This is a genomic window from Allorhodopirellula heiligendammensis (assembly GCF_007860105.1).
Classification (GTDB): domain Bacteria; phylum Planctomycetota; class Planctomycetia; order Pirellulales; family Pirellulaceae; genus Rhodopirellula; species Rhodopirellula heiligendammensis.
Window position 1 is genome coordinate 1,226,118 of the sequence record NZ_SJPU01000001.1, and the last position, 57,671, is coordinate 1,283,788.

The 57,671-nt window shown below is 55.8% G+C and carries 47 protein-coding genes and 1 tRNA gene (1 of these 48 only partly in view); 23 read left to right on the plus strand and 25 right to left on the minus strand.

What is annotated here, in order from left to right; genetic code table 11:
• The 5 genes from Poly21_RS04660 to Poly21_RS27025 form a co-directional block, all read right to left on the minus strand.
• A protein-coding gene (locus Poly21_RS04660) for an ABC transporter ATP-binding protein (protein ID WP_146405790.1) crosses the window boundary here: on the minus strand, nt 1–29 show its 5' portion. 688 nt of this gene lie to the left of the window's left edge; the window shows 29 of its 717 coding nt (coding positions 1–29); its start codon is at nt 27–29; the stop codon falls past the left edge of the window.
• Nucleotides 30–1,589, minus strand: a complete 1,560-nt coding sequence (locus Poly21_RS04665; RefSeq protein WP_146405791.1) for an efflux RND transporter periplasmic adaptor subunit — start codon at nt 1,587–1,589, stop codon at nt 30–32.
• Nucleotides 1,590–1,592: 3 nt separating this feature from the next.
• Nucleotides 1,593–2,129 (minus strand): hypothetical protein, encoded by a 537-nt coding sequence (locus Poly21_RS04670; RefSeq protein WP_146405792.1) that lies wholly within the window; start codon nt 2,127–2,129, stop codon nt 1,593–1,595.
• 20 nt (nt 2,130–2,149) lie between these two features.
• Nucleotides 2,150–3,304, minus strand: coding sequence for an ABC transporter permease (locus Poly21_RS04675; protein ID WP_146405793.1), 1,155 nt, complete (start codon nt 3,302–3,304; stop codon nt 2,150–2,152).
• Between the two features lie 427 nt (nt 3,305–3,731).
• Nucleotides 3,732–4,130 (minus strand): hypothetical protein, encoded by a 399-nt coding sequence (locus Poly21_RS27025; RefSeq protein ID WP_302117581.1) that lies wholly within the window; start codon nt 4,128–4,130, stop codon nt 3,732–3,734.
• 321 nt (nt 4,131–4,451) lie between these two features.
• On the opposite strand from Poly21_RS27025, the gene Poly21_RS04680 reads away from it, so the two are divergent.
• The 5 genes from Poly21_RS04680 to Poly21_RS04700 all read left to right on the plus strand — a co-directional run bounded on the left by Poly21_RS04680 (nt 4,452) and on the right by Poly21_RS04700 (nt 10,845).
• Entirely contained in the window at nt 4,452–4,964 is a 513-nt protein-coding gene (locus Poly21_RS04680; protein ID WP_146405794.1) for a hypothetical protein, read from the plus strand.
• On the plus strand, nt 4,961–6,466 hold the full coding sequence (locus Poly21_RS04685; protein ID WP_302117583.1) for a sodium:solute symporter family protein: 1,506 nt from the start codon (nt 4,961–4,963) through the stop codon (nt 6,464–6,466). Before Poly21_RS04680 ends, Poly21_RS04685 begins: the two co-directional genes overlap by 4 nt.
• 134 nt (nt 6,467–6,600) lie before the next feature.
• On the plus strand, nt 6,601–7,647 hold the full coding sequence (locus Poly21_RS04690) for an aspartate/ornithine carbamoyltransferase family protein (protein ID WP_302117584.1): 1,047 nt from the start codon (nt 6,601–6,603) through the stop codon (nt 7,645–7,647).
• A 38-nt stretch (nt 7,648–7,685) separates the two neighbouring features.
• Nucleotides 7,686–9,608 (plus strand): asparagine synthase (glutamine-hydrolyzing), encoded by a 1,923-nt coding sequence (gene asnB, locus Poly21_RS04695; protein WP_146405796.1) that lies wholly within the window; start codon nt 7,686–7,688, stop codon nt 9,606–9,608.
• Between the two features lies 1 nt (nt 9,609).
• The gene (locus Poly21_RS04700; RefSeq protein ID WP_146405797.1) at nt 9,610–10,845 is read left to right on the plus strand and encodes a Zn-dependent hydrolase; all 1,236 of its coding nucleotides are present in this window, start codon (nt 9,610–9,612) and stop codon (nt 10,843–10,845) included.
• A 152-nt stretch (nt 10,846–10,997) separates the two neighbouring features.
• On the opposite strand, the gene Poly21_RS04705 is transcribed toward Poly21_RS04700, so the two are convergent.
• Nucleotides 10,998–12,704, minus strand: coding sequence for a GntP family permease (locus Poly21_RS04705; protein ID WP_302117585.1), 1,707 nt, complete (start codon nt 12,702–12,704; stop codon nt 10,998–11,000).
• A 45-nt stretch (nt 12,705–12,749) separates the two neighbouring features.
• Here Poly21_RS04705 and araD point away from each other — a divergent pair, with 45 nt between their 5' ends.
• The 3 genes from araD to Poly21_RS04720 all read left to right on the plus strand — a co-directional run bounded on the left by araD (nt 12,750) and on the right by Poly21_RS04720 (nt 16,936).
• Nucleotides 12,750–14,492: an L-arabinonate dehydratase gene (araD, locus tag Poly21_RS04710; RefSeq protein ID WP_146405799.1), complete on the plus strand. Its 1,743-nt coding sequence runs from the start codon at nt 12,750–12,752 to the stop codon at nt 14,490–14,492.
• 1 nt (nt 14,493) lies between these two features.
• Nucleotides 14,494–15,408, plus strand: a complete 915-nt coding sequence (locus Poly21_RS04715; RefSeq protein WP_146405800.1) for a dihydrodipicolinate synthase family protein — start codon at nt 14,494–14,496, stop codon at nt 15,406–15,408.
• 250 nt (nt 15,409–15,658) lie between these two features.
• Entirely contained in the window at nt 15,659–16,936 is a 1,278-nt protein-coding gene (locus Poly21_RS04720; protein WP_146405801.1) for a sodium:calcium antiporter, read from the plus strand.
• A gap of 139 nt (nt 16,937–17,075) precedes the next feature.
• Here Poly21_RS04720 and Poly21_RS04725 read toward each other — a convergent pair whose 3' ends face one another.
• From Poly21_RS04725 to rny, 3 genes are all read right to left on the minus strand, one after another.
• Entirely contained in the window at nt 17,076–18,365 is a 1,290-nt protein-coding gene (locus Poly21_RS04725; protein WP_146405802.1) for a 6-phosphofructokinase, read from the minus strand.
• Between the two features lie 116 nt (nt 18,366–18,481).
• Nucleotides 18,482–19,477, minus strand: coding sequence for a sugar phosphate isomerase/epimerase family protein (locus Poly21_RS04730; RefSeq protein WP_146405803.1), 996 nt, complete (start codon nt 19,475–19,477; stop codon nt 18,482–18,484).
• A gap of 75 nt (nt 19,478–19,552) precedes the next feature.
• Nucleotides 19,553–21,121 carry a ribonuclease Y gene (rny, locus tag Poly21_RS04735; protein WP_146406865.1) on the minus strand — a complete coding sequence of 523 codons (1,569 nt, stop codon included), beginning with the start codon at nt 21,119–21,121 and terminating at the stop codon, nt 19,553–19,555.
• A 930-nt stretch (nt 21,122–22,051) separates the two neighbouring features.
• On the opposite strand from rny, the gene Poly21_RS04740 reads away from it, so the two are divergent.
• Nucleotides 22,052–23,371, plus strand: a complete 1,320-nt coding sequence (locus Poly21_RS04740) for a DEAD/DEAH box helicase (RefSeq protein WP_302117587.1) — start codon at nt 22,052–22,054, stop codon at nt 23,369–23,371.
• A 5-nt stretch (nt 23,372–23,376) separates the two neighbouring features.
• Entirely contained in the window at nt 23,377–24,567 is a 1,191-nt protein-coding gene (locus Poly21_RS04745) for a M20 family metallopeptidase (protein ID WP_146405805.1), read from the plus strand.
• Nucleotides 24,568–24,670: 103 nt separating this feature from the next.
• Here Poly21_RS04745 and Poly21_RS04750 read toward each other — a convergent pair whose 3' ends face one another.
• Nucleotides 24,671–25,525, minus strand: coding sequence for a hypothetical protein (locus Poly21_RS04750; protein ID WP_146405806.1), 855 nt, complete (start codon nt 25,523–25,525; stop codon nt 24,671–24,673).
• Nucleotides 25,526–25,726: 201 nt separating this feature from the next.
• Here Poly21_RS04750 and Poly21_RS04755 point away from each other — a divergent pair, with 201 nt between their 5' ends.
• On the plus strand, nt 25,727–28,057 hold the full coding sequence (locus Poly21_RS04755; RefSeq protein WP_146405807.1) for a hypothetical protein: 2,331 nt from the start codon (nt 25,727–25,729) through the stop codon (nt 28,055–28,057).
• 567 nt (nt 28,058–28,624) lie between these two features.
• Here Poly21_RS04755 and Poly21_RS04760 read toward each other — a convergent pair.
• Nucleotides 28,625–28,873 carry a carbon storage regulator gene (locus Poly21_RS04760; protein ID WP_146405808.1) on the minus strand — a complete coding sequence of 83 codons (249 nt, stop codon included), beginning with the start codon at nt 28,871–28,873 and terminating at the stop codon, nt 28,625–28,627.
• 587 nt (nt 28,874–29,460) lie between these two features.
• Between Poly21_RS04760 and Poly21_RS04765 the strand changes: the two genes are divergently transcribed.
• A tRNA-Asn gene (locus Poly21_RS04765) sits at nt 29,461–29,533 on the plus strand.
• 477 nt (nt 29,534–30,010) lie between these two features.
• On the opposite strand, the gene Poly21_RS04770 is transcribed toward Poly21_RS04765, so the two are convergent.
• Nucleotides 30,011–30,838: a recombinase family protein gene (locus tag Poly21_RS04770; RefSeq protein ID WP_146405809.1), complete on the minus strand. Its 828-nt coding sequence runs from the start codon at nt 30,836–30,838 to the stop codon at nt 30,011–30,013.
• A gap of 192 nt (nt 30,839–31,030) precedes the next feature.
• On the opposite strand from Poly21_RS04770, the gene Poly21_RS04775 reads away from it, so the two are divergent.
• A complete protein-coding gene (locus Poly21_RS04775; RefSeq protein WP_146405810.1) occupies nt 31,031–31,306 on the plus strand; it encodes a type II toxin-antitoxin system TacA family antitoxin in 276 nt (91 codons plus the stop codon).
• Nucleotides 31,303–31,809, plus strand: coding sequence for a GNAT family N-acetyltransferase (locus Poly21_RS04780; RefSeq protein WP_146405811.1), 507 nt, complete (start codon nt 31,303–31,305; stop codon nt 31,807–31,809). The genes Poly21_RS04775 and Poly21_RS04780 overlap by 4 nt, the downstream gene beginning before the upstream one ends.
• Nucleotides 31,810–32,496: 687 nt before the next feature.
• Here Poly21_RS04780 and Poly21_RS04785 read toward each other — a convergent pair.
• The 6 genes from Poly21_RS04785 to Poly21_RS04805 form a co-directional block, all read right to left on the minus strand.
• Nucleotides 32,497–33,150 carry a GTP-binding protein gene (locus Poly21_RS04785; protein WP_496109471.1) on the minus strand — a complete coding sequence of 218 codons (654 nt, stop codon included), beginning with the start codon at nt 33,148–33,150 and terminating at the stop codon, nt 32,497–32,499.
• 128 nt (nt 33,151–33,278) lie between these two features.
• Nucleotides 33,279–33,437: a hypothetical protein gene (locus Poly21_RS27030; RefSeq protein WP_302117589.1), complete on the minus strand. Its 159-nt coding sequence runs from the start codon at nt 33,435–33,437 to the stop codon at nt 33,279–33,281.
• Nucleotides 33,438–33,561: 124 nt separating this feature from the next.
• Entirely contained in the window at nt 33,562–34,314 is a 753-nt protein-coding gene (locus Poly21_RS04790; RefSeq protein WP_146405812.1) for a nucleotidyltransferase domain-containing protein, read from the minus strand.
• Between the two features lie 50 nt (nt 34,315–34,364).
• Nucleotides 34,365–34,763 carry a hypothetical protein gene (locus Poly21_RS04795; RefSeq protein WP_302117590.1) on the minus strand — a complete coding sequence of 133 codons (399 nt, stop codon included), beginning with the start codon at nt 34,761–34,763 and terminating at the stop codon, nt 34,365–34,367.
• A 328-nt stretch (nt 34,764–35,091) separates the two neighbouring features.
• Nucleotides 35,092–35,967, minus strand: a complete 876-nt coding sequence (locus Poly21_RS04800; RefSeq protein ID WP_146406866.1) for a nucleotidyltransferase domain-containing protein — start codon at nt 35,965–35,967, stop codon at nt 35,092–35,094.
• Nucleotides 35,968–36,462: 495 nt separating this feature from the next.
• A complete protein-coding gene (locus tag Poly21_RS04805; RefSeq protein ID WP_146405814.1) occupies nt 36,463–37,095 on the minus strand; it encodes an ECF-type sigma factor in 633 nt (210 codons plus the stop codon).
• A gap of 317 nt (nt 37,096–37,412) precedes the next feature.
• Between Poly21_RS04805 and Poly21_RS04810 the strand changes: the two genes are divergently transcribed.
• Entirely contained in the window at nt 37,413–43,592 is a 6,180-nt protein-coding gene (locus Poly21_RS04810; RefSeq protein ID WP_302117591.1) for a calcium-binding protein, read from the plus strand.
• A gap of 185 nt (nt 43,593–43,777) precedes the next feature.
• Nucleotides 43,778–44,731 carry a transporter family protein gene (locus tag Poly21_RS04815; RefSeq protein ID WP_146405816.1) on the plus strand — a complete coding sequence of 318 codons (954 nt, stop codon included), beginning with the start codon at nt 43,778–43,780 and terminating at the stop codon, nt 44,729–44,731.
• A gap of 238 nt (nt 44,732–44,969) precedes the next feature.
• Here Poly21_RS04815 and Poly21_RS04820 read toward each other — a convergent pair whose 3' ends face one another.
• Nucleotides 44,970–47,930 (minus strand): serine/threonine-protein kinase, encoded by a 2,961-nt coding sequence (locus Poly21_RS04820; RefSeq protein WP_146405817.1) that lies wholly within the window; start codon nt 47,928–47,930, stop codon nt 44,970–44,972.
• Nucleotides 47,931–48,638: 708 nt separating this feature from the next.
• Between Poly21_RS04820 and Poly21_RS04825 the strand changes: the two genes are divergently transcribed.
• Nucleotides 48,639–49,034, plus strand: a complete 396-nt coding sequence (locus Poly21_RS04825) for a VF530 family protein (protein ID WP_146405818.1) — start codon at nt 48,639–48,641, stop codon at nt 49,032–49,034.
• Nucleotides 49,035–49,115: 81 nt separating this feature from the next.
• A complete protein-coding gene (locus tag Poly21_RS04830) occupies nt 49,116–49,877 on the plus strand; it encodes a YqjF family protein (protein WP_146405819.1) in 762 nt (253 codons plus the stop codon).
• 4 nt (nt 49,878–49,881) lie between these two features.
• On the opposite strand, the gene Poly21_RS04835 is transcribed toward Poly21_RS04830, so the two are convergent.
• Nucleotides 49,882–50,874, minus strand: coding sequence for a hypothetical protein (locus Poly21_RS04835; RefSeq protein ID WP_146405820.1), 993 nt, complete (start codon nt 50,872–50,874; stop codon nt 49,882–49,884).
• 373 nt (nt 50,875–51,247) lie between these two features.
• Here Poly21_RS04835 and Poly21_RS04840 point away from each other — a divergent pair, with 373 nt between their 5' ends.
• Genes Poly21_RS04840 through Poly21_RS04850 form a run of 3 tightly spaced genes read left to right on the plus strand, consistent with a single transcriptional unit; the run spans nt 51,248 to nt 52,757 of the window.
• Entirely contained in the window at nt 51,248–51,850 is a 603-nt protein-coding gene (locus tag Poly21_RS04840) for a hypothetical protein (protein WP_146405821.1), read from the plus strand.
• Entirely contained in the window at nt 51,847–52,416 is a 570-nt protein-coding gene (locus Poly21_RS04845; RefSeq protein ID WP_146405822.1) for a hypothetical protein, read from the plus strand. The genes Poly21_RS04840 and Poly21_RS04845 overlap by 4 nt, the downstream gene beginning before the upstream one ends.
• Nucleotides 52,413–52,757 carry a hypothetical protein gene (locus tag Poly21_RS04850; protein ID WP_146405823.1) on the plus strand — a complete coding sequence of 115 codons (345 nt, stop codon included), beginning with the start codon at nt 52,413–52,415 and terminating at the stop codon, nt 52,755–52,757. The genes Poly21_RS04845 and Poly21_RS04850 overlap by 4 nt, the downstream gene beginning before the upstream one ends.
• Before the next feature lie 36 nt (nt 52,758–52,793).
• Here Poly21_RS04850 and Poly21_RS04855 read toward each other — a convergent pair whose 3' ends face one another.
• The 4 genes from Poly21_RS04855 to Poly21_RS04870 all read right to left on the minus strand — a co-directional run bounded on the left by Poly21_RS04855 (nt 52,794) and on the right by Poly21_RS04870 (nt 55,352).
• On the minus strand, nt 52,794–53,363 hold the full coding sequence (locus Poly21_RS04855) for a PIN domain-containing protein (protein WP_146405824.1): 570 nt from the start codon (nt 53,361–53,363) through the stop codon (nt 52,794–52,796).
• Nucleotides 53,364–53,366: 3 nt separating this feature from the next.
• On the minus strand, nt 53,367–53,837 hold the full coding sequence (locus Poly21_RS04860) for a helix-turn-helix domain-containing protein (protein ID WP_146405825.1): 471 nt from the start codon (nt 53,835–53,837) through the stop codon (nt 53,367–53,369).
• 524 nt (nt 53,838–54,361) lie between these two features.
• Nucleotides 54,362–54,628 (minus strand): poly(ADP-ribose) glycohydrolase catalytic domain-containing protein, encoded by a 267-nt coding sequence (locus Poly21_RS04865; protein ID WP_302117594.1) that lies wholly within the window; start codon nt 54,626–54,628, stop codon nt 54,362–54,364.
• A 469-nt stretch (nt 54,629–55,097) separates the two neighbouring features.
• Nucleotides 55,098–55,352, minus strand: a complete 255-nt coding sequence (locus tag Poly21_RS04870; protein ID WP_146406867.1) for a ferredoxin family protein — start codon at nt 55,350–55,352, stop codon at nt 55,098–55,100.
• A 104-nt stretch (nt 55,353–55,456) separates the two neighbouring features.
• On the opposite strand from Poly21_RS04870, the gene Poly21_RS04875 reads away from it, so the two are divergent.
• Together Poly21_RS04875 and Poly21_RS04880 are read left to right on the plus strand one after the other, a co-directional pair.
• Nucleotides 55,457–56,896, plus strand: a complete 1,440-nt coding sequence (locus tag Poly21_RS04875; protein ID WP_146405827.1) for a protein kinase domain-containing protein — start codon at nt 55,457–55,459, stop codon at nt 56,894–56,896.
• 178 nt (nt 56,897–57,074) lie between these two features.
• Complete coding sequence (locus Poly21_RS04880) at nt 57,075–57,419, plus strand: protein tyrosine phosphatase (RefSeq protein ID WP_146405828.1); 345 nt, start codon at nt 57,075–57,077, stop codon at nt 57,417–57,419.
• A 47-nt stretch (nt 57,420–57,466) separates the two neighbouring features.
• On the opposite strand, the gene Poly21_RS04885 is transcribed toward Poly21_RS04880, so the two are convergent.
• Nucleotides 57,467–57,664 (minus strand): hypothetical protein, encoded by a 198-nt coding sequence (locus Poly21_RS04885; RefSeq protein ID WP_146405829.1) that lies wholly within the window; start codon nt 57,662–57,664, stop codon nt 57,467–57,469.
• Nucleotides 57,665–57,671: the final 7 nt, after the last annotated feature.

Below are 57,671 nucleotides of genomic sequence, written 5' to 3' on the forward strand. Positions count from 1 at the left end.
CTGACGCCGCGAAGTTCTACCAATGCCATTTAATTCACTCCTAACCTTGGATCGTCCCCGGACACGTTCACCGGGCTTTCTGGTGTGAGACTTCCCACCCCTGAGGTAATCAATTTGTCGGTAACCTGCAGACCGGCTTTGATTTCAATGAGCCCGTCGGCGGTTTCACTTCCCACTTCGACGATACGCTGTTGCGCGCTTTCGTTGGCGTCAACGATCCAAACAAAAGCCTCTGCATCACTCTCCTGAAGGAGCGAGACGGGTACGAATAGCCGCTCGCTCATCGTATCCTCATCGGCACCTGATTCAGTCAGCGGTGCCATGAAGGTTGCCGTGACCAGCATTTCGGGACTGACAGTGATTGGAGGATCGATCAACTCCACTTTCACCTCAAGTGTATTTTTCTGGATGTTTGCCGAGCTCGTTGATTGCAACACACGGCCGGCAATGATGTTTTTGCTCGATGCGGTTTCTATCTCTACCTCTTGGCCCCGCATGACCAATGGCACATCCTCCAGTCGAACGTCGACTCGCACCTGAAGCCGACTGGGCTCGTACATTTCGACCACCGTGCTGGAGCTCTGCCCGGCCACAGAATCGAGTCCCATCACGCGCGTCCCAGGTGCAGCCACCAGACTCAATACTCGTCCACTGACCGGAGCTAAGACCACGTTTCGCCGTAAAGCGAGTTCTGCCTGTCGAACTTTCAGAGCAGCTTCTTTGACGAGCGCCTCGGCAGATTCGACCTTCGCTTTCGCTGCAGCGACCTGTCGATTTTCCTCGATCAGTAATTCCAATTGTCGCTCGAGTGCGTCGACCTTGTCCGTCAAGGCGTCAACCTCACGCTGCAAGTTGGGTTGGCGGTCTCGCAGCTCCAGGAGATCAGCCTTCGCAGACGCGTAATCACTCTCAGACAAGGCGATGACACGATCGGAGACGGCGCCCTTTGCGGAGCGTTTGCCCTCCATGCTGCTTAAGGCGTACTCTAATTTGGCCTCGGCGGAACTGATCAAAAATGGCAGCTTGGCAAGCTCTGTCTTGGCCTTCGCCAGCATACTGTGGGCGTCTGCCAACGGAGCCTGCAGATGCACCGGATTGGCGACGCGAATCATCGCGGCGTCGAGTTCGGCCTGAGTACCGTTCAGCTCACCTTGCCGAATTGCAAGCGATGCTTTCGCTTGCTCGACGTTTAACTCGGCGTCGATGGAGATCAACCGCGCCACCGGTTCGCCCTTCTCCACGACTTGCCCCTCCACCACCAGCAATTCTTCGATCACGCCAGGTGCGAGCGCCGCAACGCTAATCGCCGTGGGACGCGGTTCAATCCAGCCCGGTGCTTGGAACAATGGAGTTCCCGCTTGCTGAATCGTCGCGCGTTTAACAATCACAGGAATCACTGTCACGTCCTGACGAGACAATAGGCCTCGCCCAGCGGCTGCTACGAGAAGTGCTAGGAAACCCAGCAGAATGACTGCCGGCAGCACATACCGTGTCAACCATTGACGGCGTCGAGGACGTGTCTCTTCTCGCTCACCCTGAGGTGCGCGATCGAGCGCTAATTGACTGAGATCGAGTGGGGCACTGGTCATGACTTACGCACCTGGACGGACGAATACTTCGCTGGTGGCGACCGAGAGATTGCCTTGGTCGTCGCGTTTCGCCTTGCCTTTGATCACGACGGTGGACAACTCTTTGACTCCCAACAGCTCTCGGGCATCCTGCGCGACCGGCGATCCGGATTCATCAACGATCTTGATAGTCGCGATGTTGTCTGCGACCTGGTCGGTATGACAGCAGTAGTCCCATGGTGTGGGACAGCCCTCGTCGGCGGCGCAGTACGGTACTTTGGGATCGACAATCGTGAACGCCGCTAGCCCGTCGACAAAAGGTTCCGAAGAGCCGCCGATCAACCCAACCAAGGTAACTTCTTGGCCATCCTCGGACTTCTCACGTGCTTCGCCGACCGGCATTGCTCCGGTCGGCTCCAGATCAACGATATAGGCCGATTGGGGCGCACCTGCATCAGTGTCGCCGACTGAGGCTACGTCCGAACTCTTCTGACAACCCGACGCAACGACCAGAGCCGCAGCGACGCACATACCAACACTTCGACTTAAAAACATCTTCATCTCAACTCTCCAAAGGGAAACTAAACAGCTTTCAAACTTGTTGCGACTTCAGCTCGCAACGCCTTCAGCGCCGGGGGTAACGCACCCAAGACGCCTAACAACAAACCAACGCCGCATCCGATGAGGATGGCAACGCTGTCGATGCGTAAGGTGAACGCACCCATCGTGAATCGTACCGCCACGCCGTTGAGCATGGTCAGCGCTACCACACCCGATAGCAATGACCCGGCCGCCGCCAGTAATACGCCTTCCTGGATTAAACTGATCAAGATCGCGCGGCGGCGAAATCCAATCGCTTGCAAAGTGGCAATCTCGCGTATCCGCCCGGCCACAGCGCCGTACATCATGTTCAACCCTGCAAAGACTCCCGCCCCGGAAACCATTACCACCACGAACCAGGCCAGGATCCGGACCGGCTTGTAGTGCTGTTGTAGCGTGGCGTAATACTCAGTCTCACCGATCGCGTGAAGCTCCAGGTCGATGCGTTCCTTGCAGAATAGCTTGACCTCCGCCAGTGAGCCGCCGGGAGACATCAACATCGCCACCAGACTCAAATCCTGGCGTTTCGTTGCGGTTTGAAAATCGCTGAGCTGGCACCATAACTCGGACTCGTACGCGGCACCGCCAGCGGCGAAGCGGCCAACGATCGTCCATTGGTGTCCTTCAAACTCAAGGATGCTTCCAATGCTCATGGCATCATCACTACTGCCCAACTTCGCTGCGGCCAGTCGTCCGACCATGACCTCCCCTTCACCAGGCCAGTTGCCATCGATGAGCTGAACGGAACGCCGCACCAAGGGCGCAGCGAGGGTCACACCACGAACCAATCCCAGTCCTTCGTCGCCAGCAGATGTCTTCACGCGAGTGCCCAGGTACAACTCAGGTGAAACATGGGTGACACCGAAGCGATCGACTACTGAGTCGAAACTCGCTGCCACGAGTGATGGCGTTCTGGCGGCTATCGACGAGTTCTCAATGTTCTCCTCCGAGTTCACTGAGTACACCAACACCACGTTCTCGTCGCCACTGACGGACAACGATTGCTCCAGACCGCGGATAAAACCAACGACGACAAAAACTAACATCACCACCGTCGCCAGCGCGACGAGTGTCAACGTCGTTCGCACCGGGCGCCGGGCCAGATTCCGAACTCCGTACTCCCAAGGCAGCAGCATATTAAGTGAATTTGCGTGTGTGAAATATATGGAAAATTCTGGGCGCGATGGCGACCAGATCAGGATCGCTACCAGAACACGTTGGTTGTGCGAGCGATGGAACGTGCGGCCAAACGCGTCGAATGCCAGCAGTCACCGCCTACTTGACTCCGGCTCGCATGGCCGTTGGAACAGTCATGCTGACCTTCGCAAGTAGAACGAGGAGACGTCGATCCGATTCGTATCGGCCCGCGCAGGAGACCAATCGCGCACGCCCTTCCGATGACTGGACAGTCCCAAGTTTTCTTCACGCTCGACGGATCGCTCAGCCCAAAGTGTGCCTAGTGGCAAACGACGAACCTGCGAGACGCGCTTGAGGTGAGGTCAGGCAAATCAGATCTACGTTCTCGCCGCGGAACTGGCCGCGATAAGAGAACTTAAAATCGACTCACAGCAACCAAGATTGGTGCGATACGCGCAGCTCGCGACCGCTGAGAAATGGTCTCGCCGAAGACGCTGGATGGTCCAGCAGATTGGCTTGTCGACGACAGAAGGTCGCGGCTACGCAATGCAGCGGCGGTTCGCCAACGGAATACTCCATCGGACTGGATAGTTCCACGTCCGCTTCGAGCACAGCACCTTCACAAATGCAATTTTCACAGCCACAGTCATCGCTACATGGCACAGGTGCTTCTGGATCCGCCGCACATTCCGCATCGGAGCAACAACGACAAATCGCTGGCGCCGACTGCTCACTGACGCTCACATTCGCTGCACATGAGGTGCAACGCAGTGGGCACGTCAGCAAATTGACGATCAACAGCAGGGCGATTAGGGCGGATCTCATACTTGCCAACATAACTCAGAAGAGCAGTGACTGCAAGTTGAATCACGACACGTTGAATCACAATGACGGTACAACTTTGCTAAATGGCGTTCGGTGGCGATCCATCACGTGCTGCATGCCCGCTCGGAGCGGGGAGAGGTTCGTGACGTGTCTCGCTGCGGTTTCGCTCCTGGAAGCATCGTGTTAGTTTGTTGCTGCAACGAAATTTCCTATTTTTCATTTGTGGATCTCGCCGGCGGACCTAATCCACTTTCACCCATAACAAAGGCACGTGGTTTTTGCGGCCCAGACGCTGGGCGGCGAATCTTGCACAACGTTTTGATGCGAGCGAAAACACTCGGTCTAACGGTTTTCCTATTGTTTCAGGCGCTGCCTGTTGACGCCAAAGATCCGTCGGATCTGCCCGCAATCGCATTTAATCAAACGAGGTTTGTCGACGTCCGAGAGGGGTACGTTTCGCTCGAGTGGAATGATGTCCTCGGTAGTGAAAGCCTTCACAAGGATGGCGGCAACACCCTCGCGACCGATGCCAGCTACATGGTCTGGGATGAGCGGGGGACGGTCTACTATCGCGGCCATCTTCCCATGGCGTTTGTTTCTGGCCTGCCCGATGGTGACTATCAGTTCGATGTTGCGGTGGCAGCGCGGGACGGACAGATTCTGCGACACGCAGACGAGCCCGCCATCGTGATGGTCCGTCACTGGTCGATGCCGCAGGCAATGTCCCTTTTCACGGTTGGGCTGGTCGTTTTTCTTGCTCTGATCGCCGTCATTGTGCACGGCTCCTGTAGCTGCCGTCGATCAGTTCGCAATTCAGGAGCACCGACTGAATGACCGTGTATGAGGACGTTTGGATGCTCGCCGCGACTCCGATCCTCTCGCCTACGGCGGGGTACACGATGCTCGCAATCTTCAGTGTCTTGTGGATTGCATTGGGCATCTGGTGGGGACGTCGAGCCAGTACGTATGAAGGTTTCGCGGTGGCGGGACGCAACGTCGGACTCGCCCTTGGCACCGCAACCGCAGTCGCGACTTGGATCACATCCAACACGACAATGCTGGCTCCCCAATTCGCATTGCAACTTGGCATTTGGGGCGCCCTAGCGTATTGCACGGCGAGTTTCGGACTTTTCGCCTTCGCACCGATGAGCGGTCGTATCCGCCAATTGATGCCTGAGGGCTATACGGCGGTCGAGTTTGTGCGCCGGCGATACGGCCTCGTCGCGACGGTGCCGTTTCTCATCATTTCTTTATTTTACGCGATCACTTGGTTGATCTCGATGTCAATGGCGGGCGGCAAGTTGCTCGAGGTGTTGGCGGGGATTCCCTACGAGGTTGGGATGACCGTGGTGATCACGGTATGTGTCGCTTACACACTCTTCGGTGGCATGTATGCGGTCATCGGTACTGACTTTATCCAGAGCCTGATCATTTTGATCGGGTTGGTCGTCGTCACGATTGCCGTTCTGTCGCAGGTCGAGATTGCCGATGTTCACGAGAAATTGCAAGCCGATCGACCGATGCTGCTATCGATCTTCTTTCCAGCAGCATTAATGGCTATTTTCAATAACATGCTTTTTGGGTTTGGTGAGATCTTCCACAGCAATGTTTGGTGGAGCCGAGCATTCGCAATGCGCGCAGGCGTCGGCCCCAAAGCTTACGTGTTGGGCGGTCTGCTTTGGTTGCCAATTCCCATCGTCGCAGGTTTCTTGGGCTTGGCGGCGCCGGCTCTGGGAATTGGCATCAGCCAGCCCGATACAGTGGGGCCATTGGTCGCCGCAACATTACTCGGTGATGTCGGTGCGGTGCTCGTGTTTATCGTCGTGTTCTGCTCGTTGGCGTCGAGCATTGACTCACTACTGGCGGCGACGTCCGACCTCGTCGTCAATGATATTGCTGAGCCGCTCGTGCCGGGCAGCGTCACGCAGCGGCAGAAGCGCCTGTGGTCCGGGGTGAGCATCGTTGCCCTCGGTGGTCTGGCCTGGGCGGTGGCACTGCCCAATGTGTCTGACTTGGCGACTGTGCTGTTCTTTGCCGGGCCACTTGTGGGTAGCTGCATTTGGCCGATCGTCGGAGGACTGTACTATCGACGTCCTGGTCCCATCGCTGCAGCCTCCGCAATGGTTGCTGGCAGCCTGATCGGACTTGCGGCTTATTTCTTGATAGGTTGGATGGTGGCGTCGCTTGTCGGTGCAGCGGTTTCCGGAATCGTATTTGCAGTCCTGGTTTGGCTGCGGCCCAATGGCTACGATTTTAAGTTGTTATCTGCCCCCGCTACGCGACCCCAAGACGTCGCTGACGATGGCAGCTCATCTGTTTCTCCAGCGGGAGCGTGAGACATGTTCCCACTTTGGTTGCTTCAATTTCTTGTGATTGGTGGTTTGGTGCTGACTTGTGTCGGCATCGTCACACTAATCGTTTTCCTGGTGATCGATACGCGGGACAAACAGATATGGTGAGTACGACAGAGATGGCCGCCAATTCTAAAGGGCCGCGATTGTGGCCCGAGCCGCTCTTGGCGGTCACCAACGGCGTTGTGGATCGAGAAGCTCTCGCAGATCTCGCGGGCAAGTCCATTCTGAATCCCCGGCAGCTCGACCGCCGGACAGTGACCGCCATCGCCCAGCTCGCGGCGCTATTGGAATCACGAAACGTCGAGATGGATAAACCACTTGACGGCAAAATTGCGATCACCGCCTTCTTCGAAGCCAGCACGCGGACGCGGCTGTCATTCGAGAGTGCTGTGTTGAGGCTCGATGGCAAAGTCCTCTCAGTACCCGACGGACAGGTCACTGGGATCGCCAAAGGGGAATCGATCGCAGACATCGGTGAAATGTTCAATACCTACGGCGACGTCGTGATTATGCGGCATCCTGACACGAACTCGATGGAGGAAATCAGTAAGAATCTGCATCGTCCGCTCATCAATGCCGGCAACGGGTCGGGGCATCATCCTACCCAGGCCTTGATCGATTGGTACGCATTGTTGAAGTGGCGTCCGGATCTGTCACGCATCATCTGCCCCGCCGACAAACAAATCCATATCGGGATCATCGGCACTCCCGGCTCGATGCGGGCGGTCAAAAGCTTTTTGCGGCTCGCGCTGATGTTCGCAGGTTCGGTTAAAAAGATCACCATCATCTCTGAACTGGCGGATCCAGTAGGATTGGATTTGACTGAACCGATTGAAGAATCACCCATTCCGATCGACATCACCAACGACGTACATCAAGTCCTACCAAACCTCGACGTTGTCTATGTCAACTCGATTGCGTTTTTAGGCGATAGCTATCGAAACCTAGACGCTCGCTACCAACTGGATTGCAATAGCAACCTCAAACCAGGGGCGGTGATCTTACATCCGCTCGCTCGTAACAAAGAGCTGTCGGTCGAACTGGATGACACCGACCACAACCTGTACTTCGCTCAGGCAGCCGGCGCCGTGTTCGTTCGCCAGGCCGTGCTCGCCTCGGTCCTCGATCGCCTCGACCGCATCACCGGCATCGACAACGCCTAATCTCCCCTCGCCCCATTTCCTCTCTCCCCCTCTCCCTCATGTGTGGCATCACCGGTTTCTGGAACCCGCGACGAAATAGCGAACGCGAACTCCGCTCGACGCTCGACGGCATGCTCGACGTGCTCGACCACCGCGGTCCCGACGAACGCGGGAGTCGACTGTTTGTCGATCAAGGGCTCGCCCTTGGGCACACGCGGCTGTCGATCATTGGTTTGGATTGCGGGCATCAACCCATCTCGACAACCGACGGCGATTACGCCGTGACCGTCAATGGAGAACTCTACAACTACAAGACCATCCGTACGCAGCTGGCCTGTGAGAAATTCGAGTGCAATGGCAAGAGTGACAGCGCGATCACGCTACCGCTGTACCTTAAGTACGGTCTGGGAATGGTTGAGCACCTCCGTGGCGAGTTTGCCATCGTGCTCTACGACCATCGCGAACAGCGGCTGATCTTGATTCGGGACCGGTTTGGGATCAAGCCGCTCTACTATGCCGCGGGAGACAATGGGCTTGTATGGGGATCGGAGGTGAAATCGATCCTGCAGCATCCCGATGTCCCGGCCAAATTGTGCCCGCATGCAGCGATCCATCAGATGATGCAGGTGATGGTGCCGGGTTCGACAGCATTTGAGGGTGTGCATGCGTTGCAACCAGGCCATATGCTGGTGGCCCAATTGCGCGATGGACGACTCGAGATTGACACCCAGCGATGGTGGGATTTCACATTCCCTGATTCGCATGATCCGAATCCGAATCCCGCTGAATACGTACAGGGAGTACAGGATCGATTGATTGACGCTGTTGCCACGCGATTGGAAGCCGACGTGCCCGTCGGTTGCTATCTCTCGGGCGGCATCGACAGTTGCTCAATTCTAGGGCTGGCGACGACGTTGATGCAGTCGCCGGTCAAAGCCTTTACGATCGCCTTCGACAGCGACGAGTACGATGAATCGAATATCGCCAAATTGATGGCCGATCGCACTGGGGCCGAACAAGAACTCCTGCGTCTGACCGAAAAGGAACTCTATGGCCCCGCCTTCGAACGGGCGACGTGGCATGCCGAGCGGACTTTTTACAATACGTTGGCGGTCGCGAAATGGCACATGAGTCGGCGCGTGCGTGCGTGTAACTACAAAGCCGTCATCACAGGTGAGGGCAGTGACGAACTCTTCGGTGGTTATCCCTTTTTCAAACGCGATTGGCTCGGGCGTGATGGTGAAGAAGCAGGTGTGTTTGCTGGCGCTATTCTCGCCGAGGAAGACCAGCAGCATGAGGCGTGGCAGGACTTATGCGGATTTACACCATCGTGGCTGCAGCCCTGGATGCTGGTACTGCAGCGGTTCTCACCGCTTCTATCGAACGATCTCAAGGATCTGCTAAGCCAGTACGACCCGATTGCTGAGATTGCCGGCGCGATTGACCCTGCTGCGGTGAGCGGCCGGCACCGGCTCGATATTTCTCAGTACACCTGGAGCAAGACCATGCTCGAAGGCCAGATTCTGACCTGGGGTGGCGACCGTATGGACATGGCCAATTCGATGGAGGCGCGGCCAGCATTCTTGGACCATCATCTTGCCGAGTATGCGACCACCATCCCACCGGAGGTTCGCATCCGGGGCGGAGTTGAAAAGTGGGTACTCCGAGAAGCCATGGTCAATGTGCTCCCACGCGAACTGTATGAACGAAAGAAATTCGCTTTCATGGCTCCGCCCGCTCATACGGATCCTGTCAAACGGGCTGCCGTGCAGGAGATGATCGATCATTGGCTGACTCCGGAACGGATCAATGAGCTCGGTTTTTTCGATGGCGAATCTGTTACTCGCTTCATTAATGACGCGTGGCGGGAAACCGACGGTACGATTGCGCGTCGCAACGACATCATCATCAACCACGTACTGCAGTTGCATATGCTGCACGGCCAATACGTCGAAGGCCAACCCCTACCCGCAGTGGACTGAGATGAAAGTTGAACTCGAACGCATCAAGTCGGACATTCTCACGCTTGCGGAAATCGGTCGCAACGCCGCGGACCGCGGCATCTACCGAATGGCGTTCACCGATGCCGATATCGAAGGCAAACGCTGGTTGACAAACCGAATTGAGACGGCAGGCTTGGCGGCGTCGATGGATGGTGCCGCCAACGTTACCGCGACCCACGCCGGCACTACCAACGCGCCCCGCGTCTTGGTCGGCTCTCACATCGACACCGTTCCCTGCGCCGGCGCGCTCGACGGCACGCTCGGCGTTGTTGTTGGTTTGGAGTGTTTGAGGCGATTGCACGAGGAAGCGATCTCATTGAAGCGAACGATTGAATTGATCGCGTTCAGTGACGAAGAGGGTCGCTTCGGCGGTATGTTCGGTTCGCACTCCGTTTGCGGACTGATCAATCCCGAATTGCTCGCGACGATGAGTGATCTCGACGGAGTGAAGCTTGCTGATGAGATGAGCCGGCACGGTTACAACCCGCTCGCGGCCCTCGACGCGGCCCGTGATCCTGAATCGATCGCGAGTTATCTGGAGCTGCACATCGAGCAGGGGCCCGTCCTCGACCATCTTAAAAAGCCGATTGGGATCGTTGATGAGATCACCGGTCTATTCACGTGGTCAGTTTGGTTCCGCGGAGAAGCCAATCATGCGGGGACGACGCCGATGGAGATGCGTAAAGACGCCTTCATGGGCCTGGCTGATTTCGCTCACGAGGTGCCGCGCATCTTGGACGAGAATGGCTCACCACGCAGCCGCGCGACCATCGGCAAGGCTCAGATATTGCCGGGCGCCGCAAACACGGTACCTGGTCTGGTCGAGTTCTCACTCGATGTGCGTGATACGTCTGAAGAGGTTCTCGCGGAACTCTCGGCATCGTTTCAAAAGGCACTCTCTGCGATCGCGCGCCGACGCGGGCTGATGTTCGAATTCCAACAGAAGAGCTATTTGAAGCCTGTTCAGTGTGGCGGCAACATCGTCGAAGAACTCACGTGCCAAAGCGAACGACTCGGGCTCGACGCCCACCACATGCACAGCGGCGCCGCTCACGATGCGCAGATCATGGGACGCATGGTGCCCGTCGGCATGATTTTTGTCCCCAGCAAAGGCGGCCAAAGCCATTCACCCGCTGAGTGGACCGCATGGGCGGACATCGAAGCAGGGGCAAATCTAATGCTGAACACACTTTTGAGTCTCGCAGACAGCGAGTGAACGTCAGCCTTACCGTCTTCGACTGCGAAGTGACAGAAGCTGCGTCGAACGTGGCCGGCGTGTGGTGCAGAATTGTGCGTGGCGATCACTCAGCACTATGAATCATCACGAGGATGAGTCATCGCGAGGCCCGACCAAACGGTCGCGCCCACTCATTGCACCATCGGCCACAATGTGGCGCCGATCAGCGTCACCACGAAACCTGCCACTCCCATGACAGTCAGTGTGGTTGAGAATGTCTTCAACGTTTCCTTCGGAGTCATGCCGCTCAATCGGCCAATCACCCAAAACCCGCTGTCATTCATCCATGGCAGCGGTTTGGATCCGCAACCGATTGCTAAAAACAAATAGACGGGGTGAAACGGCAGCGTCATCGTCGTCGCCATGGGGCCAACGATCGCAACCGATGTGATCATCGCAACCGTTGCAGAGCCCTGGACAAACCGAATCAAGACGGTCACAAAAAAACCAACGCACAGGATCATTAACCCCGAGCCTTGGTGTGGCATCTCGTCTACCAAAACATCGGCGATTCCCGTTTCACGAATGACTTGGCCAAGCGCCCCACCGGCGGCGGTGATCAGAATAATCGAGCCCGCTTCCGATAATGCCGTTTGGACATGACTGGCCAACGGCGCCCCATCGCGTCTGGGAGACCACGCTAGCAAGACCAGTGCGACGGCAGCAGACAGCGTCAACGCGATATTCTTATCGGATGCAAAGGCAATCGCAGTCGCGGTCCACGACGCCTCCCCCGGCGAATCAGATCCCTGAGACGCGAGCCCGAGCGCCTGCCAGTCCGCGCCGCTTGCCAGTAAAACGAGTGGCAATAGAACGGGTAATAACGATAACCACAACGGAGGTAGCGGCTGGGACAAAATCGCCTCACCCGCTGCATTCTCCGCTGATGAAGCTTGAGGTGACGTCAGCTCGAATTCCGGTATCACCGTCCAGCGACGATTAATCGCTAAGGCATACAGATAGCCCACGACTGCGCAAATCACGCCAACAGCGAGTCCAGCCTTGAGCGCGATGCCAAGGTCAATGTTCAACTCACTCGCAACAAGCAGGGGGCCTGGTGTCGGGGGCACCATTGAGTGCGCCATCGTGGCTCCGACAACGACGGACATCACGTACAGTAGGTAGTTCTTACCTGTCCGCCGGTAGAGTGCTTTGGCCAACGGAATCATTAAGTAGAATACCGTATCGAAGTACACCGGAATGGCGAGCACAAATCCGCTGATAACGAACCCGATCGATGTTCGTGAATCGCCCAGCAGCGAGCAGGCGGCGTCGATGATTCGTTGGGCACCGCCACTGACGAGCAAGCAATGCCCAATGATCGCAGCCATCGCGATCAAAATTCCGATCTTGCGACAGGTGTCACCAAATCCGTCGGCGACACGCGCCCCCACGCTGCGACTTGCGAATGCGGAAATTTTCTGCCAGTCTTGATTGGGCACTAATTGGTCGCCCGGCTCCAAGTCGAACGAATCCGAGTCTAGGCTGACAATGGTCGCGCCCGAGTTAGCCAGCCCTAGCTGCATGACGCCGACCGGTGTGAGGTCGGCAGACGCTGCCGAGTTCATGCCCGCGTTAGCCCGGAGCACCTGATACGACCCCGGTGACAGCTGCATGGCGTCGATCGCTTCACTGCTCAACGAGCCGGCATCCAAGTCGTCAGCATCAACGACTGCCGCGACCTGGCGGATCTCGTGTCGCATCATCGTTGCCGGCGAAGTAAGTAGCGCGATTGCAAGAGCTGCTGCAATCAGCGATAAAAACGCGTGCCAACGGAAAAACACGATTCCCGTCAAAACGACGATCATGCCAATGAAGAGAATCAGGAGCGGGGGCATCAAGTAAGTCGCGTAATCAACGTTCTGAAGAATTAATTTATATCCATGCCAACCCCGCCCCCCTCGTCGCCTGATCCCACCAATCTGCGCAGCCATCGTTGGTTCGGGCCAGATGATCTACGTTCATTTGGGCATCGCTCGCGACTCAAGGGAATGGGCCTCGCCGATGACGACTATATGGGAAAACCGGTCATCGGGATTCTCAACACGTGGAGTGATCTTAACACATGCCACTCACACCTGCGGCATCGCGCCGAAGAAATAAAGCGCGGTGTCTGGCAGGCAGGCGGGTTTCCTGTCGAAGTTCCAATGATGTCCTTGGGCGAGATGTTGATGAAGCCATCGACAATGCTCTATCGCAACCTGCTTGCGATGGAAACCGAGGAGGTTCTTCGTTGCCATCCGATCGACGCGGCGATCCTGATGGGGGGATGTGATAAGACGACGCCCGCGTTGTTGATGGGGGCCATCAGCGCTGACTTGCCTGCGATGTTCTTTCCCGCTGGACCGATGCTCAATGCCCGTTGGAAAAAAGAAACGCTTGGCAGCGGCAGTGATGCGTGGAAATACTGGGCGGAGCGGCGGGCGGGAAATCTCTGTGATCAATCGTGGTGCCAGATCGAAAACGCTATCGCCAGGTCACCCGGCCACTGCATGACGATGGGCACTGCATCGACAATGACCGCAATCGCCGAAGCGATGGGAATGTCACTCCCCGGGGCCTCATCAATTCCCGCAGTATTGTCAGAGCATTCACGACTGGCGACGTTATACGGCCGCCGGATTGTTGAAATGGCCTGGGAAAATTTGAAGCCATCAAGCCTGCTAACGGCAGCCTCGTTTGACAACGCAATCATCACCGATATGGCGATCGGTGGCTCGACGAACGCAATCATTCATGTCATCGCGATGGCTCGACGCGCCGGTATTCCGCTGACTCTGGATCGCTTTGATGAACTTTCACGATCCACACCTGTGGTGGCCAACGTGCGACCCTCAGGCGACAAATACCTGATGGAAGACTTTTACAACGCGGGTGGATTGACCGCACTGATGAAACAGATTGAATCCTTGCTCGACACAACCTGCCTCACCGTCAGTGGGCGAACACTCGGTGAGAATCTCGTCGATGCCGAGGTGCACGACGACGACGTCATCCGCTCGCTTGATCGCCCCGTCTCCACCGCCGGGGGAACCTTTGTTCTGCGCGGTAACTTGGCACCGCAAGGCTGCGTCGTCAAACCGTCCGCCGCCGATCCTCGGCTTTTCGACCATACTGGCACGGCAGTTGTTTTCGAAAACTACCCTGACATGAAAGCCCGCTTGAACGACGAGAGTCTTGATATCACTGCCGACTCGGTACTCGTGCTCCGCAGCGCCGGCCCCCTCGGTGCCCCCGGGTTCCCGGAATGGGGCATGTTGCCGATTCCCGATCGCTTGCTCAAAGCTGGCGTTCGTGATCTTGTCCGAATTTCCGATTCACGGATGAGCGGTACGAGCTATGGCATGTGCATTCTCCACGTTTCGCCGGAGTCCCACCTAGGTGGCCCGTTGGCGCTAGTGCAAACGGGCGACAAGATTCATCTCAATGTCAACGAGCGCCGCCTCGATCTCTTGGTCGATGACGACGAACTCGCTCGCCGGCGCGCCGCCTGGACGCCGCCGGAACTGCACTACGAGCGAGGCTACGGTCAACTTTTTTGCAAACATGTCACGCAGGCAAACGACGGTTGCGACTTCGATTTTCTTCAACACGGTAAACCAACACCTGAACCGGATATTTTCTGATATGAACACCCAACCTATTACCCCAGAACTCTTGGCGAGTTCCGTCATTGCCGTGCCCCCTTTAGCACGTGACAGCAATCTTGCAATTGATCGAGCTGAGAACCAAAGAATGGTCCAGTATCTCGAGCAGGGAGGAGTCACCACTCTGCTGTATGGAGGCAATGCAGTTCTCTACCACATCGCGTTGAGCGAGTACGCGGACCTGCTAGGGATGCTGGCAGATGTTTCGAGTGACACGACGACCGTGATTCCCTCGGTCGGCCCGTCCTATGGCATGATGATGGATCAAGCGACGATTCTGCGAGATTTTGACTATCCCACCGTCATGGTTCTGCCCCAAGAAGCCATTGCCACCACAAGCGGCATCACGACGGGAACTCGTAAGTTTGCCGAAGCCTTCGGGAAACCGGTCGTCTTGTATCTCAAACACGACCGTTACATGGAACCTGAGCAAGTTCGCGGCCTGGTCGACGATGGTCTGGTCTCAGCGATCAAGTATGCCGTCGTCCGCGATAATACCGAGGATGATCCTTATCTGCGAGAGATCATCGACGCTGTTGGTCCCGAGTTGATTGTCAGCGGAATTGGCGAACAACCCGCGATCATTCACATGCGAGATTTCGGTCTCACCGGATTTACCTCTGGATGTATCTGCATCACCCCCGCACTGAGCATGCGGATGCTGCATGCAATTCAAGCGGAACGGTACGACGAAGCGGAAGAGATCCGCCAGCAATTTTGTGAGCTGGAGGATCTGCGAAACAGTATCAATCCCATTCGCGTTCTCCATGAAGCGGTCGGTTTCGCCGGTATCGCAAAGACTGGCCCAATCCTACCGCTGCTCAGTGGAATCAGCGATTCCGAATCGAAACTCGTTGAGCAGGCCGCCAAGTCACTCTATCCAGCCAGCAAATAGCTGCATCGGAGGCGTCGCTCGGGAGCAACCTCCCGAGCGATCACGTAGCGGGGGTGCCAATCGCTCAATCAGCATGCTGGACTGCGGAACGATGCGCAGTCGCTACGACGGAGCGTTCCAACAATCGCGAGTGCACCGAGCCCCAAGGCTAACAGAGTTATGGGGGCTGAATTGACAGCTACCAGCAGGCTGGTAACTTGTCGGCTCACGACAAGTTCGTGCAGTTGCATCCGTCACGTTTTGGGCTTCCATGGGCATTCTAATTCCGCTGATCTTGATTTCATTCACATGCCTGTTGATCTGGCGAGCCTGTGATGGATTCGAGGTGGCGTCGAAGTATATCGGCCGCAATATGTCCGAGGGGGTGCGGGGCGGCACCATCAACGCGATTTCGAGTTCTGTGCCCGAACTATGCACGACGTTGATTGCCCTGTTCGTACTGTCCGACCGAGACGGATTTGCGATCGGCATCGGCACTACCGCGGGCAGTGCCATGTTCAACGGTATGATCATTCCAGCAGCGTGCATTCTGACTGTGATTGGATCGGTTATCTTGGGAATCCGAGTCACCTCAGTTCACGTCTCCACAAAAGTGTTACTGCGCGACGGGTTGTCTCTGATTTTCTGTGAGTTCGTGCTGATCCTGCTGATCAATGGGGAACAACTTCACTGGTGGCAGGGGCTGGTATTGATCGGTCTCTACCTGACGTACTTTGCTTTCATGCTGTTGTCCATGAAGCAAGCAGAGGAGACCGACATCGAACCAGAGCGTGTGGAAGAAGAGGGGGATGAGGAGCGACGCGGATATTCAGCGAACTTGTTCTACTGGCTATCGCTCGGTCCCTTGTTGGATCTCGAGAACATGTTTGTGCGCGGCAAACAGCAAGAGCAGATTGCAAAGGGAACCTGGAACGGCTGGCCATTGCTACTAACATCCACGGCAATCATCGGCGCTGCCTGCTGGTTGCTTGTCGAGGCTTGCCAATGGTTGGGCACGGGAAACGCCGAGTCCCCTCACTACACGCTGTTTGGCACCGAGCTGACGGGCCTGGGCATGCCGCCGATGTTTGTCGCTGTTATTTTCGCGTCGATGGCTACCAGCGTGCCAGACTTGGTGATGTCGATACGCGACGCGCGCGGGGGCGACTACGACGATGCGGTCGCCAACGCACTGGGCAGCAATATCTTCGACATCTGTTTTGCCCTCGGCTTCCCGTTGTTTCTCTTCACCTTAGTCCACGGACCGATTGAAATGTCGGCGGACATTGCCGCCGAAAGTGGCGAGTTGCGTTTATTGCTGCTGGCGCTGACGATCATCAGTTTCTTTATCTACTACCTCGGTCGACGCGGTCGTACCCCAGAGGGTGTGTCGTACGTCGAAATGGGTCGCGGCAAAGCGATCCTATTGCTGGCGATTTACATCACATTCGTGCTCTATATCGTCGGCCGCAGCGAAGGCTATGCTGCTGCTGAATCGCTTTCCGCATACCTGCAAGGACTGCTGCACGCCTTGCCAGCCCTTGGATGATGCCACCCAATCACCGCTGCCGCAAGATAGAATCAGTTCGGCTGGCCGCTTTGACAACTCACCCGCAGAGGGTTCGATACCGGCGTTCGCAGATGCAACGAGTGCGGGCCTGCGCACTTGGCCAGCCAGGTGCCTCAGTCTAGTTGTCCACGCACGTTTCCAAGAACCGTGCCAAGCGGTGGAAGTCGGAGTTTTGCTCGATAAAACGCACTTTCGTCACCAGAGTTTGCGGATCGACGAGGTCATCGAAGGGCACGAAGTGCAAGTCGAACTGTCCGGCCACCGACACCATCACCCCATTGAGTTTTTCCTCGACGAGAGCCCGGTACGCTCCCACACCCAGCTGGGAACCGAGCAACACGTCGTAGGCTTGCGGCGGTGCACATCGTGCTTCGTATCCCATCTGCAACCCGTTGACCTTGCGGTACTTGCCAGTGCGTTCGGTGTATCGCTCACCAATTAAGCGTGAGATTAACGCCGAGAGATTGATCGATGAAATGTTGATGTGGCCGTGGTCATCTCGACTAACCCCTTCGAGATATTTTGCCGGCAGGAACTCGGCCATTCCTTCGGCAATCACAATCGTTCCGTAGGGACGCCCATCGCGTTCGCGGGCCAGCATCATGTCAACCATACGGTCAATGACTCGCTCTAGCGCCATGACCTTGCGAGTGGCCCCGGTTTCGGCATTCACGACTTCCTCATCAGCGAGGGCGCCCGTGATGTCCTCGACGCTGAGCACCATGCTCGCTTCACCAGCAATCGCCGCTCCATACGCCAACCATCCCGCGCTGCGTCCCATGGCTTCGCACAAGAAATAGGCTCGTCCCGCCGCCGCATCAAAGTTAAGATTGCGAATCTCTTCGGCGAGTGTTTCGACGGCGGTGAAGAACCCAAACGTAAAGTCGATCCCGGAGTAGTCGTTGTCGATCGTCTTGGGCAGGTGGACCACAGGGAATCGCCTCGCATCACCTGGCAAATTGTCCTGAAACATTTTCAGTTTGTTTGCAGTCTTGAGCGTGTCGTCTCCGCCAATGGAAATCAACGCATCGATCTCGAGCGAGCAAAGTCCTTCATAGACCCGCCGTAGCGGCGCGACCAGCTCGGGGTCTTTCAAGTGTTCAGGGCTGCTGACATGTTTGCCCGGATTGGTGCGTGCAGTCCCGATCATGATACCGCGGCTGCTGCGAGCATTGATCAGCGTGTCGTGCGAGAATCGAATGTAATCTTCGCCTTCACACAGTGGACCTGCCGCGGTGTATTCCGCCAAGCGACTATAGCCGTGTTTGATCCCAAACACTTGAGCGCCTTCCTCGAGAAACGAAAAGGCAGCGGTACTGATAACCGCATTAGCTGCCGGCGCCGGACCTCCCGCGAACAGGATGGCGACGCGTTTGATGTCGAGATTGTGATGGGCCAGCTCAGGCACGGCGTCACGCTTGTGGTTAGGGGAGAAAGATTGGGGACTGCGATGTCTCATGTTCTGGGGAACGGACCAGATTCTAAGGATTTACGGTCGCTCGCCAAGATATCTGATTTTGCGAACTACATGTTGCGGAAGTACTCGACGCTCGCCGCGATTTCCTGCTTTGCGGTTGCCACAGGCATCTCAGACCTCCCCACAATGAACGGGCCTCGATAGGGAATATCCTCCAGTTGGCCGAGCAGCGAAGGAAAATCGGTTGTCCCCTGACCGACCGGAACTGCAATTCCCCGCCCAGCGGAGAGATCGAGCACGCCGTCGACCGCGTTCACAATACGAATCCGATCGCCGAGGGCCGCAACGGCGTCACTGACGCTATGCCGGTTGATAATCAATTGCCCGGGATTGAGCGCTACGGCAATATACGATTCGGCACTCATATCAATCAAACTGGCTAAATGCGCCCCAGGCTCAGTCCCCGTTTCTGCGGCGAAAAATGCACCCACTCGCGCACCGAACCGTCCCAGGTCGTCGAGCACTTCACGCATGGTGTTCCAGCGTGGGTCAACCTGCTCACCACCGCCATCGGCGGATCCGGCATGACTGCCTGCGGATATGTTGCCGTGCGACGATGCACCGGCGACCCAGGCCTGGGCTTCGGCGACGCTCAATCCCTCGGGCGGCATCGCAGAACTGATGACGGTTGATCCGAACGCCCCTGTCGTTTTCGCTGGCGTCCCTGCGCCACGCCGCGATGCTGGTGGAGTGGGGACAGGGCCAATCTGGTTGACAACCAAAGGGGCACCAAGTCGATAGGCGGCACGCATCGCATCTTTCGTGGCGTCGACCCGGCGGTCCAAGTTCGGCAAGTAATCGAATCCAAACCGGGTCGGCAGTCGGATCGAGGCAACTTTCAGATTCAGGTCATCGAGTATCTTTCGCACCGTGCGTACGGCAGTGTCGGATATCTCGGAAACGTCGAGTAATTGTCTTCCGCACAACTCGACACTCGTCGCGCCCGTTGCGGCCACCCAACCCAACGTACGTCGCAGGGATGCCGCCGAGGGGGTCTGCTCGCCCAACGCATCCACCCGCACACCAATTTTCATTTCTGCCATTTTTGCTACCTGTTTGCGTACTTAAATTCTGCGTTTTGAATTCGAATCTCGCGACAGTCTCCGTCGCGAGCGTAGCTACTTCGCCGTACTTGTGAATCTCGCCTCGCGAACGACCGTGACTTTAATCTCACCAGGATAGGTGAGCTCTTTTTCGAAGCAGAGGGCAATGTCACGACAGATCGTCGCAGCGGACTCATCGCTGATTTTGCCACTGCTGACGATCACACGGACCTCACGTCCCGCGGAGATCGCGTAGGCCTGTTGAACGCCATCGAAGCGGTGGGCAATCGACTCGAGTTCCTCCATTCGCTTGACGTAACGCTCGAGCGATTCTCGCCGGGCCCCCGGGCGACTGGCGCTGCAGGCGTCGGCGGTTGCCACGAGCATCGTGTAAGGGTGCTCAGTGACAACTTCGTCGTGGTGACCTCGAGCAGCATGGACGACCTCTTGGCACTCTTTGTGTCGTTGCAAGAGATCGCCGCCAATCTTTGGATGCCCACCTTCGAGTTCGTGGTCAGCTGCCTTGCCGATATCATGCAGCAGTCCCGCGCGGCGGGCAAGGTCTCCGTCCATGTCAATCATCTCCGCCATCATTCCCGACAGAAACGCAACTTCGACGCTGTGCCGCAGCACGTTCTGGCTGTACGAAGTCCGAAAATGCAACCGTCCGAGCATCTCGATTACTCGGTCGTGCAGACCGGAAACATTGACTTCGCTCGCAGCCTCCTGGCCCTTCTTGATAATGAACGTTTTGATCTCCTGCGTCGTCTGTTCAACCATCTCCTCGATCTTCGAAGGATGAATGCGACCATCGGCAATCAGCTTCTCCAATGACAGACGAGCAATCTCACGGCGCACCGGATCAAAGCCACTGACCACGACGACTCCGGGCGTATCGTCGATGATCAGGTCCATGCCCGTCGCTGCTTCGAAGGCGCGAATGTTTCGACCATCTCGGCCGATGATGCGGCCCTTCATGTCATCACTCGGCACCCCAACGGTGCTCGTCGTCGTATCGGCGGTATGCGGAGACGCGTAACGCTGCATCGCCGTCAACAACATCTCGCGGGCCTGGTCGTCTACTCGGCGGGAAAGCTCACGCTGTTGCTTCAGCACGGCGGCCCCAATCTCGTGCTCAAGATCGACGTGCACCGATTCAATCAACTTCGCCGCTGCTTGTTCCTCCGTCATGCCGCTGATCTGCTCCAGCGTGCGTTGACCTTCTTGAACGAGTCGGTCCAACTCAGCGCGTTGTTCGGTCAGCTCGCGCATCTGCGCAGCCAATCGCGTTTGACTATTCTCGAGCCCACGCTGCGCTTTCTGAAGGGTCTCCTGGTTGGCCGCAAGTTGGTCCTCACGGATGTCCAGTTTGCGGTCTCTTGCCGCCTCCTTTTCCTTCAGCAGCGCGACCTCACGCTCGGTTGCGAGCTTGATAGAAATTGCGTTTTCACGCGCTTCGAGGACGACTTTCGCTGCGCTGGTTTCGGCGTCACGTTGGGCTGCGGAAAGCAGCGCTGCGGCTTCGCTGCGTAAACGTTCGTCGCGTTTGATGGCCTGCCGCCGTACCCAGCCCAGCACAACGGCGATGCCAAGGAAGAAACAGACGAGACAGTAGAGAATCGTGGTAGCGATTTCGGGATTCATATTGATTTGCGATCCGCCTGCTTTCATCGACGCTTCGCTTGATTCGTTGCATGCCGACGCTGTGAAGGACTCCACAGGCATATCTCGCTGCAACCCACGGGCTGCTGCGAAATAGAGATGTCAGGAAGTAGGACCAGATTGTGGGCCACATGATCGGGAACTTATTCGAGCAAAAAGCGAACGTGATTCGTCGAACGCACCGGGGGATCGATGCGGTAGACGAGCGGGAGTTATTGAGTGGGGAATTTTGATGGATAAGAGACGCGAATGGTCGCGCGTCTGGTCCGATAGCATACCAGTGCCGCAGGCGTCCTGCGCGGGGGGTGATGATCCTGTCCAGCATCGTTTTCAAACGAATCGCTTCGCGTCCGCCCCTTCGATCCACATGGTCCGAACATTCCGCGCAAGGCCTCTGGACGCTCTCCGGCAGAGCGTACTGGGACATTTTCACAGTTTGGGCTTGGCGGTTCCGCTGCGGCGATGTATGGTTTGTTCTCAGAGAACTGCCAAACGGATTGGCGGTCCATTGCCAAGGGTCGATCGGCAACAAGAAATGCAACCGCATTTGATCGACCGACGAGAACACGGTGTAGAGCCAAGGTCTCTGCTGCTCGTCTATCGGTAAACGAACCGTTTACCAACCGCTGCCAACCGACTCGGTCCTGTCGACCGACCCAGGAAAGCTGCTCCGCGTTTATGGAAATGAACGCAAATGACTTCGTGACTCTTCTTGTTAGTCCGAGGTTTCCGGAATTTCGCGTTGGCGACTTTCCTACAGCTCCCCCTTGAGCGTTTGTTCGTCAACTAAGCGTCCATCCGCTCTCGCTCGCAGTTCGTGTTGGAACGTTTTATCTCCGCAGCCATTCTTAGGCTGCCCGTCTAGACATGCATCCCGCGAGTGATTCACTCAAATTTGAAAAAGAAACACTCTTGAAGACTTTCGAATCAATCGACCTATTCGCTCCCCTCAAACGCGCCCTCGCAGAACAAGAATACGTTACACCGACCCCGATCCAGGCGCAGGCCATCCCCGCAGGCGTGGCGGGCCAAGATATTCTCGGATGTGCACAAACGGGTACCGGTAAAACTGCCGCCTTCGCACTGCCGATCCTCGATTTTCTCGGTCACGAGAAACCTCGTGCTGCACCCAACCGCCCGACCACACTCGTCCTCGCACCGACTCGCGAACTGGCGATTCAGATCGGCGACAGTTTCCGCGTGTACGGCAAACATATGAAATTCCACTCCGCGCTTGTCTACGGTGGCGTGGGGCAAACCGGTCAGGTGAATTCGATGCGAAAGGGCGTTGACGTGCTGATCGCGACACCCGGACGACTGATCGACCTCATGGATCAAGGGCATATCAACCTTCGTGACGTGCAAATTTTTGTGCTCGACGAGGCTGATCGGATGCTCGACATGGGGTTCCTGCCCGCCCTGAAGAAGATCATCGCGGCACTTCCCCAGCAACGCCAGTCAATGTTTTTCTCCGCGACGCTCGCTCCGAAGATTCGTGAACTTGCCAATAGCTTGTTGTTCAATCCGGTATCGATCAACGTGACTCCCAAGAAGACGAGCGTCGAACTGATCGAACAGCGATTGCGAATCGTCCGCCGTGACAACAAGGTCTCGTCGTTGACGGAACTATTGCTCGGGAAGGACGTGACTCGTTCGATCGTGTTCACACGCACCAAACATGGTGCGAACTCATTGGTGAAGAAACTCGACAAAAGCGGTATCCAAGCGGTTGCGATTCACGGCAATAAAACACAGAACGCTCGTCAAAAAGCGCTCGATGCGTTTCGTAATGATCGCATCAACGTACTTGTTGCGACCGACGTCGCCGCTCGGGGCATCGATATCGATGGCGTTAGCCATGTGATCAACTACGACATGCCCGTTGAACCGGAGAGCTATGTTCACCGCATCGGCCGTACCGGCCGCGCGGGTGCGGATGGAATTGCCATTTCGTTCTGCACCGGCGACGAGCGAGGCGAGCTCAGTGCAATCGAAAGCTTGATTGGCCAAAAACTCAAAGTTGAAAATCCTGAGGAGCGTTTCGAACCGGCTTCGAATGCTCCCAAAGGACGCGGCCAAGGTGGTGGTGGTGGCGGTCGGTCGCGAGGCAGCCGACCGGCTGGTGGTGGTCGCGCCAGTGGCGGCCAATCACGGCGTGGTTCGAACAGCGGTGGTGGCGGGAAAAGCTCCTTCCCACGAAACAAAAAGCCAGGCCGACACGCCTCGGTGTGAGGACCATGACACGCGTTTCTGATTACCTTTCGCAACTCATTGCGTTCGATACCGTCAGCAGCCGTAGCAATGAAGGCATCTCTGACCTCGTTGCCGCATGGCTGCAAGAACTCGATTTCGATGTTGAGCGGACAAGCTATCGGGATTCTCGTGGTGTGCTCAAATGTAACCTCGTCGCTCGGCGAGGTCCGGAGATGAATGCGTCGGGCGTTGGCGATAGCGGGCGGCATAGGGCCGATAAGCGGAGCGGTTTAGCTTACTTCTGCCATACCGACACCGTCCCCGCGGATCGATGGACCGGACCGGGCCACAATCCGTTTATTGCGACGGTTGAGGGAACACGTATCTACGGTCGTGGAGCCTGCGACATGAAAGGCTCACTGGCGGCGATGCTTACTTCGGTCAGCCAAGTCGATCCGGCGTTACAAACCAGTCCCCTCTGGTTCGTCTGCACTGCTGACGAAGAAGTCGGATTCGAAGGCGCACGGCATCTCACCGAGCATTCTGCCTGCTATGGGCAAATTGCCGCTGCCGATCCGCCCTGCATCATCGGAGAACCCACGGGGCTGCGTGTCATCCATGCCCACAAAGGTATCGTTGGGTTTCGCGTAGTCTCAGCAGGCCGAGCAGCGCATAGCAGTACCAATACCGGCGTCAATGCCAATGTGGCTATGGTTCCGATGCTGCAAACTCTCTTGGAGATCAACGAGCGTTGCCAGACGGACCTTGTCTTACGAAATGGCATGTTCGACCCACCGACCCTCACTTGGAATTTCGGTGTCAGCGATGGAATGGATGCACTCAATATCGTTCCCGATCACTGCGCGGCATGGGTGAGTTTCCGCACGATGCCGGGTGTGGATGGCAGCGAGCTGCTGGCGCAGGTCCAGCAGCGGGCTGTCGAACTGGGGCTAACGTTCCAGCTCTTTCCTGGTGGTGAGCCGATGCAGACTCCCGCCGATGCCGCGTGCGTTCGTGACCTCTGCGAGTTGGCAAAACCCTTCATCGGTGAAAATCGCTCGGAAGCGGTCTGCTATGCCACGGATGCCTGCGTCCTCAACGGGCTCACTCAACGCATGGTGTGCGGCCCCGGCGAGATTGCCCAAGCACACACGGTTAACGAATTCATCGAAGTCGATCAACTCGAAAAAGGTGTGCAGCTCTACGAGTCCGCCATCCGCCATTGGTGCGTCTGACGTAGAAGGGGCCATCGTCTTGTCCGGTACCGATCGGCCCACCCGAGAAAATGCTCCCGAGTGACGATTAAAGCTGATACCCGGGCCTCGCTCGGCTGAACACTCACTGCGGACGAAATCGCGGCAGCTCTGCCCCAGGTTTCGACGTTGACTTCCGAGGTTCCACTTTCGGTTGAAATTTCAGTGGTGGCGTTGTCGACAGCTGCGGCAAGGTCGACTGCTGTACTGGCGATTCTCCCCCGGCCCGCTGCAGTTGGTCGAGGAACGCCTGCAACCGCCAATGTGTCTGGGTCCGGGTCGCAACGCACAGAAGTTGCTTGTCCTTCATCGGGAACAGTTGGATTACCGAAACTCCTCCCAATACTTCCCAATCGTCGGGTTCGATGACGGTTTGAATCGTGTGACTCAAAAACTTTGTCGCGATTAATTTCTCGCGCACGTCGCCGTCTCCTGTCAGCGATGACACGTCGTAGATCCGCACAGGGAGCCTGTTGTCGGCGGTATCCTTCGTCGTGATCCGCACCACGCCATGGCGAACTTCGACGACGCAATCGAGATCCTCAAGTGCCGACGAAAGGTGTACCAACAAAGTCTGCGGCGGCGTGTCGACACGAAAACTGATTGGATGGTCGGTCGTAAGACCAATTCCTTCTAATGCGATCGTGTCGATCTCCATCGGACAGATCGATCTAACGGAAGCGACCCAGTCATCCAGCGGAATCTTAATCGCGGTGGGTGCGTAGGGCTGACAAAGGGCTTCCCAAATCGCTCGCTCCTGTGCCCGTGTCATCATGGCGTCGACCGGCCACGATTCGACAACCGTATCCAAGATGGGAATCTCAAGCGTCGGTGACGGCACGTCCTGAGGTTGCCCGTGGCACTGCAGAGTGACCAGCAGACTAAAAAATAGCGATGCGACAAGCGGCGATGGGCCCCTGAGGGGAAAGTTCAATTTCATCGATCGATAACCAATTTCAGCTGATTGGACGAAGGTCGATATGAGGACGATTCCACGCCAGTCTAACTCGCCCGCTATCGGCACGCACTGACGGTCTTCCTCCGGCGACGCATTGCCGACGACGTATTGCCGACGAGCAAAAAATGATTCGATTACAATGAGAGGCTCTCATCCGCTCACCTGAGTTGCTGGAAAATTTCAATGAATCGCATCTGCTTCTCCTTGTTTGCGCTGTTGCTGCTCCCTGTGCTGAGGGCTGACGAACCCAATGTCCCTGCCGCAGTATTAGACAACGCACACGCTGAAGCGGGCAGCGTCCAGCTGAATCTAACTTCGGTGACGTTGCACGCAGCTGGCAAGGGCTGGTTTGAATACTCGGGCACCATCGAGGGATCCGGGAAATTTGCCGTCGATGTGGGGACCTTCGAAGTCGATGAAGCGATTCGCGTCTCAAGACTAATCGACCCAGCCGGGGCGGGCGAAATTCGTCTGGCGGCCGCCAACGACCCAATCCAGCCGACCCCGCTCGCGCCCGATACGCGGACGCTCGGAAATTTGCTGTTGTCGATGAAAGGCCAACCCATCGTTGCCGAGATGCGAGATGGTAAGAGCATCCCAGGACGCCTCGTCGCAATCGAACAGAGAACAGACCGCGTGGACGATGTGAGCGAGGATCGCGAGTACATGACAGTGCTCACCAGCGAGGGGCTCCAAAAGTTACTCGTCGAAGATACAACCGCGATTCGCTCTACAGATGCGGCCTTCCAAGCACGCTTAGAAGCGGCTCTCTCTAGCGTCGCCCGCACCCACGAACTACCCACCAGTCAAATCGAGTTCGTATTCCCGAAGGGTGAAAAACGCCAGGTCACTGTGGGTGTGATGCGACGCGTGCCCAGATGGAAGATCGGCTATCGAATTGAGGACGACAAGTTGATCCATCGGAGTATCGTTGATAATACCTCGGGAACCGATTGGTCAGACGTTGACCTGCGCCTGGTCGATGGCAATCCCGTGCTGTTCGCTATGGATATGCACTCGGTCGCCCGCGCAAGATTTTCCCGCCTCGATCGGCCCGAAGGTCACGTCGCCATGGCACCCTCGTTCAACGAATCGCTCAGCCGCGATGATAGTGCCGAGAATCGCGATCTGCTGGTATCCCCCGATATGGACGGTGAGGGCAATGACGCCGCAGATGCCGCCTTCATGGAAAGCGAGATGATGATGGGTATGGGAGGCTTCGGAGGTGGTTTTGGAGGCGGGATGGGAGGAGGTGGCGCTTTCGGCGGCGGCCCGCCACGCCGCACCCAGACCAAACGTGACGAAACGGGGCTCGATCCCACCGCCGCCATGAATCATGCTCTCGCCCAAACTCAAGATGCGCCAGCAGGCAGTACGCTCGCACTGAATTTCGAAGGCGTTGATTTGCCCAGCGGCGAAACGGCTCTGCTTGACACGGTGGTCTCGCCAATTTCGATCGCGGACGTCTCGGTGTATCGCGAGACCTATCATCCGACTGCGACCCTACTGTGCGTGGAGATCGAAAACAACACGCCTTCCTTGTTGCCATCAGGCCCCCTCACTGTCCTGGCCGGTGACCACCAGCGCTCCATTTTGGGCGAACTGGTACTGCCGGCCCTCGGTCCCCAATCCAAAAGGCTGGCGGGCTATGCCATCGATGGTGGCGTCCGCGTCACCGTGAAACCTACCAGTACAAAAGCTGTGGTCCAAGCGATCACCTTGGATCGGGACCAACACGATATCGAGATCGAGACGCTGCATGAGAGATCGACGGACTATGAATTTCTCAACCGCTCGGGAGAATCCCGCACTGTTGTCCTCGAGTCTGCCGCACCCACCTCACCCTTTCAGTGGGCCCACGGAAGTGAAGAGGGTACTACCTACGAACAGGCTGACCAATTCAACCGTGAACGATTCTCGCTCGGAGATGGAGAATCCGAGACTCGGACCGTGCTGCATCAACATAGCGCAACTGAGTCGAAAGAGTGGGGCGCCATCGCTGTGACCCAGCTCGAGGCCTGGATCAACGACTCAAGATGGGGCGCAGAACTGAAGTCGTCGCTCCAGGGCATTCTGGAATCACGGCGGGGACTTGATCAGACGAACGAACAGCTTGCGTCACTCCTTGCGCTGCGGGGCCAACTGATTCAAGAAATCGAGCGCGTCACTACCCAGCTCACCAGACGGTACAACGGCGCGTCGCTCCCGAAAGAAGTCGTCGCTCAGTATCAAGATCGCCTGATCGCCTTAGAACACCGACGCGAAAAATCCGAGCTGCGGATGCGAGAACTCGAGGCAATCCGACGAACATGGACAGCATCGCTGGGGATGCCTCCGCAGCTGCCCGACGAGCTGCTGCCACTCCGCGCGTTCATCGTTGATACCGACCTACTCCCTGCCGGAACAGCCGACGGCATTTCGCCTGGCGACGACAGCGAAGAGCGGGCGCCGGCGATAACTCCCGACCCGTTCGGTGGCGGAAGTTCGGAAGACGATCCGTTCAGCCCACGTTGAGCGGTTTCGTTAACGAATGAGCATCGTCCTGAACCGATATCTCCGCGGTTGCAACAGGGAGAGCAGGACCTCCTTTCACTGAGGCAGTCACCCAGGCACCACCCTTGTGAATACAAACATCGGACAGCGTCTGCGCGGGAATTTTCCGCTGGACACCTCCGCTAAGGTCACGATTCCGAGCTCGGAAAATGCATCGCCCTGATTTCCAACGATGCATGAGCAAAAGATTCCATCGAATCCCTCGCTGACACATCGTCTTGGGTGGACAATTTCACTAAAACCTCCAGTCCAATCACTCATTCACATTCATCGCGACGCAACGAGCGGGCTGAGGGCTCGATTCGACTCTCACTTATGACATTCTCAGACTTGCTGGCAGTCGCTTGACTGTCGCAATACTCGGGCAGCGATACCGCCCAATGCAGCCAATTAAGTCAAACACTCACCGTCTGAATTGCTGGAATGGTTTTTCGTAGCGTTAGCGCCACGTCACAACACTACCTGGGACCACGTCCCGCCTAGCGAGGATTCGAAGCTTGCCCCGGATAATGCGGACTCGACTCCGCTTCAGCAACGATCCATCTGGCCAGCAACAGCAATTCCACGCTCGAGCATCGAGGCGACTGCCGAGGGAGTTCCACCTTCAGCTTTTTCAGATTTTGAAACTTGCGGTGCGAGTTCACCCCGGACAATGGCGACTTCGCGAGGAGCTTCGATTCCAATGGCGACCCGGTTTCCCGCAATGCGATTGACGGTGATCACAACGTTATCGCCGATGACCAATTTTTCGCCTTCTTTTCGACTGAGAACCAACATGGCTTGAATCCTTTCGATTATTTCTGTTCTAAGGGGTAGTTCTTGAAACTTCGTGATGGAAAACAGTTGCACTTCCCGGGCCAAACGTCGTCTCGTCTGTAACTTTTTTGAGAATTCATGGGTGGATGGCAAGAAAATGCATCATTTCCCCAAGAATTACTCAATTTTGGCTAATGCAGAGCCGACGGGATTGGCTGTGGGTCATGGTCGCTGATTGCACAATTCACGAATATTTCCTGTCAAAACGAGAGCTGATCTCAACATGAGACGCAGAATCTGAGATTTCTCCTCCCGTCCGACAGAAGTAGTATCTGCCAGGGCGGTGACACGTTTGGTCACCCATCCGACAATCGGATTGAAAAAATTGCAAAACCGCTGTAGCAGAGGCCGCATGGTGTCCGAAAACTATCGTGACCAATAGCAGCGTCCCTGCCATCGAAGCAGTGAACCGGCCTTTCTGGACCGAACTTAAAAAATGTTCTCCAGAGATGCCTCAACCCATCTTGAAGCAACTCGCCGCCCCCGCTAACATTCCCACCTCACGTGAGTGAAGTTGATTTCAAAGAAACAACGACACCACGATTCAATCCCCTGTAGCTCAGTTGGTAGAGCAGGCGGCTGTTAACCGCCTTGTCGCAGGTTCGAGTCCTGCCGGGGGAGCTTTTTGAAAAACTACGGAACTTCAACCGTATAGTTAACGCCCGCAGAGCCGAGAAATGGCCCGCGGGCGTTCTTCGTTTTGGCCCCAGTTTTCGCGGCACGACGCGATACTCGTCCTCGCTCCCAAGTTCTCGCGCGTCCGCGATCGAACTTCTCTCGGGCGGGTGTGAAACCCAAGATTACGCCGGAACCCCTGCAAATACCGGTGAAAGATCTCATTCTCTCTGTTTTACTGAGCCACCAGGGTTAACGCCTGATCTCTCTTTGATGCTGCAGAACGGACCCGTCGAAGAGTCGCCCTTAAACCTCTCTTGAATCGACAGAGAGGTTCGCGCGCGAACTTTTGCACCTGCGCGCGAACCGATCCTCAGTGGGGATCTCTCTCTAATTAACCTTGGCTCGCGCGAGATAAACCTTGGCTCGCGCGCGAACTCATTGTCGACCAAATCTCACGCCGAAATTGCCACGTTCTGGCCGTCATCCAACTTCGCCGTCGGGTAGATCAAAAGCATCCTGGTGAAACGTCATTTGGATCTTGCCTTCGTCGTGCGTGTACACGATCTGTTCGAAGACCTTGGGCAGCATCGAGTCTCCGTTACGTATCTCGCCGGCGTACACCGGATTATTAAGCAAGTCGCGGATCCTCCCGCTGATCCAACTCCCAGTCTTGCCCTTTCCGCCCGGCCAACGCTTCAAGTTCGCTAACGCCGCGATCGAGCTCAGTGTGGCTCCATCAGCCGCCAATTGAAGAATCTCGCGAACAATCACTGCCTCCTCAATATCCTGAACTAGCTGCTTCGTTTTTGGATCGGCGCGGTACCCAAACGGCGCCGGTCCAGCAACACGTTTGCCTTTCGACTTCAGCACCGCTCGTGAATCGGCCATGCGTTCCCGAGTCATCTCGAGTTGAAACTCGCTGGCTGCTGCCACGATGTTACTGGACAATCGACTCGCCGCAGACAATCCAAAGTTCGGATCCGTAACGACAATCAAATCCACGTCATATCGGTCGAACAGTTCCATCAATCGCGCCGTCGCCTGAAGATTACGTGACAATCGATCTGCGCGGTCCACGATCAGACGTCGAATCACCCCCAGCTCAATCTGTTCGATCAGTCGAGATAATGCAGGACGATCCAATGTTTCGCTCGAGCCACCATCATCGACAAAGACTTCTTTGATCTCCCAGCTGAATGCCTCTGCCGTGTCACGACAAATGGCTTCTTGCACCTCGCAGGAACTAAGCTCGCTTTCGTTCGGCCGAGACTTCCGCGCATAGATGGCCGTGACCGCGGGCGAGTGCATGAGAAATGATTCCAGAGGCAGCTTGGATGCAATCGTGTCGCATATGATGAGAATCGTATTTTAGCCGAGGCCGTTTCGGATCACATAGAGTGACGTAGATCGCCTTTTTGCCTCTCGAACAATTGGCTTGCTTTGTACGGCATGTTGCCGTACAATTGAGTGGTTGTGACAATCCGATCTCGGGAAATAGCGATGGAAACCAAATCCGCCCGCATTGAGACGCGACTCTCCACTAAGCAGAAAGCGCTCATCGAACGCGCGGCAGCCTATCTTGGCCGGAGTGTCTCCGATTTTGTGCTGGGCAACGCGGAACAAGCTGCCAAGGCGGTCATTGAAGAGCACGAGCGGATTCAGCTTGACCGAACCCAGAGCCGTATGCTTGTCGATGCACTTTTGTCACCACCGTCACCGAACAAAGAGCTGCGAGCTGCCGCGAAGGAACATCGCAAGAAGGTGACAAGTCGGTGAGCGAATACGTCTGCGAGGGACTTACCAAGAAACACAATCGCAAAGACTTTGATTGCGGCGTTGAAGCCCTCAACGACTACTTGGTGCGATTCGCCAGCCAGGACGCCAAACGGAAAGTGGCCGCCGTGTTCGTCTTCACAGCGTCAGGGGAACCCGATCGCGTCGTCGGTTACTACACACTCTGCGCAACATCGGTAGAACTGAGTGGTCTGCCCGAGGAAGCGGTTAAGCGTTTACCTCGCTATCCGCAGGTACCCGGAGTTTTGATCGGGCGTTTAGCCCGCGATGTAGGGCATCCAGGACTTGGGCGATTGCTCCTCGCTGACGCGTTATCTCGCTGCGCACGATCGGCAAAAGAGATCGCCGCCGCGGTTGTCGTCGTTGATGCGAAAGACAAACCGGCCGCCGATTTCTATTCGAGATTCGGCTTCATTTCGCTACCAAAGATGAAGTCCCGTCTATTCCTGCCGATGGAAACAGTCCAGAAACTCTATTCATCTTGAACGCCGCCCCACTAGGGGCATGGGCGAACAAAGTATTGCGATTTCGTCGTTTGGTAAGTGTACAAATGTCTACGCTTCAACGCCATTTGGATTCATAGTGCAAGAATGAATCGCGGGTTGAAGTCTCAAGCGCACCGAATCGAAAAAACTAACTCGCGGCTTTAATGGAACTAACCTTGCCCTTAATCGCTGCTAACACTGCTTTGATGCGGGAGCGGTGCTTTCGCTGGTAACCCCGCTGCCAGAAACAAGCCAAGGCGGTTTTGAGCTTTTTTGAAAAACGACGGAACGAAGTACCGTCCAGTTAACGCCCGCAAGCCCCAATTCAGCCCGCGGGCGTTTCTCGTTTCGGCCCCAGTTTTCGCGGTGTCACGCCGCTTCTTCCCGGCCGCCCACCTCTCGCGCGTCCAGACGCTGGCATCTCCGAGACAAGCGTGAAACCCAAGATCTCGCTCGAATCCCCGCCGAGACCGCCAAAACATCTCACTCTCTCTGTATCACAAGCCCAACCGGGTTAACGCCCGATCTCTCTTCGATGCGCTGGCCCAACCTGCTCGCCGGTGCCCCCCCGCAAACCTCTCCCGAATTCAGCCAAGAGATTCGAGAGAGACCGCGCGAGATATCGCGTTCATCGAACCTTTCTGGGTCTGCAGCGACGATTTGGGGCGAAGGAGTGAGTTCCTAGAGCTAGTCCGCAAGAGGCTTGCCGACGCAGCGAAAGCCGAGGCAACGACCGCGTGCGTTAGGATTTCGGCCTCGACGATAACTTGGGCGACAAAGTTCGATCGGGCCAACCCAGCTTCCGCCTCTTTCACTACGAACGACCGGAGTCTGTTCGCCGTCGTAACCGTACTCGTTGAGCAGTTCGCGCAAATCCAATTCGACGAGCTCGAGCAATTCGGCGTCTTCAACCAAGTCGCACTTATTCATGAACACGACCAAGTGCGGCACGCCAACTTGTCGGGACAGCAACAAGTGCTCGCGAGTCTGCGGCATCGGCCCATCAGCCGCAGACACCAACAACACAGCGCCGTCCATTTGAGCCGCGCCGGTGATCATGTTCTTGATGTAGTCGGCGTGACCGGGACAGTCGATGTGGGCGTACTTGCGACCAGCAGTTTCGTACTTCACGTGCGAAGCGATCACGGTCACGGTCTTGTTCTTGTCACGAACAATGCCGCCTCTGGCGATCGATTCGTACGACTTGTACTTGGCCAGTCCCTTCTCGGATTGTACACGCAACAGGGCCGAAGTCAGTGTCGTTTTGCCGTGGTCGATGTGACCGATCGTGCCGACGTTGACCGACACCTTGCCATTTCGTGTCATTTCGTTCTGAACCATAGCTCGCAAACTCCTTGGTAAAGGAAACGTTTCGCACCGATCGCCAGCGAGCGAGGTGAGCAGCCTCGGCAACCTTTTTGCCCTGCGTGAGCACCAGATGAACGGAAACGAAGAAACAGGAAACGCCGTCAATCACGAACCGGCAATCCACAAAAAAAGCCCGCCAAGTAAATCACCAAGCGGGCTTTGCGAATCGTTTTGAACTTAATCTTCAACCACGACGCACCCTCGCCGTCGAATGACGAGTCGGTCGTTGATGATGTTGATGTTGTGGTGAAAGCAGTCATTGGGTTTCCAGAATTGACGGACCGAAGCAGAGACACTTATGAGTGAGACTGGTTCGCTTTATTTCGTAGTGGACGAGGCCACGAGTCCTAGCGCAAGGGATTCGTCGCCTCATCCTCTACGATTTCACTGCAGCCGCAATCGTACGAGAAGATCGTTCAAGTCATCACGAGCCGACGGCATTTCTGGAAGCTTGTTGGCTTCGTAGGCCGACTCGAGTTCGGTGGTGAGTCGCTCGTATTCTCGCTTGTGGAATTCCAAGTCGGCAGCTTGAAGCATTCCTTTTTCGGGTCCAGAACGCTTGCGGTCCACGAGTTCGTCGATGTACGGGAGCTTTGCCGACACGTTCAATGTGATCAGGTTGGCTTCGACCTCGCCGGTGCGCATCAGGTGGATCCCCGTCAGCAGCACGCGATAGACGTACAGCAGTGGCTTGACGCGCGGCGGTGACTCCTTGGCGAAGAGCTTCCACTGGGTCGCGGCAAATCCGAGATAGTGATGTGCGTGGTGACGCGTGATGCAGTTCTTGGCGATCGACTTGAGTTCCTCGTGCTTGGGAGTGCTGAACACCACCAGCGGCGAGAAGATTTGCTCCAGCACGTACCCATTCCGCTTCAGCATCAACCGAAAGAACTTTTCCACGTCGTGCGTGACCAAGTCGATTTCCAGACCGTCGTAGATGCCCTCTTTCTCCACGGTTTGATCACCTTCATCGAGTCCAACAACGGTCTCCAGCGGCAGCATATGAACGCCACGGAGATCAAAGTCGGAATCGGGAGAAGGGAAACCATAAAGATGGGCTCCACTGATGGTCGCGAAAAGCAACGGGTACGGATGCGACTCGACGTGCTGAAAGAGTTTTTCTTGTGGAAGGTTCATGGTAGTGGACGACGCGAGGAGTCCCTTTCTGGTTCGGGAGGATCGAAGGACTACTCGCCTCGTCCACTATCGTCAGTCTTCCATTGTTGCATTCCTTGCTTTTTTAACCGTGAAACAATGCGATCAAACCGATCCCAAAAGCCCACCGCGAACGGCTTCAGCTCCGGATAGCCTGGAACGATACATCCCGTAAAGCGATACTCCGCGAACCGGTCAGAATCGACAATGCCACCTCGTTCTGGATTTCTTGCAACGTAGTCGCAAAGTCGTTGAAAACTCGCCGCAATGCGTTCTTCATCAGTCAGTACATGATCATAGGCTTGATCCTGAAGCCCAAAACCAATCTTTTCGAGCGATTCGTTACAGCGAGGACGAAAATGCTTCATTGCATTGATTTGGTCGCAACCGGAGTAAAGCCCCATCCATATCATGTGAACGTGATCGGGCATGAGACAGAAGATTGGGCAAGCCAAACCGTATCGGAAAATCGTATGAGTGAGGAGTTCACGGAATCGGTAGTAGAAAGTTGACCTCAGCCATCCAACTTTCCGATCCCGAGCAGTAATTGTCCAATGGACGATTGCCTCGCCCTGGTAGTATTGCCTCGGTAAGCGTTTCAAATGATCGCGTTTCATCGGTAGCCCAATTGTAGTGGACGACGCGAGGAGTCCCTATTGATCGAGGAGTCCCTATTGATTTGGTCGCCCAATTGTAGCGAGGAGCCCCTTCTCAAAGTCCCGAAGCAGTGATTATCCGGTGGACTCGTCGCCTCGTCCACTACGGGAGTTCGTCCTCCATCGCTCGCCGGCGTGCGTCGACGAGGAATGCGTTGGCACGCTCGTAGTCGGGACGGTCCGGGAGCTTGGTTGTTTTGAAAGCAGACTCAAAATCGCTTTGCAGTTCCTTCCGCCATGAGTCTGCTTCAGCGAACGGCATTTCACCTCGTTTGATCATCAGCAATTGGTCTCGATACTGACCGACGTCCACCATCATCTCACCTGAACGCAAGACATGGGTTCCAGACAGCAGCAACCGAATCAAGTGCATCACGTGCTTCCACTTCACTCGCCCCTGATTGCGGATGTCGGTTTGCATCTTCTTGAACTGTGACGCGACGTATCCGGAAAACGTCTGGAAGATGAGCTTCGAGAGGAATGCAGATCGCATCTCGAGCAGTTCTTCACCCAGCGGAGTCGCCGACTCAACGATTGGGGAATAGAGGCACTCGAGCACATTCGGGTTCGCCTTCAGCGCGAGCACAATGAACTTCTGCAGTTCCCAGTAAACCTCTTGCGTCTCATCGTTTTCCAGTTGCTCCGGAACCCCGAAGAGCGACCAGTGCAGGTCGGCCGTCGGCAGGTAGATTCCACGGCGATCGGTGTCCGACGCTTCGTCTTCCAGGCCGTAAGCCCGCGATCCGATCACGCAGCGATAGATCACGCGATCGTACAAGCCCGAACTCATCAACGGCGCATCGTTATCGCGAATGCTGTTGGACGTGAACTCCGCCAGCCGAATGAGTTGATCGTGATGGATCGGAGCCTCGAACCCGTCACTGAACTTCACGCGGTAGGCGTGGGTGCGATCGACTGGCGACCGGACGATGACACCGACAGCGCCCGCCGGGTGCGCAATGCGGCCGCCCGCCGCCATGACTTCTTTCTGAGCGACCACCTGTGTGCCGACACTGTAGATAAGTGATTGTTCCGTCACCGAAGTTCTTCCGTTGAAATCGATTTCAATAAAGTCTCTACCAATAAACGTACCCACGCGTTCATTCCGTCTGTCTCGACTCGAAGGAGGAGATCTCGGTTTCCAGGAATCACATGGAAATGTGGAAATGGCAGAGAATTCAGTTACGCCGTCAGTCGCTCCCGCCCCTTCTCCGTGTCGACCTCAGCAATTGCCTCCGCCAGACTCTTCGGCTTGGAAAACTCGGTCGCCGATAGGATCCTTACAGAGCGTGACAAGCGGGAATTGACTGGACGACACTGTAGAGACAGATTTTAGCGGGATGGGAATGGAACGGCGAGCGGTTCGATAGAGTAGCCAGCTTGGCTTGGCGAATGGACACTCCTGTGTTGAGCACGATGGGCCGGTTGGATCACGCCTATTGTAACATTCCCATTGACCCAACATGGGTTGCCGTTATGAATCGTCCAGGACGGTGGACCAAGTATCTCGGATGACTTCGAGTTTTCTCTCGACGGAGCGGAGGGAAATGTTGACTTTGTCGGAGATTTCGCGATTGGAGTGACCGGCCAGCCGCAGGCGGACGATCCAGCGCTGGAGATCGTCTCGGAGCAGATCCAACAGCGTTTGAAACTGTTCGTCCATCAGTGCAAGCAGTTCGGGTGACGGGGCGTCGGAGATGATTTCGGTAAATTTACCGGGTGAACTACCGCTGGCGGCGAGGACCGAATCGCCTCGCACCAAACCGAGTCCGCGTTTTTTGCTGGTTTGACGCCGGACTTGATCGACGGCTTTATTGGATGTGATCGCGACCAGCAGGACCCAAAGATCGTGGCGATTCTTCAGTTTTTCGAAGCGACCGTTTTTTGCACCGTCACAGAGAGCAAAAAAAACCGTGGTTGCGATGTCTTCTTCGTCCTCGACACGGCGTTCGGCATTTCCCAGCCGATTTCGAGCCAACGAGACCAGCCGATCGAAATAGCGTTCCCAAAGCTCGGCCGCGGCGTCCGGTCGGCCTTCCTTTAACCGCTCGATCATCAGCGTGACGGAATGTGAGGTGGTTTTCGGATCAGGATGGGGGTCTGTCATTGAAATACAGTCTCAAAATGGAATCCAACGGTTTACTGACGTTGGCTCGTCAATCGTACCGGCACACCGCCGCACATTCTGAACTCTTTTCGTCGGATTCGGATTTGGCGACGCAATTAATTTTTGTTGGAAATCGTGGCGGTGGCATGACTTCGTTTGCGAGCCACAGGTGACGGGGCATTCGATTGCCAATGACCCAGCGCATACACGAACCGAAAAGTGCACGACAGATGAACATCCCAGCATTCCGCCCATTTCGAAAACGATCAAAGTCAAGCTCCCAGGTGGCACGGAGAACGGCACCGCGTCGGATGCTGGTGGAAAAATTAGTAAAGCGAGAACTGCTCGCGGCGGATCTCGGCATCGTTGACGAGGGGTTGCAATCCGGGTTTCTTCAGGAGCTACAAGACTCGATCAATCACGACATCCTTTCAACCCCCGCACCGTTGGTCGGCAGCGCGTTGGCAGGAGAAATCAACGCCGTGCAAGCCCAGACCCAGACCTCGCATTCCAACCAGTGGTTCAGCCATTTCGAAAACGAGTTTGCCTTCTTGGACTTAGATTCCGATGCGACGGTCGCGGAGGTGAAATCCCAATTGGCCGATGTACTGGGTGTCTCTCTGGATTCGGTGCAGGTCACCGGGAACGATGGTGATAGCGAAATTCGTTTCGACATCACACTTGTCGATTCGATCAGTCGCGAAGCAGCCGTTGCGTTGGATTTGATCGGCGCGGATCCTGAAATCGAATTGTTGCTGGGCACCGAGGGGCAAGTCGATTTGGATTTGGCGGTGCAGTATCAACTGACCTTTGGGGTGATCGAGGACTCCGATGGGACCAGTTCATTTTATTTTGATACGGAAGCGGCGGACGAGTTGATCATTGATTACACGGCCACCGTGCGAGAGGATTTTGATTCTGGCAAGGGTCGTGTCGGAGTTTTCATTGCCGACTTTAGCGAGTCGCCAAATCATGAATCCCAATTCTCCGGGACTTATACGATCGATGTTCGGCAAGCGGCCGCGGGCGGAGTTGCGGTGGATGGAACCTTGGTCGGCAGCGGGGCAGTCCACTTGGATATTGACGCGTCCTTTTTTCCAAACATAAACCTGAACACAGACCTGATCAATTTGGGAGTCACCGCGGAGGGACGCGTTGAGTATGACACGCAACTCGTTTTTGCTGACGGTGAAAATGACAATTCCGGCAACGCCGTGACGGTTGGTTTGGACGAGGTCGCGATTGACTTAGGACAAATCTACTCGGACTTCATCGATCCGTTTGTTCGAAAGCTGCAAGATCAATTGAGGCCGGCCGCACCGGCGATCGGCTTTTTGACCGAGCCGATTCCAGTGATCAGCGATCTCTATGAGATGTTGGGCGAAGCTCCCGTGACGGCGCTCAGTCTCGCTGGCGTCGAGCCTGATGATCCGGCTTCGATCGCGATTCACGCGGTGGATGCCATCCTGGGCTACGACGGATTTGGGTTGAACAGCGAAAACATCCAGTCGCTGTTTGACATCGAGTTCGCAAAGGTAGACTTTGATCCGGAGGCCATCCGCGATCTCGCCGACGAAGCCGGCAAGAACATCCGGGATCTGAAGGAAGGCTTGCTGGGGCTTGATCTATCGAACACTCTTGCAACGCCTGAGGGGCAAGCCGAATTTGAGCGGAGCATGGAGTGGGGGACGGACTTTGGCGGTGCGTTTGATCTTCCATTCTTGACGGACCCTGAAATCCTGGCCGGTTTCCTAATGGGTGACACGTCCGGAGAGTTGGTGACCTTTGAAGTCAGCGCGGGGCTCGAGTTTGAAGCGGGTGTCTCAATCCCCATCGCGCCCTTGTTGAATTTGGCCCAGCTCAATGCGGGCCTGTCGGTCGAACTGGGGCTTGAGTTAGCCGCCGGCTATGATGCATTAGGCATTGCCCAACTGGCTTCGGTTGCGGACTTTTCATCCGAAGCGGCCTTGGAGCAGAGCCTGGAAGATAATCAGGATCTGCTGATCAGCGGGTTCTACATGGATGACCGCAACGACTTGGCCGGCGTGGTTGGCGAGGGCGAAAACAGTGACCATGACGCGCCAGAAGTCTCGCTCACGGTGATTGCCACCGGAGGGATCTCGGCGGGGTTGGATGCCAAGGTCGTCAAGGCAACCATCGGCGGTGAAATTTTCCTCGCAGGAACGCTCGAACTGGACCTCAATGATCTTCCCGACCCCGACGTGGGTGTTGAGCATTGGGAGGATGTGCTATCCCCTCTCTGGACACCCAGCTTTTTGGACTCCCCGGACCAGTGGAACTATGACGGTCGGATACGAGCCGCGGAGCTTGTGACGATCGTCAACGAAAATCCGCTGGCCGTCGCAAATGTCAACGGTAGCCTTGCGGCGGGACTGTCCGCTTCGGTGACGGTGGAAACCTTTGGCTTTACCGTCTTTGACAAGACGTGGGAACTGGCGCGGGTGACGTTGTTGGATGGAACGCTGTTCGAATCGGACGATGCGGAGCTATTGCTCAATGCCAATCAATCGCAGCTTGGTCAGGTCGTTGACGGTGAATTGCAGTTGTTCATGGGAGACACCGCGTCGTTGCGCACGGATGCACGACCGGATGTCGCCGACGAGACCTTTACGATCAGGTCTCTTGGGCAATCAGACGGCGGTGGTGAAACACTACTTGCTGTCTTTGAAGCCGATGGGGAATCCTACCTCCGCATCTTTGAAGGAGTGACACGAATCGTAGGTGCCGGGGGAGAAGGAAACGATCAAGTCACTGTTCTCGATGGTGTCACGTCCGATGTGACGTTGGACGGTGAGGGGGGCGACGATACGTTCTTCGTCGATACCACGGGGGTCGCGACTCTGCGTGGCGGAGACGGGCAAGATCGACTGATCGGTGGAGCGGGGAATGACACTTTGATTGGCGGCGACGGGGACGACTATCTCGAAGGCTTCGGCGGCAATGACCTCCTGATAGCTGGGCTGGGTAGCGATACGCTCTACGGAGGTGCCGGCAACGACTCGTTGTTTGGTGACGGAGGGGAGGATGACCTGGACGGAGGTGTTGGCGACGATTCGCTTGAGGGAGGCAATGACGACGACATCCTACGCGGTGCGGAGGGATCCGATTCGATCAACGGTGGCACGGGTGATGACACAATTCGATTTGGTCTGTTGCTCAACGACCCCGATTCGATCGACGTGTTGCATGGTGGAGCAAACTTTGACAAAGTCGAAATCTATGGGACTGAAGAGTCTGATGAGCTGACGTTGGAATCGTTGGCCGACACGCCGGGAACCTTTCGCGTTTCCAGTGACCTGGCGAACTTTCAATTCCGTCTGCCCACCAACGCGCTGCAACGCGATATTGAAGAAGTCCGCGTGAGTGGATTGGGTGGGGATGATCTTGTGAGTGTGATCGGCGAGCTGAACGTCGGGACCGTCGTCGTCGACGGAGGAGAAGGAAACGATACGATCAGTGGATCCGATGGCCGAGATTTATTGCTTGGCGGTGGGGGAACGGACACGATCCTTGGCAACGGCGGCGACGATGTGATCCATGGTGGCGAAGCAGCCGACGCGATCTTTGGCGGTGAAGGTCAGGATTCGATTTACGGCGACGCCGGTGATGACGTTATCGACGGTGGGGCCGGATTCGATGTGATCTATGGCGGCGAAGACGATGATGTGATTCATGCCGGTATCGGACTTGCCGGAGGCGTGATCTACGGCGATGCGGGCAATGACACCTTGTTCGGCGGTCATGGTGACGATGAAATCCACGGAGGTGTCGGTGATGACACGCTGGCTGGCGGCGGTGGCGACGATTACCTCCGTGGCGGTGAAGGCAACGACTCGCTCGCTGGTGGCGTCGGGATTGATTTTGTTCAGGGTGATTCGGGAGATGACATTCTGTTTGCAGTCGTCGATCCGGCTTTGCACTCGTCCGATCTTGCCGACAGCCAGATCAACGACTTGATCGCTGAAACTCAGACGGCACAAGATCTCGCCAGCCAGACCGACGCATTGCATTCACTCTTGCTCGAATTTGCCATGGGAGGATTGACCAATTCGCAGCAAAACGACTTGAAAGATGCACTCGAGGGGTTGAAATTACGAGTCAACGAATTGGAACAAGATCGCATCGATGCCACACTCGTCCAGCTTATCAGTCCTGAATCTGAGATCGGCAACCCCACGGTCATCAATACCCTAATGGGTGGTACAGGGAATGATCAATTGTTCGGGTCAATTTTTTCGGATGCTTTATTCGGCGGCGAAGGGCATGATTCGTTCGAAGGTGGTGGCGGTTCCGATACGGGTGACTCCGTCGAAGCCGAGATTGAATTGCGGGATGAATTAAACAACCTCGTTCTGACGGCGTCGCAGGAAAACGGAATCCTGGAGATCAGGGCGACCGAAGGCCGGGACCTACTGAACATCTCTCAATCCGATCGGATGGTATCCGTTAAAATTGGTGCCCAGGAGTTTTTGTTCTCGCCCGTCGACGATCGGGCGTTCTCCGAAATCCGGATTCTAGGTCTTGGTGGCGATGACTACATCAAAGCGACAGGCACATTTGATTCCCTTTTGCGTCTGGAAGGAGGACAAGGCAACGACATTCTCAATGGCAGCGGTAGTGGCGACATTCTAGACGGCGGAGATGGCGACGATTTGTTGTTGGGTCACGGCGGCGATGACGAACTGCATGGTGGATCCGGTGATGATCGGTTGCAAGGTGGTGAAGGCGACGACTCGTTGATCGGTGGCCAGGGAATCGATCGACTTTCGGGAGACGATGGCAACGATGAACTGTTCGCAGATGATGGTTCTGTCGATTGGATCTCGGCCCTCGAGCAACAAACACCGTCGGACAGGGCGAGTGGTCTCGCATTTTCGATCAAACGTTGGTCGATTTGGAGTGCGATTGACCCCAACGACCTGAACTCAGTTACCGAGCCCGTTCTCTTGGAATCGCTGAACGGTGGAGCGGGCGATGATGTTCTTTTAGGATCGGACCTGGACGACTCGTTGATTGGAGGATCGGGAAATGACCAGATTTTGCATACGACGGGTGATGATCACGTGTTTGGTGGACTCGGTGATGATCGTTACACCTATCGATTCGGCGACGCCAGCGAACGGATTGAGTTGTCGCTCAACGAAAGCGGCAACATCGTGGTCAGACGCCAAGATCTGTCCCAGTCTGCGTCAACCGCAATCGAACTGGTTCATCCGCAGGGCAGCGAGATTGAATCGATCGGCGTCGAAGCGCTCGGTGGCGACGACCAAATTCACGTTGAGTTTGGAAACAATGCCCTGATCGATCTACACCTCGATGGTGGTGCCGGAAACGACTTGTTTCACATTGGAAAGGCACCGGTGAACGTCACCGTGATGGGTGGCGTTGGTGATGGCGATCATGCCTTCTTTGAGACCGGTGACGCTTCCCCTGATCTCGTTCCAAGCGACAGTCTTTTAAAGGGGCAAGCGGACTACGCTTTTGCCGGACTCGAGATTCTGACGCTGAAAGGGGACTCCCGAAGCAACACTCTCGATGGCAGAGGATTCACCGGTGAGACACATTTGTTCGGAAAGGCGGGCGATGATCTACTGTTGATCGGAAACGGCGGCGGAACGGCTGATGGCGGCTCGGACCACGACAGCGTCCAGATACATGGAACGTCGATTGATCTTGACGGTAATCATGTCGTTCATTCTTCGCAAAACATTTTTTCTGCCGGCACGAATTTGGTGGACGTCGAATCGGTCAGTCTTCACGGTAACGATGGTGACAACTCATTGATGGTTCTCCATCGAAACAACGTACAAGTCTTTGCGGGCGGGGGAGACGACCTCATCATCTTCGCTGGTCAGAACCATGAAATCTGGGGCGGTGATGGCGACGACCAAATTATGTCGCTGGATTCCGAGTGGGTCCCTCAAAACAACGTCATCTGGGGAGGAAGCGGCAATGACATCATCACGGGAAGCATTGGCGTTGACATCATTCACGGCGGCGACGGAGCAGACCTGATCCGAGGGGAAGGCGGTAACGACATCATTGAGGGAGGCAGCGGCAATAATGAACTTCATGGCGGAGACGGAGACGACGAAATCCGCGGTGGCGAGCATGTCGATCTGATCTTTGGCGATCGAGGCAACGATCGGATTTGGGGGCTTGATGGAAATGACATTCTTCACGGTGGAGATGGAGACGACTACATTCGGGGGGCATATGGAGATGATTCCATCTACGGCGGCGATGGAAACGACTCACTGTATGGTGATTCAGGAACCGATCACATCTGGGCCGAGAATGGTGACGACTGGGTCTACGGTGGAAAGGATGGAACGCGTGACTATCTCGACGGTGGTTCCGGTCACGACCGAGTCACGCAGTACTACTACAAGTACGGTTTCCTAAAACTCAAAAAACGCTGGCAAGAAGAACATTCCGGTTTCGAGGAGGAATCCCGGATCAACTACAAGTGGTAGGGTCGACGGTGTTTTGCGATCTGCGCTGTGGAGGTTGTGCACCTCGGGAACGGTGGGGAGGTGAATTTTCCGGATGGGCAACCTGCGCGAGTCGATGATTGTGATTCAAGTCGTGCCGATTGTCCTCTCGATAACCAATGTATCGAAAATTCCATACGAAACACCGCGGGTTCGAGCCTGGATTGATGACCCGACCGTTAAATTTCCACACGCTCCTTCAAGGTGCGGCGCTTATTTTGCTGGTTTTGGCGACCGCCGGGAGTTGTTTTGCGCAAGACGACGATCCCCCGTTCAGTACTTCGGACACAAATGTGGGCTACGTCGATTGCGCGATTCCAATGACCCAAGTGCGTTTTCGCTTTGATGCGGCCTACGACAATCCGACGCCGGATCGCGCGGAATTTTTCTACCGAGCCTGGACCGCAGCGACCAGTGTTCCGATTTCTCCGGCAGAAACAAGCGTCGACTATCAATCGCTGAGAAGCTATCTCGAATTCGCTCCGAGTCCGCTTTGGTCCTTGTTCTTGGACGTGCCGGTCCGCTTCATTGATCCCGAACGCAATGACAACGAGCAGGGGTTCAGCGATCTCGAACTGGGTGCGAAAGGCATCTTGTGGATGAGCTCACACCACGTCGTGACGGGACAACTTCGTGTTTACGTTCCGACGGGTGACGCCGACCGACTCTTGGGCACGGACCATACGAGCCTCGAGCCGGCACTCTTGCATGCGACGCGACTGGGTTCGTTTGCGAGTTGGGAAAATGAAGTTCGACTATGGATCCCGATCGACGGCACGGAGATCAACGGTGAACCTTTCGCAGGACCGATCCTCCGGTTCGGGACCGGGATCGGCTGTGACCTCTACCGCCGAGAAGCAACCTGTTCTGATTCATTGAAGCGACTTTCGCTCGTGAGCGAGTTTGTTGGTTGGACCATCCTTGACGGGCTTGCAACCGTTCCCAATACGGCAACCGCCGCCAAGATCATTTCGGTGGATGGCGAAACGACGATCAATACCAAGCTTGGTTTACGCTGGTCAGATTGTCGGCGAAGTCTTTTTGCCGGCTATGGACGCTCATTGACCAGGCATGTTTGGTATCACGACATCATTCGCGCCGAGTACGCGATACGATTCTGAACGACACAGCTTCTGCCTGCCAAGCGGTATCCGCGCTGGACCCCCGCTGGGTTCATGGCGATGCGATGCCGTGAACCAAGCGGAGTGGTGGCATAAGCGAAAGATCGTTGGGTGGTTCTCCAGCCCAGAGGGACACAGCCCCTTGCCGGTGGCGCTCAGCCGCCGGTCGGAACTCAACTACCCTGCAAGCCCCGCGGACGAGACAATCACGGGCTCACTCCCAACGTACTTGGCATCATCATTCACCGCCGTCCGACGTTGGGGCACTCGGGTTCAATTTCAGCTCGTCGAGCAATTCTTGAAAATCGGTTCGGCCGAACAGCACATTGAGCGGCTCAATGATTTTTCCATTTTCCTCAATCGCATCCGTGCTGGCTCCCAATTGAACCGCCACCCGAAGGTCCTCGACAGCGTTTTGTCCGAGCGATTCTCGGATGTCTTTGTTTTCCGATTGCTTCGCGTCGGTGTAGGCTTGTGCACGCGATCGCGCGGCGTTGAGTCGTACTTCGTGTTCTTGAGGGAATGTTGCCACACACTCATCGATCGCTTGATCCATCTCGAACAGGTCACCGCTTTTTTGCAGCGTCTTGATGAATAGGGAGTAGTCCTTTTTAAGATTGCCTCGAAATTCTTCGTTGTGCGGATTTCCATCAAAACAGTGTTGGTGAACTTTAATCGCGTTGCGGAGGATTTCGCTGCACTTTTTGAATTCGTTTTGCATGTATGCGACCACCGCCACATTGTATCGAGCCGCAGCCATGCGGTTGCTGTATCCAAAGTTTTCGGGAAAGTCCTGCGTAAGCTTCTGTAGAGAGGATTCTGCGCGACCAAAGTACTCAGCCGCTTCTTCGAGCTCATTTTGGCTGCCCATGATCGATCCGCGTGTGTTGAGCACGTTGGCTAGCTCGCTTTTCAGGCTTGCGTATCGAGGGAACTGGGAAACAAGTTCGTCAAGCGATTCGATCGACAGCCAGTTCTCGGCCAGAGCGTCATCAAACTGTTTTTGTGCGATCAGGGTGTTGGCGAGGTTGTTTCGAAAGATTGCCACATCCTGACGGTGCTCTCGGAGATCGGCATAGTCCGAGTGCAGGTCGATCGCTTGCCGGATTTGATTCTTGGCCTCCTCGGTGCGCCCCTCTTGTTTGAGCAGATTGCCGTAGTTATTGAGTGTTCTCCCTAAATCGAGTCGATAGTTTCCAGCGAGAGAATCGTCTGTCGCAGGGTCGTCAGAGTATCGGACGAGTTCGCGAAGCAGCTGGATCGCTGCTTGATAGTCGGATTCCGCCAATTCATGTTGACCTTGTTCGCTGAGCATCATGCCCCGGTTGTACAGAACCCGGGCGAGCGCGTGGCGTGAGTCGTCATCGGAATCCTGATCTCTCATCAACTCTGACTGGATTGCCATCGCTTTTTCAATCGCACCGAACGCGAGATCCAAATTGCGCGGTTTCAACAGCAGCGCCATGGAGATGTAGCTTTCAGACAGGGCAATCGAGTACTGTCGGTTGGCTGGTTCGGCCGCGATCAACGCATCTAGTTGGGTAACTGATGTTTCAATGGCCTCTTGAGACCGATCGAATTGGTCCAGGATACGAAATACGCTGCCGGTCGATTGATGCACCAACGCGGCTTGGAACTGCAGCGATCGATCTTCGGGACGTTGCTGTCGAAATCGGTTGTAAAAATCAGTGGCCTTGTTGAGCAGCTCAACGCGTGCCTTTTCCTTGCGCGGCACATCGGCCAACAGCTTGGCCTGCTCAACCATTTGTTCGACTGCCAGCAAAGCGATCTGCAAATTCTGATCCTTCTGGCGTTTCTCAGACTCCACCATCGACGATCGCAGCTGCGAGGTTTTAGCGAAGTGCAAGGTTGAGGAACCGAAAACCAACACAGAAATCACGAGACAGGCGGCGAGTCCGGTGATCAAGGGACGTTTCCCACACCATCTTGCGATCCGTCTGCCGCGAGAGATGGGGCGAGCCAGAATCGGCTCGCCTTGCAAGTAGCGATCCAGGTCGTCGGCCAGATCCTGCGCAGTCGAGTATCGATCGCTGGGATTTTTCTCCAGGCATTTCATGCAGATCGTGTCCAGGTCCGCGCTCAACCGAACTTGACTGACCGATGCTGGAGATCGCGGCGTTTCATTCTGGACTTTCATCAACAGGCCGACGACTGTTTCGGAATAAAATGGGACGCAGCCCGTCAATAATTCATAAAGGATGCCACCGAGCGAGTAGATGTCGGTCGCCTCGGTAATTTCATTGGAGCGTCCAGACGCTTGCTCGGGCGACATGTAGGCGGGAGTCCCGAGCACCTGCCCGGTGCCGGTCAATTCGGTCTGGCTGTGCAAAACTTTGGAGAGACCAAAGTCGGTGATTCGCGGGTTGCCGTGTTCATCCAACAAGATATTGGCGGGTTTCAGATCTCGGTGGATGATGCCTTTGGAATGAGCATACTGAACCGCCCGGGCGAGCGTGCGCACGAACTCGGCGGACCGTTGGTCATCCATTCGCTCGTTTGAGATCAATTGCTTGAGACTGGGGCCGTTGACGAAGCCCATCGAGAAAAAGTGCTGTCCGTCTTGTTCGCCGATGTCAAACACGGGGACGATGTTGGGATGATCCAAGCGGGCTGCTGCTTTGGCTTCGTTCTTAAAGCGTTGGATCTCATCGACGCCGGCGACGTTCCCGCTCAGGATCATTTTGAGCGCTACGATCCGGTTGGCTTCGATTTGACGGGCGCGATAGACAATTCCCATCCCTCCGCGGGCGATCTCGCCAAGGATTTCGTAACCGTCAAACTCGACCAGGGGCAGACGAGTCAATCGCGGAGGTACAGTGTGCTCTACAGCCGATTGGGTCTGGGTCAGCCATTGGTCCCTACGTATCTCGCTTGTGTCACCGGACACGTTTTCGAGCAAGAAGGCGTTCTGGATCTCGGTTTGAAAGTTCGGGAATCGTTTGACAACGTCCTGCGGATGAATGGGCAGGTTGTTCTGATTCCGGTAGTGAATGTCTAGCCGCAGTAGCTCCGTGAACAAATCGGCCTGGACTGGCGAGTCAGGTTGCTGGAGGAACTCGCCAAGATCTGGACGCTCACCAGCGAGCCATTGTTGCTCATAGCGATCACAAATCACGTCCACGCGTTGAAGTGGACGATGCTTCCCGAGTGACGAATTCTTTTTTTGATCGGTACTCAACGATTCGATGCTCCTACCGGCCAATAGTGTAGCTCCGCCGCGAGGATCTGACCAGACACGCCATCACGAATGGTGAACAGGTGTCACTAATCTTGTTCGATTGAATTCGACCGCGTCGATTCATTCGTGCGAGCAGTGACGCGGCTAGGCTTCGATGTCCGACGGACCGGATCACTGCCGGATGGTGCCATCCATGTTGCAAACGACGCGTTTCGACTTCAAATCCACTGTAGGCAGCGTTTCACTGCCGCGAACTGATGGCAGATGATCTCGACTCGAATGTCCACGCCGGAGGTTGTACCAGTCTTGTGATACACGAAGGATGTGGTCCAAGTGCTTCTCGCTTACCACGCAAAAGGCATTGAGCACTGCGTGTTTCAATGTCTGAGAGAGGTCTCTTTTCCACGTCATGATCGGCGTCACATTCGCCGAGCCTTTTCGGACAGTTGCGAAATGCTGCTGCCCACAAGTGAACGCCCAAGGCCGATGCACACACACCGGCCTTTTGGCGTTTTTCCGGACTTTTGCTGGCGGTGGCGATTTTCGCCTGCGGCTTGGACGGTGCGGGCACCGTGCCACGCAATTCATTTCCCGCCGTCTGGCCCCGACAGGATAACCGAATCTCTCGAAGTCTCTGGGTTAACATGGGAAGCCCAATTAACAATAATCGGCCCTCAGAGATAGAGTTTTAGAGTCCCCGAGATAGCCATGAATCAACCCCAGCCCAACAACCCGCTGCACGGCGTTACTCTCAAAGCGATGCTCGAATACTTGGTCGCCGATTACGGGTGGGAGCGACTGGAGCAGCGGATCAACATGCACTGCTTCAACTACGAACCGAGTATCAACAGCAGTCTGAAGTTCCTTCGCAAGACGGAATGGGCCAGAGTCAAAGTCGAGCGTCTGTACCTGAACTCGATCAGTTACGCCGAGCGGAAAGAGAAGAACGCCGCGTCCGATGTGAGTTCCAACGCATCTCTTGTCGATGCGTTGGAAGCCGACAAACTCTGCGTCCCAACTCGTCTTAAAAAAAATTCAAGTGAGGCGGTTTTGCAGGATGCTGATCTACGAATTCAGTACGGATGGAAGTGGCCGAGTCGCTGAGTGCCTGCTTTGGCTTGGGAAACGAACGTGAAGGTTTCGACGATCGATTCGCTGAAACTGAATCGGCCTGGAACAATTCTAATGAAAGAAAGAACTGAGGAGATGGTAAGCGATCGAACTTGGTCACTTCCGAATCAGCCGTGGGTCATGCGGATGACATGGTCGGAGCTATTATTCGCGCACTGGCCGATCGAGCCGGATTTGGTTGCTTCACTGCTGCCCAATGGGGTGACGCTGGACACGCGGGATGGGAAAGCTTGGGTCGGTATCGTGCCGTTCCTGATGTCGAACATTGGACCCCGGTGGTGCCCGCCGATTCCCGGCTTGAGTCAGTTCTTGGAATTGAACGTGCGGACGTACGTCACCATCGATGGTAAACCGGGTGTGTGGTTTTTCTCTTTGGACGCAGCCAGTCGCGTGGCCGTGCGAGTCGCCAGGGCGACGTTCAATTTGCCGTATATGGACGCGACGATGTCGATCGATTGCGATGCCGATGGCGCGATCGACTACCGAAGTGGGCGGACGCATCGCGGCGAACCGGCGGCGGAGTACGAAGCGACGTATGCGGCGACGGGCGATTTCTTTCACGCCCAACCCGGTACGCTCGAACATTGGCTGACAGCTCGCTATTGTCTCTACAGTGCCAATCGCGGAGGTTGTATTTTTCGGGGTGAAATTGATCACCAACCATGGACGATCGCGCGGGCAACCTATGAAGAGCGAATTAACACCATGGGGAAGCCGCTGGGTTTCGAGTTTGTCGGTGAGCCGCATTTATTATTCGCGAAGCCGATCAATGTGAAAGCTTGGTTGACGTCACGTTGCGGAACGCAATTGGCGTGACCATTCAATCGATTCGATCAAGGAGCCCTGCGATCGCCGAGTTGGAATAGCGGTACGAGACGATGCGCACGTCGAGACCGTGGTTTCGGTACGTTTGGAACGCTCGTTCAATTGCGTCAATGATCCACTGGTCTCGGTTGCCGAAGACGCCTCCGCCGAGCAGCGTGAGATAGACGATTCGGTTGCCGGTTCGGGCAGCGCCGACCACGGCGGCGGCCAGTGTGGCCTCGTAAGCCGCGTTGAGAACGAGCTGGGCAAACTCGGCCCACTGGTCGGTAGGCTGTCTGCCGTATGCGACAGGTAGCGCCGAACAATACGCTTGCGAGACGCGGTGGTTCGCTCCTTCGAGCGTGACCTCGGCGTCGAGTTGCAGGCCAATGCGGAGCTGGCCGAGCAGTGCATCTCGCTCGGCTTCGTCAGCGGCCCGGAGTCTTTCAGAAATCTCGGCGAGTCCATCATCGCTCGGAAAGAGATAGCCGTTCTGCATCGTCCACAGCCGACGGTTGGTATTGCCAAGTTCGCGTCCGAGGTCAGCGGAACAATCAATTTGTTTGTCAGCAGTTTGACCGATTTGGCCATCGACGTCAGCAAAATAGTTGCGGTAGATCGTGCCAGCACCGCACGCGATCGCGCATGCTGGGCCTTGCGTGCTATCGTTCTCGTAGATGCCAACGCCGCGTTCAGGAGTTACGTCGGGTCCGATCATCTCAAGCAGATTGAACTGCGAAGCGACTTGGAATAATGCACCAGCATTGGCCGGGTCGGCGTGGAGCGATCGAACATCGCCGACGACTTCGCGGACTGTCGAACGCCTTGGTTCGGCCTCTAAACTCGCAACCCGTTGCCGGAGCTCGGACAACTTAGGTGTCTCGAGTCGGCCAAACGCGAGTTGTCGGCCATCGGGGCAGACTATGTGCTCTCCGTCAACCGATATCTGTCGGCGAACCCCATCGGGCGATTGCTCGTCGATTCCGGTAAGCTTGGTGAACCATGTCATCCGTTTGTCCTGATATCGTGTGCTTGCAATTCATCATCTTACCTCTTTCAAGCAAGATCTTCGATTGAACATCCCAACCATCTTTTCACATCCGTCCAGACCCACGCCCTGCAATCGGACATACTGGGTGGTCGGCGATCTTTTGCTTGCCGGTGCATATCCAGCTCGCCCCGATCCTTGAAGACCTCGGGCGCACGCTTCCGTTGGATGAGCCGATTTTTCGCTACGCGCAGCCGATACCGGGTACAGGAGCGACAGGCCCCCTGGTTCGTCGTAAGCTAAGGGCGTCATTGACTGTCGTAGCAGCGAATTTGCGTTTTTCAGCGAAGCACACCATGAAGGCGCAGTTCAAGGCAAGACGGAGTAACCATCCATGAGCGATTACCAGTACATCTATTTTTCCGCTGTCGACGAACCGCTCGATGACAAGCAGCTCGAGTACATGCGACACCAGTCAACACGGGCAGAGGCGACGCGTTGGCAATCCACGAATGAGTACCACTACGGTGACTTCCACGGCAACTCGCTGGAAATGATGCGGCGTGTTCTGGAAGATGACGCAGCGGCCGTGCGTGCCGAATCCCTCGCCGCCATGAGAAACAAATCGGATCAGTCCACTTGGCCGGCCAATCCCGGCTCTCGCACGCTCGAAGAACTCCGGGAGTTAGCAAGTGTAAAAGCAGACCAACGCAAGAAGCGGGAGCTAACCAGCGAGAAACGCAAACTCGAAAGACGAATTGCCAAAATGCGCAAACATCCCGCGGCAGCGACCTCGGATGCCGAGAAGCTAATCCAATCCCGTTCGACAGAGAACTACACCAAAGCCGCCAAGATGCTCGCCGAACTCCGCGAAGCGGTTGGCGGCGACGAAGGATCACGAATGGCAGACCAAGCCGCCCGGAGAATCGCGAAAAAGTATCCAACGCTCAGCTATGCCAAGCGAGCGTTCAAAGAACAAGGACTGAATTACCGATGACACGCCGCGCAAAACCAACCAAGAAATTCCGCAAAGACGATCTGTCGCCCAGCGAACTGATTCGATCGGCGCTCAGCAAATGCAAGAAGGCAGAGCTGATTGATTTCCTGGTAGAGTTCTCGAAACAACATCTCGAAGTTCAACGTGAGCTGGAAGCACGCCTGAATGTGGAAAAACCAGTCTCACTCGTTGTTAATGACATTGAGACGGCGATCGCTCTGGCGACAGATTTCGACGAACGACGAATGAACTATAACTTCGACTACGATCACGAGTCTTACGAAGCTGTCGAAAAGGGGCTTAAGAAGCTGATCGAGCACGGAGAGCTGGAAGAAGCCAAGCGGCTTTCGCTCGAGTTGATGAAACGAGGCAGCTATCAGGTCGCATGCAGCGACGAGGGCTTGATGAGCTACGAGATTGAAGACTGCTTGAAGCCAGTCATCAAAGCTGTCAAACGAGCCGGAGGTAAACAGGCAAAGCAGTGGGCTGCCGAAATGATCCGAGCCGATGAAGTGGGCTTCATCGGCGATGCCGAATTTGGCAAGTTGGCGGGACTGAAATCGTGAAAATTGCTTATCCAACCTGGATGACCAAGTGTGACCCAGCTGAAATCAAAGAAGCCTACGAGGAGGCAACCGTTGACTGTTACGGCGACGAACAAGCATCGGGCTTGGTGGACATGGCCATTCAAGAACTCGCCGTTCACTTTCCCGCCATTGTGTTGGGGCAGCGAGTCGAAGTTGTCGGTGCAAGTCCCGCCAGGAATGCCGCTTGGGGCGTTGATTTGATTGTAGAGACCGGCAAGAAGCAATTTGCAATCTCCGCCTCATCAGTCGAACTTCGTGAGCCCTTTCCGGTAGGTCATCTCTATCTCGCTGCGTTGCTGGTTTGGCACTCCAAAATGTGACAGCCGAACAATCGCAAACGAGCTTGGGACGCGGACTCAAATCAGCTGTATGGAATGCTTCAGCTCGCTGACGGTTTGCGTCAGTCCCTGTTCACCGAGACAGCCAAGGTATTCTTCTGGCGATCTCGGCGGATTCTTCAGTCTTGCACGAGTTTGTTTAACAGCGGTCAGTACCACGCTCGGAGCCAAATCCAATTGGCTGAGAAGGAACGAGTCTGGGTGGATCGCTTCAATCCCGTACGTACTCAAAGTGTCGTCGGGAAAGTCTTTCAAGTTGTAGGTCACGATTGCATCGGCTCCGCACCGGATCGCCGCAGCCAGAACATGCCGATCATCGGGATCAGGTAGCTCAAGAGCGTCGATCAACGGTTCGAAGCCAGTCACCAGCGCATCGAGCACGTGCGAGTCCATCAACTCACGAGTGCGAGACAGTTGCTCTGCCGTCAGATCAGCACGGACTTTCAGAACGCTTCGAGTCCATTCATCGTGGATCATCGACGACCAACGAGCCCGAAACAGCCCCGTCATTGCGAGCTGCATCAGCAGGTCACGAAGCGGTGCCGGAAACAGGACGCAAGCGTCGTAAACAACCGTGAAGTGACTCAAGGCTCAATAACCCATATCGAGCTCTTGCGCCTGAGCCGCCAATTCATCAAGTGCTTCATGACGCTTGCGGTCCTCCGACTGTTTGTACTCCATCAGGTCCTTCAGCAGCACACGTCGGTGGGTGCCAACTTTGCGAAACGGAAGCTCGCCCTTTTCAAGCTGCTCCACCAGAAACGGCCGCGACACACCGAGCAAATCCGAAGCCTGTTGCGTCGTCAATTCGGCATGCACCGGGAACATCGTCACCGCGTTTCCCTTGGCGAATTCGGTCAGCAAGGCGCCAAGAAGCTGCAGCGCCGACGAAGGAATCTGAATCTCGGTTTCCTTTTTTCCTAGCGTGGCAACCAATCGAAAGGTGGCTTCGCTTTCGTGGGCGACTAGATCCGCGATAGCGCGACTAGACGCTTTCGCCAACTCCGCATCGCTGGGCGTTGGTGAGAGCGTACTCGGTAGATCGGAAAGTGCTGCGTTCATGATTTGGTCTCCACCTCTAGTGTATCGGCCAAACGCAATAAAGCAAATAAACAAAACAAACGAAATCGATCCCAACTACGAAACGCGGGTCTCTAAATCGCGTTTTCGTCGCATTTCCCAGGTTTTATGACGATTGTCTGTTAACCCCGCTGTTAACCGAGCCAACCCCGATTTGAGCTGAATTTCAAAACGCGAAAACTCTCGCGAACCAGTTAACGCCCGCCGGTCCAACATGATCCGCGGGCGTTTCTCGTTTCCGCCCCGTTTTTCGCGGTCTTTCGCCACCGCGGCGCCCAAACCCAAAGTTCTATCTTTCGCCGAGAGAGTCCGGGCCGCCGAATCCAACCACCCTGGTTCGCCCCGCAGCCCAGAGACAACCACGAGAACTCTCTGAGTCTCTGTTTGACATGTTGGTCTCGGTTTACACGTCGGGCGTGTTTCGCGACGTTTCTTAGCTTGGCGAACGCTCGCTCCAGGGCCAAAAAGACTTCGCAAAATGGTCGAAGGAACCGGCGGTTGTCCAACTAATTGGTGGCGGCAAAGATCACGTGCCCAAACGCTCCGGTAAGTTGGCCTTCCATGGTGGCTCGGAAATCGATCGCCGCTTGTTTTGGGTCGTTGGTGAATGCACCACATCCTAAGTCGCCTAGAACCAGCGATTCGTAATCCGAGGCCTGGGCAATCGCCAGTAATTGATGAATCCGGTTGCGTAGATTTGGTTCGGCATCGAGACGCCCGATTGCCGGTGCGTAATGCGCAGCACAGGTTGCCACTCGTCGAGCGAGGTCCATTGGCGGAGGAGAGAAACTTTCGGTTGAGGTCGTTGAACGGGACGTCTGTTTGCTATGCAGCACCGGGGGACGGCAGCGGATCCCCAAGCTAAGACTAGGCGAACTGGCTGGAGCTATTGTCAGCGTTCTAATCTAGATAGCTCGTCCGAGATGCCCATGTAACCAACTCGTTCCATTTTGTCGATCAATTCAAGGCATCGCACTTTCATGTTCTCACTCTTCGTTTGCTCATATTGTCGGACGACAAGTTTGGAGATAGAGCGAGCAATCATTGACCCGTGGTAGGCGATGTGGGTACGTCCACCGCGACGACTTCGCGCTTGACCGGGTCTACGGAGGCAACTTTCTAGAACGGATCCCAACTCATTGGCCCGATGTGGCTTCTACGATGATTCACCCGCCATCGCCCCTCGGACTTCCAGTTTTTGCTCATTCGGGCGATTGGCGGATTTAGTCGATCTTTCGTTGTTCACTCATGAGCCGACGGACATTCCGCGGACTTGGTGGCGTTCATTTCGATGAAGCCTTTCCATTGGTCCGGGACGTCGTCTTCGTAGAAGATCGCTTCCTCGGGGCATTCCGGGACACAGGCTCCGCAGTCGATGCACTCGTCAGGGTCGATGTAGACCATAGACTCGTCTTCGTGAAAGCATTCGACCGGGCAAACCGGCAAGCAAGCTTTGTCTTTGCACCCAATGCAGGGCTGAGTCACAACCATTGCCATCATTTAGTCCTTAGCTGTTAGTCTGTAAGTGACGAGGTTACGATGCCCTCGTTCGTAGAATCTGGACTCGTTACCTCGTCCACAAAGGAAGTGAGAATGCGAATTTGAAACCGGACAGCGGCCTAGACGAAAATTCAAACAAAGCGGAAGCAATCACCAATCGTCCCGATGACTGGCTGCTGCGCGAGTGGAAAGCGGGAAATGAACAAGCCGCCGAAGTGTTCGCGAATCGATATACAATCCGATTGGTCGCTCTGGTCGCCAATCGACTGAATCGCCGATACCGGTCTTCAGTTGATCCAGAAGAAGTGGTTCACTCCGCGTTGGGAAGTTTTTTCAACGCCGCGAGGCACAGCCGCATCGAAGTCAGCGGCAGCGTCTCGCTGTGGCGACTGTTGGCAACGTTTGTTCGTCGCAAAATGGCTCGCTCCATTGAACGGCAATCGGCCGCTAAGCGAGGTGGAGATTACGAGAGGCTTTCCCTTGACGATGTCGGACGGCTTGCCATCGTCGAGGATGCGACAACGTCCGAAGACGAAGTTAGTGAGGTCGTCGCGTTGGTAAAGGCCGAGCTGCCCGAGGAACTCTTTGCCATTGTTGAGGGACTGCTCGCCGGCCAGACGCAGCGTGAGCTAGCCAATTCGCTGGGGATCGACGAGCGAACCGTTCGGCGTCGCTTGTCACGAGTTCGCGAGCACCTCGGCTTTACGGCCCCAGACGCTGGGATGAACGCACACGCGGCAAGCAGTCCGCCGAAGTTGCCACGAGTGGAATACAACGACTTCGTGCTCGGTAAATTGATTGGCAGCGGTGGATTCGGAAAGGTCTATCGAGCCGGCATGCAAACGAGTGGCGAAACCGTCGCCGTCAAATTTCTTCGCAAAGCGTTCTGGCAGAACCAGGACGCGCGACGATCGTTCTTACGCGAGATCGACCTTGCCTCGCAGATCGATCATCCGGGTGTGATCCGGTACCTCGGTTACGGCGAATCACCGCACGGCGGCCCCTACTTGTTAAGTGAGTGGATTGATGGTCAATCGATCGATGCGATTTCGGGTCCCACAATCGAGCAATTCCGAGGCTGGCTACTGCAAATCTGCCAAGCACTCGATGCAGTCCACCAAGCCGGGCTCGTTCACGGCGACTTGACTCCCACCAATATTCTCGTCGATCGAGATAATCGCATCACCATCACCGACTTCGGTTTCTCTCAAGCGACCGTCCCGGAGGCGACTTCAATTCTCGGCGGCACGCTTGGTTTCGCCGCGCCGGAACAAATTGATTCATCGTTTGGCACGGTCAGCCCCAAGACAGACATTTACGCTGTCGGCGGATTGGTTCACTGGTTCATCTATCGCACGCCTCCTAACGCCGGTCGCCATCTCGGCGAGATCGTTGAGAAGACGCTGGCCAACCGTAAGGAAGATGCCTTGAGATTCGCAGAGTGTCCGGCGACTTTCCGAGCCATCTTGGCGGCGACACTGAACCCGTCGCCAGTCGAGCGAATCGAGAGCGTCAGCAAGCTGATCCGTCTGCTGAGCTAAACCGCTGTGTCATCAACCATGGGGCCCATGATACAATCGTCATTTAGCGAGGGTCCAATGCGAACCTCTTTCGGACGCTGTTAATCAATGGAATGAAGACTCGTAAAGCGAGTCATGACGCTTGGAATGTTGGGGACATTCTGTGCCGACTTCTTGATGCAACTCGAAAGATCTCATTTTGAACAAACTGAACGTGCTGTTTTTGTACGGCAAAAAGCAATGGCGCAGTCTGACGGCCGAAGCCATTAACCGCAGTGACGATCGGATTTCGGTTCGATCCCGCGGCACGGCGCGTGGGGCAACGCAAACCACTCGGGCGAGCGACATTGTTTGGGCGGAAGTGATGTTGGTAATGGAAGGCAAATGTCGGCAGCGGATCTTGGCCGACCATCCCAGTGAGTCGATGTTCAATTCGGTGCATGTGTTAGACATTTCTGACGACTATCAGTTCATGGATGACGAGTTGGTGGGGTTGGTCAAGTCGGCTGCCGAGCCGATCATCGCCGCGTTGGTTCGGAGCTAAAAGCAGTGTCAGATCGAAATCAATCACCAGTCGGCGACTCTATCCGCCTACTTTTTGTCCTCAACTGCGATTTGGCGAGACGAGAGCGGGCGATTGCAGCGGATATTATTGACCGAGATTCTACCGCGACCGTCATCGAGCGAGTTATCGCTACAAATCCGGTCGATAGGATTGAACGTATGGACGAGTTTGGGGCCGCTTGGTTTAAGGTCGAGTTCGACGAGTCGGATGGGATACACTAACACTCATTAA

Excerpts from the sequence above, each read along its gene's own strand:
- Poly21_RS04705 (WP_302117585.1), bottom strand. The coding sequence starts at position 12,704 with ATGCCCCCGCTCCTGATTCTCTTCATTGGCATGATCGTCGTTTTGACG.
- Poly21_RS04770 (WP_146405809.1), bottom strand. The coding sequence starts at position 30,838 with ATGCACTCGCCCGCGGTCACGGCCATCTATGCGCGGAAGTCTCGGCCG.
- Poly21_RS04755 (WP_146405807.1), top strand. The coding sequence starts at position 25,727 with ATGAATCGCATCTGCTTCTCCTTGTTTGCGCTGTTGCTGCTCCCTGTG.
- Poly21_RS04785 (WP_496109471.1), bottom strand. The coding sequence starts at position 33,150 with ATGGTTCAGAACGAAATGACACGAAATGGCAAGGTGTCGGTCAACGTC.
- Poly21_RS04675 (WP_146405793.1), bottom strand. The coding sequence starts at position 3,304 with ATGCTGCTGCCTTGGGAGTACGGAGTTCGGAATCTGGCCCGGCGCCCG.
- Poly21_RS04720 (WP_146405801.1), top strand. The coding sequence starts at position 15,659 with ATGGGCATTCTAATTCCGCTGATCTTGATTTCATTCACATGCCTGTTG.
- Poly21_RS04860 (WP_146405825.1), bottom strand. The coding sequence starts at position 53,837 with ATGAACGCAGCACTTTCCGATCTACCGAGTACGCTCTCACCAACGCCC.
- Poly21_RS04750 (WP_146405806.1), bottom strand. The coding sequence starts at position 25,525 with ATGAAATTGAACTTTCCCCTCAGGGGCCCATCGCCGCTTGTCGCATCG.
- Poly21_RS04795 (WP_302117590.1), bottom strand. The coding sequence starts at position 34,763 with ATGCCCGATCACGTTCACATGATATGGATGGGGCTTTACTCCGGTTGC.
- Poly21_RS04830 (WP_146405819.1), top strand. The coding sequence starts at position 49,116 with ATGAAAGAAAGAACTGAGGAGATGGTAAGCGATCGAACTTGGTCACTT.
- Poly21_RS04805 (WP_146405814.1), bottom strand. The coding sequence starts at position 37,095 with ATGACAGACCCCCATCCTGATCCGAAAACCACCTCACATTCCGTCACG.
- Poly21_RS04665 (WP_146405791.1), bottom strand. The coding sequence starts at position 1,589 with ATGACCAGTGCCCCACTCGATCTCAGTCAATTAGCGCTCGATCGCGCA.
- Poly21_RS27030 (WP_302117589.1), bottom strand. The coding sequence starts at position 33,437 with ATGACTGCTTTCACCACAACATCAACATCATCAACGACCGACTCGTCA.
- Poly21_RS04680 (WP_146405794.1), top strand. The coding sequence starts at position 4,452 with ATGCGAGCGAAAACACTCGGTCTAACGGTTTTCCTATTGTTTCAGGCG.
- Poly21_RS04870 (WP_146406867.1), bottom strand. The coding sequence starts at position 55,352 with ATGGCAATGGTTGTGACTCAGCCCTGCATTGGGTGCAAAGACAAAGCT.
- Poly21_RS04845 (WP_146405822.1), top strand. The coding sequence starts at position 51,847 with ATGACACGCCGCGCAAAACCAACCAAGAAATTCCGCAAAGACGATCTG.
- Poly21_RS04790 (WP_146405812.1), bottom strand. The coding sequence starts at position 34,314 with ATGAACCTTCCACAAGAAAAACTCTTTCAGCACGTCGAGTCGCATCCG.
- Poly21_RS04825 (WP_146405818.1), top strand. The coding sequence starts at position 48,639 with ATGAATCAACCCCAGCCCAACAACCCGCTGCACGGCGTTACTCTCAAA.
- Poly21_RS04865 (WP_302117594.1), bottom strand. The coding sequence starts at position 54,628 with ATGGACCTCGCTCGACGAGTGGCAACCTGTGCTGCGCATTACGCACCG.
- Poly21_RS04685 (WP_302117583.1), top strand. The coding sequence starts at position 4,961 with ATGACCGTGTATGAGGACGTTTGGATGCTCGCCGCGACTCCGATCCTC.
- Poly21_RS04670 (WP_146405792.1), bottom strand. The coding sequence starts at position 2,129 with ATGAAGATGTTTTTAAGTCGAAGTGTTGGTATGTGCGTCGCTGCGGCT.
- Poly21_RS04745 (WP_146405805.1), top strand. The coding sequence starts at position 23,377 with ATGACACGCGTTTCTGATTACCTTTCGCAACTCATTGCGTTCGATACC.
- Poly21_RS04800 (WP_146406866.1), bottom strand. The coding sequence starts at position 35,967 with ATGGCGGCGGGCGGCCGCATTGCGCACCCGGCGGGCGCTGTCGGTGTC.
- Poly21_RS04700 (WP_146405797.1), top strand. The coding sequence starts at position 9,610 with ATGAAAGTTGAACTCGAACGCATCAAGTCGGACATTCTCACGCTTGCG.
- Poly21_RS04730 (WP_146405803.1), bottom strand. The coding sequence starts at position 19,477 with ATGGCAGAAATGAAAATTGGTGTGCGGGTGGATGCGTTGGGCGAGCAG.
- Poly21_RS04815 (WP_146405816.1), top strand. The coding sequence starts at position 43,778 with ATGACCCGACCGTTAAATTTCCACACGCTCCTTCAAGGTGCGGCGCTT.
- Poly21_RS04690 (WP_302117584.1), top strand. The coding sequence starts at position 6,601 with ATGGCCGCCAATTCTAAAGGGCCGCGATTGTGGCCCGAGCCGCTCTTG.
- Poly21_RS04835 (WP_146405820.1), bottom strand. The coding sequence starts at position 50,874 with ATGACATGGTTCACCAAGCTTACCGGAATCGACGAGCAATCGCCCGAT.
- rny (WP_146406865.1), bottom strand. The coding sequence starts at position 21,121 with ATGAATCCCGAAATCGCTACCACGATTCTCTACTGTCTCGTCTGTTTC.
- Poly21_RS04775 (WP_146405810.1), top strand. The coding sequence starts at position 31,031 with ATGGAAACCAAATCCGCCCGCATTGAGACGCGACTCTCCACTAAGCAG.
- araD (WP_146405799.1), top strand. The coding sequence starts at position 12,750 with ATGCCAACCCCGCCCCCCTCGTCGCCTGATCCCACCAATCTGCGCAGC.
- Poly21_RS27025 (WP_302117581.1), bottom strand. The coding sequence starts at position 4,130 with ATGAGATCCGCCCTAATCGCCCTGCTGTTGATCGTCAATTTGCTGACG.
- Poly21_RS04715 (WP_146405800.1), top strand. The coding sequence starts at position 14,494 with ATGAACACCCAACCTATTACCCCAGAACTCTTGGCGAGTTCCGTCATT.
- Poly21_RS04760 (WP_146405808.1), bottom strand. The coding sequence starts at position 28,873 with ATGTTGGTTCTCAGTCGAAAAGAAGGCGAAAAATTGGTCATCGGCGAT.
- asnB (WP_146405796.1), top strand. The coding sequence starts at position 7,686 with ATGTGTGGCATCACCGGTTTCTGGAACCCGCGACGAAATAGCGAACGC.
- Poly21_RS04840 (WP_146405821.1), top strand. The coding sequence starts at position 51,248 with ATGAGCGATTACCAGTACATCTATTTTTCCGCTGTCGACGAACCGCTC.